This window comes from Acidovorax sp. BL-A-41-H1, from assembly GCF_051942715.1.
Genome location: NZ_JBPVJQ010000006.1, coordinates 1,517,366 through 1,571,548, shown reverse-complemented (window position 1 = coordinate 1,571,548; position 54,183 = coordinate 1,517,366). Strand labels below are relative to the sequence as shown.

The 54,183-nt window shown below is 65.6% G+C and carries 57 protein-coding genes (2 of these 57 only partly in view); 21 read left to right on the top strand and 36 right to left on the bottom strand.

Translation table 11 applies throughout. The annotated features are described in order from the left end of the window. Nucleotides 1-489: the end of a biotin synthase BioB gene (gene bioB, locus ACTPOI_RS20535; RefSeq protein ID WP_440112193.1), read on the top strand. The gene continues 588 nt to the left of window position 1, outside the view; the window shows 489 of its 1,077 coding nt (coding positions 589-1,077); its start codon lies beyond the left edge, outside the window; it ends in the stop codon at nt 487-489. Nucleotides 490-536: 47 nt separating this feature from the next. Here bioB and ACTPOI_RS20530 read toward each other — a convergent pair whose 3' ends face one another. From ACTPOI_RS20530 to ACTPOI_RS20515, 4 genes are all read right to left on the bottom strand, one after another. Beyond that, the gene (locus tag ACTPOI_RS20530) at nt 537-890 is read right to left on the bottom strand and encodes a carboxymuconolactone decarboxylase family protein (protein WP_440112191.1); all 354 of its coding nucleotides are present in this window, start codon (nt 888-890) and stop codon (nt 537-539) included. Between the two features lie 73 nt (nt 891-963). Further along, nucleotides 964-1,167 carry a YgaP family membrane protein gene (locus tag ACTPOI_RS20525; protein ID WP_069105807.1) on the bottom strand — a complete coding sequence of 68 codons (204 nt, stop codon included), beginning with the start codon at nt 1,165-1,167 and terminating at the stop codon, nt 964-966. A 78-nt stretch (nt 1,168-1,245) separates the two neighbouring features. Then, nucleotides 1,246-1,626, bottom strand: coding sequence for a rhodanese-like domain-containing protein (locus ACTPOI_RS20520; protein WP_440112188.1), 381 nt, complete (start codon nt 1,624-1,626; stop codon nt 1,246-1,248). A gap of 17 nt (nt 1,627-1,643) precedes the next feature. Further along, a complete protein-coding gene (locus tag ACTPOI_RS20515) occupies nt 1,644-2,504 on the bottom strand; it encodes an MBL fold metallo-hydrolase (RefSeq protein ID WP_440112186.1) in 861 nt (286 codons plus the stop codon). 101 nt (nt 2,505-2,605) lie between these two features. Between ACTPOI_RS20515 and ACTPOI_RS20510 the strand changes: the two genes are divergently transcribed. The 9 genes from ACTPOI_RS20510 to ACTPOI_RS20470 all read left to right on the top strand — a co-directional run bounded on the left by ACTPOI_RS20510 (nt 2,606) and on the right by ACTPOI_RS20470 (nt 9,500). Next, complete coding sequence (locus ACTPOI_RS20510; protein WP_440112184.1) at nt 2,606-2,965, top strand: ArsR/SmtB family transcription factor; 360 nt, start codon at nt 2,606-2,608, stop codon at nt 2,963-2,965. Then, nucleotides 2,959-3,390 (top strand): YeeE/YedE family protein, encoded by a 432-nt coding sequence (locus ACTPOI_RS20505; protein WP_440112182.1) that lies wholly within the window; start codon nt 2,959-2,961, stop codon nt 3,388-3,390. The genes ACTPOI_RS20510 and ACTPOI_RS20505 overlap by 7 nt, the downstream gene beginning before the upstream one ends. Nucleotides 3,391-3,417: 27 nt before the next feature. Then, nucleotides 3,418-3,867: a YeeE/YedE family protein gene (locus ACTPOI_RS20500; protein WP_300457152.1), complete on the top strand. Its 450-nt coding sequence runs from the start codon at nt 3,418-3,420 to the stop codon at nt 3,865-3,867. A 1-nt stretch (nt 3,868) separates the two neighbouring features. Further along, nucleotides 3,869-4,213, top strand: coding sequence for a TIGR01244 family sulfur transferase (locus ACTPOI_RS20495; RefSeq protein WP_440112180.1), 345 nt, complete (start codon nt 3,869-3,871; stop codon nt 4,211-4,213). Between the two features lie 30 nt (nt 4,214-4,243). Further along, the gene (locus ACTPOI_RS20490; protein ID WP_440112177.1) at nt 4,244-6,010 is read left to right on the top strand and encodes a SulP family inorganic anion transporter; all 1,767 of its coding nucleotides are present in this window, start codon (nt 4,244-4,246) and stop codon (nt 6,008-6,010) included. 274 nt (nt 6,011-6,284) lie between these two features. After that, complete coding sequence (locus ACTPOI_RS20485) at nt 6,285-6,833, top strand: VC1465 family Xer recombination activation factor (protein ID WP_440112175.1); 549 nt, start codon at nt 6,285-6,287, stop codon at nt 6,831-6,833. Between the two features lie 397 nt (nt 6,834-7,230). Then, nucleotides 7,231-7,755 (top strand): VC1465 family Xer recombination activation factor, encoded by a 525-nt coding sequence (locus ACTPOI_RS20480; RefSeq protein ID WP_440112173.1) that lies wholly within the window; start codon nt 7,231-7,233, stop codon nt 7,753-7,755. A gap of 309 nt (nt 7,756-8,064) precedes the next feature. Continuing rightward, nucleotides 8,065-8,289: a hypothetical protein gene (locus ACTPOI_RS20475; RefSeq protein ID WP_440112171.1), complete on the top strand. Its 225-nt coding sequence runs from the start codon at nt 8,065-8,067 to the stop codon at nt 8,287-8,289. A gap of 407 nt (nt 8,290-8,696) precedes the next feature. Then, entirely contained in the window at nt 8,697-9,500 is an 804-nt protein-coding gene (locus ACTPOI_RS20470; protein WP_440112168.1) for an SDR family NAD(P)-dependent oxidoreductase, read from the top strand. Nucleotides 9,501-9,589: 89 nt separating this feature from the next. Here ACTPOI_RS20470 and ACTPOI_RS20465 read toward each other — a convergent pair whose 3' ends face one another. Genes ACTPOI_RS20465 through ACTPOI_RS20455 form a run of 3 tightly spaced genes read right to left on the bottom strand, consistent with a single transcriptional unit; the run spans nt 9,590 to nt 12,117 of the window. Continuing rightward, nucleotides 9,590-11,005 (bottom strand): MATE family efflux transporter, encoded by a 1,416-nt coding sequence (locus ACTPOI_RS20465; RefSeq protein WP_440112166.1) that lies wholly within the window; start codon nt 11,003-11,005, stop codon nt 9,590-9,592. Continuing rightward, nucleotides 11,002-11,529: a MaoC family dehydratase gene (locus ACTPOI_RS20460; RefSeq protein WP_440112163.1), complete on the bottom strand. Its 528-nt coding sequence runs from the start codon at nt 11,527-11,529 to the stop codon at nt 11,002-11,004. The genes ACTPOI_RS20465 and ACTPOI_RS20460 overlap by 4 nt, the downstream gene beginning before the upstream one ends. A gap of 57 nt (nt 11,530-11,586) precedes the next feature. Continuing rightward, the gene (locus tag ACTPOI_RS20455; protein WP_440112160.1) at nt 11,587-12,117 is read right to left on the bottom strand and encodes a MarR family winged helix-turn-helix transcriptional regulator; all 531 of its coding nucleotides are present in this window, start codon (nt 12,115-12,117) and stop codon (nt 11,587-11,589) included. Between the two features lie 104 nt (nt 12,118-12,221). Between ACTPOI_RS20455 and ACTPOI_RS20450 the strand changes: the two genes are divergently transcribed. Together ACTPOI_RS20450 and gloA are read left to right on the top strand one after the other, a co-directional pair. Further along, the gene (locus tag ACTPOI_RS20450) at nt 12,222-12,773 is read left to right on the top strand and encodes a PaaI family thioesterase (protein ID WP_440112158.1); all 552 of its coding nucleotides are present in this window, start codon (nt 12,222-12,224) and stop codon (nt 12,771-12,773) included. Continuing rightward, the gene (gloA, locus tag ACTPOI_RS20445; protein ID WP_440112156.1) at nt 12,770-13,183 is read left to right on the top strand and encodes a lactoylglutathione lyase; all 414 of its coding nucleotides are present in this window, start codon (nt 12,770-12,772) and stop codon (nt 13,181-13,183) included. Before ACTPOI_RS20450 ends, gloA begins: the two co-directional genes overlap by 4 nt. Nucleotides 13,184-13,316: 133 nt before the next feature. Here gloA and ACTPOI_RS20440 read toward each other — a convergent pair whose 3' ends face one another. Beyond that, complete coding sequence (locus ACTPOI_RS20440) at nt 13,317-13,829, bottom strand: OmpA family protein (RefSeq protein WP_440112154.1); 513 nt, start codon at nt 13,827-13,829, stop codon at nt 13,317-13,319. Nucleotides 13,830-13,991: 162 nt separating this feature from the next. Here ACTPOI_RS20440 and ACTPOI_RS20435 point away from each other — a divergent pair, with 162 nt between their 5' ends. After that, entirely contained in the window at nt 13,992-14,585 is a 594-nt protein-coding gene (locus ACTPOI_RS20435) for a gamma-glutamylcyclotransferase (RefSeq protein ID WP_440112152.1), read from the top strand. A gap of 176 nt (nt 14,586-14,761) precedes the next feature. Continuing rightward, on the top strand, nt 14,762-15,292 hold the full coding sequence (locus ACTPOI_RS20430; RefSeq protein WP_440112150.1) for a superoxide dismutase family protein: 531 nt from the start codon (nt 14,762-14,764) through the stop codon (nt 15,290-15,292). Between the two features lie 147 nt (nt 15,293-15,439). Here ACTPOI_RS20430 and ACTPOI_RS20425 read toward each other — a convergent pair whose 3' ends face one another. The 4 genes from ACTPOI_RS20425 to ACTPOI_RS20410 form a co-directional block, all read right to left on the bottom strand. After that, the gene (locus ACTPOI_RS20425) at nt 15,440-16,003 is read right to left on the bottom strand and encodes a nucleotidyltransferase family protein (protein WP_440112147.1); all 564 of its coding nucleotides are present in this window, start codon (nt 16,001-16,003) and stop codon (nt 15,440-15,442) included. A 78-nt stretch (nt 16,004-16,081) separates the two neighbouring features. Continuing rightward, the gene (locus ACTPOI_RS20420; protein ID WP_440112145.1) at nt 16,082-17,203 is read right to left on the bottom strand and encodes a serine hydrolase; all 1,122 of its coding nucleotides are present in this window, start codon (nt 17,201-17,203) and stop codon (nt 16,082-16,084) included. 181 nt (nt 17,204-17,384) lie between these two features. Next, a complete protein-coding gene (locus ACTPOI_RS20415; RefSeq protein ID WP_440112142.1) occupies nt 17,385-19,673 on the bottom strand; it encodes a molybdopterin cofactor-binding domain-containing protein in 2,289 nt (762 codons plus the stop codon). A gap of 22 nt (nt 19,674-19,695) precedes the next feature. Beyond that, the gene (locus ACTPOI_RS20410) at nt 19,696-20,157 is read right to left on the bottom strand and encodes a (2Fe-2S)-binding protein (RefSeq protein ID WP_440112140.1); all 462 of its coding nucleotides are present in this window, start codon (nt 20,155-20,157) and stop codon (nt 19,696-19,698) included. A gap of 164 nt (nt 20,158-20,321) precedes the next feature. Here ACTPOI_RS20410 and pdxH point away from each other — a divergent pair, with 164 nt between their 5' ends. Both pdxH and ACTPOI_RS20400 read left to right on the top strand, forming a co-directional pair. Continuing rightward, nucleotides 20,322-20,960: a pyridoxamine 5'-phosphate oxidase gene (gene pdxH / locus ACTPOI_RS20405; protein WP_440112137.1), complete on the top strand. Its 639-nt coding sequence runs from the start codon at nt 20,322-20,324 to the stop codon at nt 20,958-20,960. Beyond that, a complete protein-coding gene (locus ACTPOI_RS20400; protein ID WP_440112135.1) occupies nt 20,899-21,687 on the top strand; it encodes a hypothetical protein in 789 nt (262 codons plus the stop codon). Before pdxH ends, ACTPOI_RS20400 begins: the two co-directional genes overlap by 62 nt. A gap of 34 nt (nt 21,688-21,721) precedes the next feature. On the opposite strand, the gene ACTPOI_RS20395 is transcribed toward ACTPOI_RS20400, so the two are convergent. The 9 genes from ACTPOI_RS20395 to ACTPOI_RS20355 all read right to left on the bottom strand — a co-directional run bounded on the left by ACTPOI_RS20395 (nt 21,722) and on the right by ACTPOI_RS20355 (nt 30,544). Further along, on the bottom strand, nt 21,722-22,678 hold the full coding sequence (locus tag ACTPOI_RS20395) for an AEC family transporter (protein WP_440112134.1): 957 nt from the start codon (nt 22,676-22,678) through the stop codon (nt 21,722-21,724). A gap of 246 nt (nt 22,679-22,924) precedes the next feature. Beyond that, complete coding sequence (locus ACTPOI_RS20390) at nt 22,925-23,605, bottom strand: HAD family hydrolase (RefSeq protein WP_440112131.1); 681 nt, start codon at nt 23,603-23,605, stop codon at nt 22,925-22,927. A gap of 306 nt (nt 23,606-23,911) precedes the next feature. After that, entirely contained in the window at nt 23,912-26,053 is a 2,142-nt protein-coding gene (locus ACTPOI_RS20385; protein WP_440112129.1) for a TonB-dependent receptor domain-containing protein, read from the bottom strand. Between the two features lie 455 nt (nt 26,054-26,508). Further along, complete coding sequence (locus tag ACTPOI_RS20380) at nt 26,509-26,937, bottom strand: hypothetical protein (protein WP_440112127.1); 429 nt, start codon at nt 26,935-26,937, stop codon at nt 26,509-26,511. A 197-nt stretch (nt 26,938-27,134) separates the two neighbouring features. Then, on the bottom strand, nt 27,135-27,806 hold the full coding sequence (locus ACTPOI_RS20375; protein ID WP_440112125.1) for a DUF3299 domain-containing protein: 672 nt from the start codon (nt 27,804-27,806) through the stop codon (nt 27,135-27,137). Between the two features lie 68 nt (nt 27,807-27,874). Next, nucleotides 27,875-28,132, bottom strand: a complete 258-nt coding sequence (locus tag ACTPOI_RS20370; RefSeq protein WP_440112123.1) for a hypothetical protein — start codon at nt 28,130-28,132, stop codon at nt 27,875-27,877. 77 nt (nt 28,133-28,209) lie between these two features. After that, nucleotides 28,210-29,445 (bottom strand): FtsX-like permease family protein, encoded by a 1,236-nt coding sequence (locus ACTPOI_RS20365; RefSeq protein ID WP_440112120.1) that lies wholly within the window; start codon nt 29,443-29,445, stop codon nt 28,210-28,212. Continuing rightward, a complete protein-coding gene (locus ACTPOI_RS20360) occupies nt 29,442-30,122 on the bottom strand; it encodes an ATP-binding cassette domain-containing protein (protein ID WP_440112118.1) in 681 nt (226 codons plus the stop codon). Before ACTPOI_RS20360 ends, ACTPOI_RS20365 begins: the two co-directional genes overlap by 4 nt. Beyond that, nucleotides 30,119-30,544, bottom strand: a complete 426-nt coding sequence (locus tag ACTPOI_RS20355) for a Fur family transcriptional regulator (protein WP_440112116.1) — start codon at nt 30,542-30,544, stop codon at nt 30,119-30,121. Before ACTPOI_RS20355 ends, ACTPOI_RS20360 begins: the two co-directional genes overlap by 4 nt. Nucleotides 30,545-30,833: 289 nt before the next feature. Here ACTPOI_RS20355 and ACTPOI_RS20350 point away from each other — a divergent pair, with 289 nt between their 5' ends. After that, entirely contained in the window at nt 30,834-32,444 is a 1,611-nt protein-coding gene (locus ACTPOI_RS20350) for a methyl-accepting chemotaxis protein (RefSeq protein ID WP_440112114.1), read from the top strand. 139 nt (nt 32,445-32,583) lie between these two features. Here the strand turns inward: ACTPOI_RS20350 and msrA are convergent, their stop codons facing one another. The 15 genes from msrA to ACTPOI_RS20275 all read right to left on the bottom strand — a co-directional run bounded on the left by msrA (nt 32,584) and on the right by ACTPOI_RS20275 (nt 48,218). Then, a complete protein-coding gene (gene msrA / locus ACTPOI_RS20345) occupies nt 32,584-33,126 on the bottom strand; it encodes a peptide-methionine (S)-S-oxide reductase MsrA (protein ID WP_440112112.1) in 543 nt (180 codons plus the stop codon). A gap of 92 nt (nt 33,127-33,218) precedes the next feature. Continuing rightward, complete coding sequence (locus tag ACTPOI_RS20340) at nt 33,219-34,094, bottom strand: isocitrate lyase/PEP mutase family protein (RefSeq protein WP_440112110.1); 876 nt, start codon at nt 34,092-34,094, stop codon at nt 33,219-33,221. Between the two features lie 3 nt (nt 34,095-34,097). Further along, entirely contained in the window at nt 34,098-35,522 is a 1,425-nt protein-coding gene (locus ACTPOI_RS20335; RefSeq protein ID WP_440112108.1) for an FAD-dependent oxidoreductase, read from the bottom strand. Between the two features lie 8 nt (nt 35,523-35,530). Further along, nucleotides 35,531-36,154: a cysteine hydrolase family protein gene (locus tag ACTPOI_RS20330; RefSeq protein WP_440112106.1), complete on the bottom strand. Its 624-nt coding sequence runs from the start codon at nt 36,152-36,154 to the stop codon at nt 35,531-35,533. Beyond that, nucleotides 36,151-38,238 carry a hydantoinase/oxoprolinase family protein gene (locus ACTPOI_RS20325; protein ID WP_440112104.1) on the bottom strand — a complete coding sequence of 696 codons (2,088 nt, stop codon included), beginning with the start codon at nt 38,236-38,238 and terminating at the stop codon, nt 36,151-36,153. The genes ACTPOI_RS20330 and ACTPOI_RS20325 overlap by 4 nt, the downstream gene beginning before the upstream one ends. Next, on the bottom strand, nt 38,235-39,941 hold the full coding sequence (locus ACTPOI_RS20320) for a hydantoinase B/oxoprolinase family protein (RefSeq protein ID WP_440112102.1): 1,707 nt from the start codon (nt 39,939-39,941) through the stop codon (nt 38,235-38,237). Before ACTPOI_RS20320 ends, ACTPOI_RS20325 begins: the two co-directional genes overlap by 4 nt. After that, nucleotides 39,934-40,434 (bottom strand): LeuD/DmdB family oxidoreductase small subunit, encoded by a 501-nt coding sequence (locus tag ACTPOI_RS20315; protein ID WP_440112100.1) that lies wholly within the window; start codon nt 40,432-40,434, stop codon nt 39,934-39,936. Before ACTPOI_RS20315 ends, ACTPOI_RS20320 begins: the two co-directional genes overlap by 8 nt. After that, nucleotides 40,431-41,720: a 3-isopropylmalate dehydratase large subunit gene (locus tag ACTPOI_RS20310; protein WP_440112098.1), complete on the bottom strand. Its 1,290-nt coding sequence runs from the start codon at nt 41,718-41,720 to the stop codon at nt 40,431-40,433. The genes ACTPOI_RS20315 and ACTPOI_RS20310 overlap by 4 nt, the downstream gene beginning before the upstream one ends. After that, complete coding sequence (locus tag ACTPOI_RS20305) at nt 41,717-42,679, bottom strand: tripartite tricarboxylate transporter substrate binding protein (protein ID WP_440112096.1); 963 nt, start codon at nt 42,677-42,679, stop codon at nt 41,717-41,719. The genes ACTPOI_RS20310 and ACTPOI_RS20305 overlap by 4 nt, the downstream gene beginning before the upstream one ends. 62 nt (nt 42,680-42,741) lie before the next feature. Then, nucleotides 42,742-43,458: an ABC transporter ATP-binding protein gene (locus ACTPOI_RS20300; protein ID WP_440112094.1), complete on the bottom strand. Its 717-nt coding sequence runs from the start codon at nt 43,456-43,458 to the stop codon at nt 42,742-42,744. Further along, the gene (locus ACTPOI_RS20295; protein WP_440112092.1) at nt 43,455-44,216 is read right to left on the bottom strand and encodes an ABC transporter ATP-binding protein; all 762 of its coding nucleotides are present in this window, start codon (nt 44,214-44,216) and stop codon (nt 43,455-43,457) included. Before ACTPOI_RS20295 ends, ACTPOI_RS20300 begins: the two co-directional genes overlap by 4 nt. Next, complete coding sequence (locus tag ACTPOI_RS20290; protein ID WP_440112089.1) at nt 44,206-45,177, bottom strand: branched-chain amino acid ABC transporter permease; 972 nt, start codon at nt 45,175-45,177, stop codon at nt 44,206-44,208. The genes ACTPOI_RS20295 and ACTPOI_RS20290 overlap by 11 nt, the downstream gene beginning before the upstream one ends. Further along, on the bottom strand, nt 45,174-46,046 hold the full coding sequence (locus ACTPOI_RS20285; RefSeq protein ID WP_440112087.1) for a branched-chain amino acid ABC transporter permease: 873 nt from the start codon (nt 46,044-46,046) through the stop codon (nt 45,174-45,176). Before ACTPOI_RS20285 ends, ACTPOI_RS20290 begins: the two co-directional genes overlap by 4 nt. Nucleotides 46,047-46,142: 96 nt before the next feature. Beyond that, entirely contained in the window at nt 46,143-47,345 is a 1,203-nt protein-coding gene (locus ACTPOI_RS20280) for an ABC transporter substrate-binding protein (protein ID WP_440112085.1), read from the bottom strand. Nucleotides 47,346-47,414: 69 nt separating this feature from the next. Then, entirely contained in the window at nt 47,415-48,218 is an 804-nt protein-coding gene (locus tag ACTPOI_RS20275) for a GntR family transcriptional regulator (protein WP_440112083.1), read from the bottom strand. Nucleotides 48,219-48,430: 212 nt separating this feature from the next. Between ACTPOI_RS20275 and ACTPOI_RS20270 the strand changes: the two genes are divergently transcribed. The 4 genes in view from ACTPOI_RS20270 to ACTPOI_RS20255 are tightly spaced (at most 41 nt apart) and all read left to right on the top strand, a layout consistent with a single transcriptional unit that may run on beyond the window. Beyond that, nucleotides 48,431-49,153, top strand: a complete 723-nt coding sequence (locus ACTPOI_RS20270; RefSeq protein WP_440112081.1) for a TetR/AcrR family transcriptional regulator — start codon at nt 48,431-48,433, stop codon at nt 49,151-49,153. 4 nt (nt 49,154-49,157) lie between these two features. Next, nucleotides 49,158-50,318 (top strand): efflux RND transporter periplasmic adaptor subunit, encoded by a 1,161-nt coding sequence (locus tag ACTPOI_RS20265; protein ID WP_440112079.1) that lies wholly within the window; start codon nt 49,158-49,160, stop codon nt 50,316-50,318. An 8-nt stretch (nt 50,319-50,326) separates the two neighbouring features. Further along, entirely contained in the window at nt 50,327-53,524 is a 3,198-nt protein-coding gene (locus tag ACTPOI_RS20260; protein WP_440112077.1) for an efflux RND transporter permease subunit, read from the top strand. Nucleotides 53,525-53,565: 41 nt separating this feature from the next. Then, nucleotides 53,566-54,183 carry the 5' portion of a protein-L-isoaspartate O-methyltransferase family protein gene (locus ACTPOI_RS20255; RefSeq protein WP_440112075.1) on the top strand. The gene runs 96 nt beyond the window's last position, so only the first 618 of its 714 coding nucleotides appear in the window; it begins with the start codon at nt 53,566-53,568; its stop codon lies beyond the right edge, outside the window.

Here is a 54,183-nt window from a genome sequence, read left to right as displayed (position 1 = left end):
CGGCAGTACCAGGACCGGCTGGACACGCTGCAGCATGTGCGCGCCGCCGGCATCAGCGTGTGCTGCGGCGGCATCGTGGGCATGGGCGAGGCGCCAGTGCACCGGGCAGGCCTGATGGCGCAGCTGGCCAACCTGCAGCCCTACCCGGAATCCGTGCCCATCAACAGCCTGGTGCGGGTGCCTGGCACACCCCTGGCCGACAGCGAACCCATTGACCCGTTCGACTTTGTGCGTGTGATTGCCGTGGCCCGTATCACCATGCCCAGGGCGCGCGTGCGGCTGTCGGCCGGGCGCCAGCAGTTGGGCGACGCGGTGCAGGCGCTGTGCTTCATGGCCGGGGCCAATTCGATCTTCTACGGCGACAAGCTACTGGTGACGGGCAACCCCGACGTGGAGGCCGACGTGCAGCTGCTGGCCAAGCTGGGTCTGCGCGGCCACCGCACGGCGGTCGAATCCGCCGATGCGGGTGCCGCTGCAGCCTGCGCGTAAGGGCCGGGCACGAACGGCACGGGGGCCCAGTGGTGGGGGTTCAGTCGTCAGGCAGCAGCGGCGGCCATGGTGTCCCAGGCCTTGAGCGCCTCGGCCGTGTACATGAGCGCAGGCCCCCCGCCCATGTACACGCACACGGCCAGCATCTCTTCCACCTCTGCACGGGTGGCGCCCAGCTTTTGCAGCGCCTTCACATGAAAGCCGATGCAGCCCGAGCAGCGCTGCGTAACGCCGATGGCCAGCGCAATCAGTTCCTTGGTCTTGGCGCTGAGCGAGCCTTCGGCCATGGACGCCTGCGCCAGCTGTGCGAAGCCGCGCATGGCGTCGGGCTGCGCCTTGCGGAAGGTGGACAAACTCTCGTTGATGCCTTGAATCAGGCTGGCGTGATCGAACGTGCTCATGGGGGTTCCTTGGCTGACAGAGGCCGGCCCGCCGCCGCGCGGCTGTATTCCGACCTGTTGGAGATGGGCGTGGCTATTTGCTGGCAGGCTTTTCCAGCGGGCAGGTATTGATGCCCAGCAGCGTGTACGCCGGGCAGAAGCGGAACAGGCCCGTGGCCAGCGGCACCACGCCCAGCCAGCCCCACCAGCCTACGGTGCCAGTGGCAGCCAGCGCAATCAGCACAAGGCCCGCAACAATGCGCAGCAGGCGGTCAGGGGTTCCGATATTGGTTTTCATATTCATTCCTTGGGGTTGTGGTGGACGGAGGTCCGGGGGCGTTCGGTACGGTGGGGGTTCAGCCCGGCATCAGCGGAGTCACTCGAAAGAAGGCATGGCAGGTAACGCCACAGGCTGGCCTGCCGCGACCCACGCGTCGAAGCCGCCAGCGATCGACTGCACGTCCAGGTAGCCCATGTCCTGCAGGGCTGCGGCAGCCAGCGCGGCACGTCCGCTGGTCTTGCAGTACAGCACCAGTTTCAGGTCTCGCGGCGACAGCGCCGGCGTGCTGCTTACCCGAAACTCCAGCATTCCGCGCGATGCATGGATGGCGCCAGGAATGTGGCCGGCCAGGTACTCGTCGGCTTCACGCACGTCGATGACTACATCGGCCGCGCGAACAGCGGCCGGGGCGTTGTCGATGGCAACTTCGGTAATGCGGGCCTTGGCGGCGGCTACGAGGTCGTGGGCGGTTTTCATGGTTCGTTTCCGGGTTGTTACAGCGCGTTGAGCGGGATCTTCAGATAGCTCACGCCGTTGGCTTCCGCGGGGGGCAGTTCGCCGGCACGGATGTTGACCTGCACCGAAGGGAGAATCAGCACGGGCATGTCCAGCGTGGCATCGCGGCGCTGGCGAAGCTCCACAAACGCGGTCTCGGTCACGCCGTCGTGCACATGGATGTTGTGCGCGCGCTGGTCCTGCACCGTGCATTCCCACGCGGCCGCGCGGCCAGCGGGCGGGTAGTCGTGGCACATGAAAAGGCGGGTTTCAGGCGGCAGGCTCAGCAGCTTGCGAACCGACTGGTACAGCGTGTGGGCGTTGCCCCCGGGGAAGTCGCAGCGCGCCGTGCCCACGTCAGGCATGAAAAGCGTGTCGCCTACAAACACGGCGTCTTCGACCTGATAGGCCATGCAGGCGGGCGTGTGGCCAGGCACGGCCACTGCCTGTGCCTGCAGCTGGCCGATACGGAAGGCTTCACCGTCCTGGAAGAGGTGGTCGAACTGGCTGCCGTCGGGGCGGAACTCGGGTTCCAGATGAAAGATGCCCTTGAAGACATCCTGCACCTGGGTGATGCCGGCACCAATGGCGATGCGGCCGCCCAGCTTCTTGCGCAGGTAGTGCGCGGCCGAAAGGTGGTCCGCGTGGGCATGGGTTTCCAGAATCCAGCCGACCGTGAGGCTGTGGCCTTGCACAAACTCGATCAGGCGGCTGGCCGAACGCGTGCTGGTGCGGCCCGACTTGGCGTCGTAGTCGAGCACGGAATCCACGATGGCGCAGTGGCCGCCCGGCTGGTCGTAGACCACATAGCTGACGGTCCAGGTGGCGTCGTCGAAGAAGGCTTCAATCTGAGGTTTCATCACGCGGTCTCTCCTGATTCGATTTCACTGAAGATAGTTTATTGACAAATAGATTGTTAGTCAATAGAATATGAACAACGAAATTAAAAAGGAGGCACCCCGTGCTCCCGGACACCACCATTGACCTTGAAAGCCTGCGTCGGTCCGCAGACAGCGCCTGTCGGCTGATGAAAGTGCTCTCCAATCCAGATCGCCTGCTGCTGTTGTGCCAGCTCAGCCAGGGCGAGAAGAGGGTGGGAGAGCTGGAAGAACTGGTGGGCGTCGGCCAGCCCACGCTGTCGCAACAACTGGGCGTGTTGCGCGAAGAAGGCCTCGTCAATACCCGCCGCGAAGGCAAGAACATCTACTACCAGATCGCCAGCCCGCAGGCACTGGCCGTGATGAACACCCTCTTTGAACAGTTCTGCACACCAGAGCAGACACCGATGTCCAACCTACCGAAAGAGGAAACCGCATGTTGATCGACTGGACAAATTTCACGCCGTGGGCGGCCCTGGCTGGCGGGGTGCTGCTCGGTCTGGCGTCCGCGCTTTTCGTGCTGCTCAACGGCCGCATCCTGGGTATCAGCGGCATCGTGGGCGGACTGCTGCGCCCGCGCACGGGTGATGTCGGCTGGCGCATCTCCTTTGTGCTGGGCATGCTCGCCGCGCCCGCGCTCTACTGGCTGCTGGCAGGCCCCGTCCCGGCGCGCATCGATGCGGGCTGGGGCATGGTGGTGCTGGCCGGGCTGCTGGTGGGTGCGGGCACCCGCTATGGGTCGGGTTGCACCAGCGGCCACGGTGTGTGCGGGCTGTCGCGCATGTCACCACGCTCCCTGGTCGCCACGCTCGCGTTCATGGGCGCTGGCTTTGCCACCGTTTTTCTCGTCCGGCTTGTATTGGTCTGACCACGCACCGTACTCTGGAGCATTGACATGAAGCACCGCATTTCTGAATTCATCGTGGGCCTGGTGTTCGGCCTGGGCCTCATCGTCTCGGGCATGACCGATCCGGGCAAGGTGCTCGGGTTTCTGGATCTGGCCGGGCTTTGGGACCCATCCCTGGCGTTCGTGATGGGCGGCGCCATCGCGGTGGGCGTTTTCGCCTTTGCCGTGGCCCGCAAGCGCACGCAGAGCTTTTTGGGTGGCGCCATGCACCTGCCCACTTCACGCGACATCGACCGCCGGCTGGTGCTGGGCAGCCTGGTCTTCGGCATTGGCTGGGGTATTGCCGGCTTCTGTCCGGGGCCAGCCATCGTGTCGGCAGGCGCGGGCCAGCCCAAGGCGATCGTTTTCGTCGTCGCAATGCTTGCGGGCATGTGGATTTTTGAATGGGCTGAGCGGCTCCGCAACGGGCAGCGCAACAAAGCGGCCGGAGCACACTGACATGCCGCTGCAAATTCTCAGTCTCACGCCACGCTTCGCGGCTTCGCCGCAACTTGGCGAAGCCGACTTTGCCGAGGTGGCGGCGCGCGGTTTCACCACGGTGATCAACAACCGGCCGGACGGGGAGGGCGGGCCTGCGCAGCCTGTCAGTGCCGATCTGGAGCGCGCCGCGGTGGCCGCGGGCCTGCGCTACGTGTACTTGCCTGTGGTCAGCGGCTCCATCACGGCCGCACAGGTAGGCGCCATGCATGAAGCCTTGCATGGCTCGGCAGGCATGACGCTGGCGTTCTGCCGGTCCGGGGCGCGTTCTGCACAGCTTTTCGGGCTGACGCAGACACCGGACTGAGCCGCTGATTCGGCCAACCCATTGATGCGCATGAAGATCCTGCCCGAATGGTTGCGCGGCTACCGCAAGCCATGGCTGGCGGGCGACATGGTGGCAGGGGCCATCGTGACGGTGATGCTGATCCCGCAAAGCCTGGCCTATGCCTTGCTCGCCGGTCTGCCACCGCAGATGGGCCTGTACGCCAGCATTCTGCCCATCGTGGCCTATGCGTGGCTGGGTTCCAGCATGACGCTGGCCGTGGGGCCGGTGGCGGTGGCTTCGCTCATGACCGCCAGCGCGCTGCAGCCGCTGGCAGCGGCGGGCTCGCCCGAATACGTGGCGCTGGCCATGCTGCTGGCGCTGCTCTCAGGCGGCATGCTCCTGGCATTCGGGGCATTGCGCCTCGGCTTCCTGGCCCACTTTCTCAGCCATCCCGTCATCAGCGGCTTCATCTCGGGCTCGGCCATCCTGATTGCCGTGGGTCAACTCAGGCACCTGCTGGGCGTGAAGGCTGGCGGGACGCATGCGCTGGATTCGCTGGTGAACCTTGCGCAGGCCTTGCCATCTACCAACCTCACCACGCTCGCGCTCGGCGGAGGAAGCTTGTTGTTTCTGTGGGCGGCACGCAAGTTTCTGGCGCAATGGCTGGTAAGGGCAGGGCTGGCCGACAAAACGGCCGAGCTGATCGCCAAACTGGCACCTATGGTGGCCGTGGTGGTATCGACAGCCCTGGTGGCATGGCTGCAGCTGGATGGTTCTGCCGGAGTGAGCGTGGTGGGGGCAGTCCCCCAAGGGCTGCCAGCCATCGGGGTGCCTGCCATTGATGCGGGCGTGGTGTCACAGCTTTGGCTGCCGGCTCTGCTGATCTCACTGGTGGGCTTTGTGGAAAGTGTGTCGGTCGCGCAGTCGCTGGCACTCAGGCGCCAGCAGCGCATCCAACCCAACAACGAGCTGCTCGGGCTGGGCGCCGCCAACGTGGCGAGCGCCCTGTCTGGTGGGTTCCCTGTGACAGGCGGCTTTGCGCGGTCGGTCGTCAACTTTGCGGCAGGCGCGAACACCCCGTTGGCCGGGGTCATCGCAGCAGCGCTAATGGCGGTTGTGCTGGCGGGTTTTACAGGTCTGTTCCATTACCTGTCGCATGCCGTGCTGGCCGCCACCATCATTGCAGCAGTGGTCTCGCTGATTGACCTGCAGACCCTGCGTGAGGCCTGGCGATATGACAAAGCCGATGCGCTGGCGCTGATCGCCACCGCAGGCGGCGTGATCGGATTGGGCGTGGAGGCCGGCATCCTGCTGGGCGTGGCGCTGTCGCTGGGTACGCTGGTGTGGCGTAGCAGCCATCCACACATCGCCGTCATCGGCCGTGTGCCTGGCACACAGCATTTCCGCAACGTGGCACGGCACGCGGTGCAGACGCAGCCAGGACTGGTAGCCCTGCGGGTGGACGAGAACCTGTTTTTTGCCAACGCGGGCGTACTGCAGGACACCGTGGAGGGGCAGCTGGCGCAACAGCCGGAGGCAAGGCAGGTGCTGCTGGTGTTTTCCGCCGTCAACCAGGTGGATGTGACGGCGCTCGGCGTGCTCTCGGAAATGGAGCGTAGCCTTTGGCAACGGGGTATCGGGCTGCTGCTGGCTGAAGTGAAGGGACCCGTGTGGGACCGCCTGCGCTCTACACAGTTCGGGCAAAGGATGGCCGGCCGGGTGTTTCTGAGCACGCACGAGGCATTTGACTGGGCCCGAGAGGTGCACGACCTGCGCGAGGACTCCGCAGTGGCATCGCCAGAAGGCCACCCGGCCAGAGCCCACGGCACGTTGTAGGCTGTTCGCAGCGACATGGGTACGCCTTGGGGGCCACCAATCCGGGCTCCCTGGATTGAGAAACGCAGGCGAGACGCGCGCGTCTGGTTTGGCGTGGGGAGTGCGGTGCGGCCTGGTCGGGCCGCTGATCGCTATGGATGCGCGATCTGGATGCGAAGCCCGGTTAAGCCTCTTTGACTTAACATAATATACATCGTATCTAGTACGTCAACGGGGCAAGCACACACGCTTTGACCCCGACACCCGCGCCCAGCTTGCGCAGAGCTTCCGGGCGATGTACCGCAACCTCGGCTGGGATCAGGCCGCCTGTGCGAAAAATCTTCACATCACCCGTCGCACTTTACATAACTGGGAATCCGGGCGGCACGACATCCCCTACACGGCTTACCGCCTGCTGCGCCTGCTCAACCGGATGGAGCTACCGGGCGAGTCCTGGTCTGGCTGGTGCTTTCACGGCGGCGTCCTGTATTCACCCGAGGGCCGGGGTTTTGTGGGGACGGACGGTTCATGGTGGTCATTGCTCGTTCGTCGTGCTGCCATGTTCGATCACCTCTTCCAGCTGGTACAGAAAGGGGCAGCGGCGGCTCAGGCATGGACGGACGGTGGGGTGTCCGATAGGGCGCCCCACGGGCCGGCCGGGGGTGATGCTGCCGGCCCCACGGCGCCAGCCGGGGGGCGGCGCGAAGCGCCGGCCCTAGATTTATCAATAAGACATATCTCGACCATCACCAAAAAAGGCGGCCTCGAACCTCACTCGGCTGCTATCAAATTTACGCCGATGAATTCCGCATCGTGGAAGCTGATACAGGGGGGTGGCTCATGAGCCGGTTCCCTGTGGATGCGGTCTATCGCTACTGGCTGGGTCAAAGCAAAGCCCGGCGAAGGTCGAAACCGGATGGGGGAATGGGGGGCACCCCCATGTCAGCCGTCGCACAACCGGTGCCCCCTGCTCCTGGGCAAGCTGCCAACGATGGGGCCTTCGATCAGGCGGGGGGCCTACCGCGTGGCGCACTCCCTGCCCTTCCCGGGCCGTCTACGCGCCCTGAAAAGCGGTATTCGGATTATGTGGACAAGCACAAAGAAGATTATCCTCACGGGGGTGGAAGATAATGACCTATACATCGTATCTATTGAAGCAGCGCGGCAAGCATCGGCGGTTTGATCCCGATACCCGCGCTGAGCTTGCTTATCGGTTCCGGACCATGTACCGAAGCCTTGGTATGAATGTCGAGACCTGCGCGCAGTTTCTTCACATCACCGAGCGCACTTTACGTAACTGGGAGTCCGGCAAGCACGACATCCCTTTTTCGGCCTACAAGCTCCTGCGCCTGCTCACCGGCATGGAGCTGCCCGGCCCGACGTGGGAAGGCTGGTGCTTTCACAGCGGCAAGCTCTGGTCACCTGAAGGCCATGGGTTCACCGGCAAGGACGGATCTCACTGGCACCTGCTTGTCAGTCAGGCTCGGCTATTTCCTGAGATGTGCCGCAAGGTCTCACAGCTCGAAGCCACCCTCCGGACACGCACAGGTGCCGAAGGTGCTGCGCGCGCGGAGCCGGGGCTGCAAGCGGAGCGCAGCCACGGGGCCGCGGGCGAAGCGACTCGCCACCCGGCTGCGGCCGGGGGGCGGCGCGAAGCGCCGGCCCTAGATTTATCCCTAATACACATTGGCACATCTAATTTAAATTTTGCTGCCAATGCTGGTTCTTACGCTATGAAACCAATAGCACTGAAGGTGGGCACATGACGCGACGGGTTCGGTTTGTTTCTGGTGGGCTGTCTGGCTCCGTAGGGGCCAAGGCTGGCAAGTGCCCGGGCCCTGCATTGCCTGCCACCGAGTCGGCTGCCGACGGTGAGGGTGTGTACATCCGGCCACGTCAGTCCCTGACGCTCATGGAGCGGCTTTTAGTGCGGGGTGGGGCCATGCCTGCCCCTGCTCCAGTTCCGGCGCCTAAGAAGCGCGGAAGGCCTCGCAAAGAGGCGAAGTAAAGCGGGGGGTGCGGGTGGTGCAACACCCTCCCCCCTCACCATTGAACCACCCTGTAGGAGTTGAAAAATGGCTGATGCCGATTCTAGTGACACCCAGTTGGCCGAACTGGAGACCTTCACCCGCTCGCTGTATGACCTGAGCTGCGAGATTGATGCCGTGGCCCAAGTGGCCTCCGTCGATGATGCGTCGCCCATTGCGCCGCTGGGCTTCTTGCTGTCGCGTTTCTCTGAGCGCATGGCCATGCAGGTTGCTGGCCTGCAGCAGGTCCTCACCAAGGGCCACACGTCATGAGCAAGCCACCTGACGCGGTGTACCGCTATTGGCTCGCGCAACGCAGGGGTATGGGGCAACGCCCCATGTCAGGGCCACGCTCTGAGCCTGTGCCGGTTGCAAAAGGGCTTGTCGTTGGCATGGTTGAACTGCCCTGCCCTCAATACCCGCCAGTCATGGTCGATCGTGCCAGCGAAGCGGCGGACGTTTGTCCAGGGCGATATTCGCGAGACGGGCTGGCAGCAAATGAGGGGACTTATTCGCGCCCTGATGAAAAAAAAGGGCCTGAGATAACCGAACCCCTTTTTTTAGCTACGAATGAAGATTATTATCCTGAGGAGGGAAGATAATGACATATACATCGTATTTACTCAAAGGTACCTATCCAGGAACGCCCAAGGCACCACGAGCCGCTACGATCCAACCCCATGAATACTGCCAACACCCCACAGCTCTCCCCATCCCGCTCGATCCACTTCGGCCATGAAGGCCGCGTCTGCATTGTCACCGGTGGCGCCCAGGGCATCGGCGCTGCCTGCGCGCGCCGGTTTGCTTCCGAAAACGCCAAGGTTGTCATTGCCGACCTGGACGATGAGCGCGGACAGGCGCTGGCGGCCGAACTGAATGCAACCTACGCGCGCTGTGACGTGGGTGACAAGGCCCAGGTGGATGCACTGGTGGCGCGAACGCTGGACATCCACGGCTGCATCGATGTGCTGGTGAACAACGCGGGCATCTTCCGTGCAGCGGATTTTCTGGACGTGACCGAGGCCGACTTTGATGCCGTGCTACGCGTGAACCTCAAGGGCTCGTTTCTGGTGGGCCAGGCGGTGGCGCGGGCCATGGTTGTGTCGGGCGGCGGCTCTATCGTCAACATGAGCTCGGTCAACGGCGTGCTGGCCATCCCCAACATCTCCAGCTACAACGTGAGCAAAGGCGGCATCAACCAACTCACCCGCGTGATGGCGCTGGCACTGGCCGACCGGAACATCCGCGTGAACGCCGTGGCCCCTGGCACCATCGCCACCGAACTGGCTGCCAAGGCGGTACTGACCAGCGACGAGGCCCGCAGCAAGATCATGAGCCGTACGCCCATGAAGCGACTGGGCGAACCATCGGAGATTGCCGATGTGGTGGCCTGGCTGGCCAGCGACGCGGCCAGCTACGTCACGGGCGAAATCGTGACGGTGGATGGCGGGCGCATGACGCTGAACTACACCGTGCCGGTTTGAAGCACGCCATGCTCCGGGCGCATAAATGCTATTGGTTTAGTAGCAATCAAGGCAATTTCTGATTGGACTTGCGGCCGATTTGATCCAGATTACCCCTGCGGTAGGCGGCGCAGCAGCCCTGACGTGCTGCGCGGCCAGCCCACCCGGCCGAACCAGGCGCCACCTGCAATGGCCCAGGCATTGAGCAGGCCATACACCACCATGGCTGCAGCCTGTGCGGCAAACACGCCAGCAAGCCCGCTGCCCCAGTGCAAAGCCATCCAGCCGCCGGCAAGCGCCACCACGAGGCGCGCCACGTTGCCCAGCACCGGCCACAGCAGCCGCCCTGCCCCCTGGGATGCAAAATACAGCACCAGCCCGAGGCCGAAAAAGCCGTACCACGGCCCGACAATGCGCAGGTACTGCGACCCCGCCTCGATCATGGCGGGCTCGGCATTGAACAGCGATAGCCACGCCGCCGGGTAGGCTGCAGCCCACAGGCCGATCGCCTCGGTCATGACAAACGCGATGGCGGCGCCGATCCACGTGGCGCGCAGCGCCCGCTCCCGCTGCCCGGCTCCGATGCAGGTGCCCACCATGGCCACCAGCGGCGCGCCCAGGCCGAACGCCAGCGGCACCAGCAGATACTCAAGCCGTGACGCAGTGCCGTAGCCAGCGATGGCCGCCGTGCCAAAGGCGCCCACCAGCGCCGTCGTGACGCCAATGGCCAGATTGGTTGCGACGGTGGACACCGTGCCCACCAGCCCGACACGCAGGATGTCTGCAAACAGCGCCCACCGGTAGCGGATGCCCGACAGCGAAGGGCGCAGCAGGCTGCGCGGCGACCAGAGGTAGGCCGCCAGCACCGCGCTGCCCGCCAGGTAGTACAGCAGCAGCGCCAGAGCGCCACCGGCAATGCCCATGCCGGGCAGCGGGCCCCAGCCAAAAATCAGCAGCGGCGACAGCGGCAGCAGCAGTGCCGCGCCCACCACCGTCACATACGCGGGAAGCGCCATGTTGCCCGTGCCGCGTATCACGGCCGACAGCGTGTTGAACAGCCACACCAGCAGCGCGCCGCCAAACACCCAGTTCGAATACACCAGCGCTGCATCGAGCGCCGCTCCTGTGCCGCCCATGTGCGCGTACAGCCAGCGCCCTCCTCCCACCACCCCGACCATGAACACCAGCGCAAACACTGCCGCAATCACCAGCGCGTGCAGCACCAGCGCATCGGCATCGGCCCGGCGCCCCCCACCCAGCGCGCGGGCGATGGCCGAGGCAATGCCACCACCCATCGCTCCGGCCGATGTCATCTGCATCAGCATGACCAGCGGAAACACCAGCGCCATGCCTGCCAGCGCATCGGTGCCCAGCTTGCCCACAAAATAGGTCTCGATCAGGCCCACGCCGGCCTGCGCGAGCATCACCAGCACATTGGGCGCGCCCAGGCGGAGCAGCGTGGGTGCGATGGGTGCGTCCAGCAGCAGGCGGGTGCGCGGGTCGAGTGCGGCGGTAGCGGCGGTCATGTGGCTGCGGGTTGGCTGGTGACCGGCCTGCGCGGCACCACGATGCGCACCGTGGCCACCTGCAGCACGTCGCCATGCTGGTTGCGGGTTTCGCTGCGCACGGTCACCATGCCGCGGTCGGGCTTTGACTTCGACGGGGCAATGGCCGTCACCTCGCTCACCACATGCAGCACGTCTGAAGCGCGCGTGGGCCGTGGCCAGGTCAGTTCGCCCCCCGCGCCCACGATGCCGCCAGCAATTGGCAGGCCGCTGATGACCTGCAGGCGCATGGTGACGGCCGCCGTGTGCCAGCCGCTGGCCGCCAGCCCGCCAAACAGGGTGCCGCGCGCGGCATCGTCGTCCAGGTGAAATGGTTGAGGGTCGAATTGCGCGGCAAAGGCCTTGATCTGCGCCTCGTCCATGGCGTGCTCGCCGCTCTGGAAGCGGTCGCCCACGGCCAGGTCATCGAGAAAGATAGTCTGCGCGGCCGGAGCGTGGCGGGAAGCCGCGCTGCGGGCGGCGGTACCGGGGTCGTTGATGGACATGGAGGGTGCCTCTGTTGAGCTTGAAATCACCGTTCGGACGGAGCCTGGCAGCCCGGATCAGTCTGCCTCGCCAGACTCGGCTGCAGGCAGCGCAGCCAGTAGCTCCAGCGAATCGTCTACCAGCGCATGCAACGCCAGCACCCTTTCCACGCCAAGCGCCTCATTCAGCGCCAGTTGCGCGGCCTTCCAGTGGCGTTGCGCTTCGGCGCGTTTTTCGCGTCCCGTGTCGGTGATGTGCACCAGGCGGCTTCGCGCATCTGCGCCCGCCTCGAGCGTCACCCAGCCGGCATCCACCAGCGGGCGCAGGTTGCGGGTGAGCGTGGACGCATCCATCTTCATCGCCGTGGCCAGGTCACCCGGGCGGATGGGCCCGAGTTTGAGCACATGCGACAGCAGCGAATACTGCGTGGTCTTCAGGCCGCACCGCGCCATCTCGGCGTCGTAATGGCTGCCCACGCGGCGCAGCAGCTGGCGCAGCTTGAAATTGGTACAGCCCTGGGGTTGGGGCGCCGCGCCGGACACGGTAGCGGCATTTGCACCTTCGGGCGCGGTCGGGGACGCAGCGTTGCGGGTGTGTTCGGCTTGCATGACTTTAATTGTATCTGCAATAATTGCATATGCAAGCCATCATTCCAGGTTGGACTGGCTGCCCTCTCCTAACGTTCTCCTTTCTACCCTCTGCCTCGTCCGACATGACCCAGCAAAACACCCTTGAGCACTGGCTCGCGCAAGAGCGCGACATCCTTACCACCCTGAACGCAGGCCCCGGCCCGGGCGTGGCCACACGCGAGCAGATTGCGCACCTCAATGGCCTGCAGCAAATGCAGGCCATGCTGCGCGGCGAGCTGCCCTACGCTGCCATCGCCAAGACGCTGGACTTCCTGATCGTGGAGGTAGGCGAAGGCATTGCCGTGTTCCAGGGCACGCCGCGGGCCGAGCACCTGAACCCCATGGGCACCGTGCACGGCGGCTGGTTTGCCACGCTGCTCGATTCGGCCCTGGGCTGCGCGGTGCACACCCGCATGGAGCCAGGCCGTGGCTACACCACGGCCGAGCTGGGCATCAACCTCGTGAAAGCCATCACACCCAAGGTGCAGCGCGTGCGCGCCGAGGGCCGCGTGATCCACTCGGGCCGCCAGCTGGCCACGGCCGAGGCTCGCCTGGTGGGCCCTGACGGCACGCTGTACGCCCACGCCACCACCACCTGCCTGGTTTTCGACTTGCCGGCACAATCGAAAGGATGAGATTCCTTCACACCATGCTGCGCGTTGGCAACCTTCAACGCTCCATTGACTTCTATACCAACGTGCTGGGCATGCAGCTGCTGCGCCAGTCCGAGAACCCCGAGTACAAGTATTCGCTGGCCTTCCTGGGCTTTGACGGCGGCAACCCCGGCCAGGCCGAGATCGAGCTGACCTACAACTGGGGTACCGAGAGCTACGACATGGGCACGGCCTACGGCCACATTGCCCTGGGCGTGCCCGATGTGTACGCCGCTTGCGAAAAGATCAAGGCGGCTGGCGGCAACGTCACGCGCGCAGCCGGCCCGGTCAAGGGCGGCAGCACGGTGATTGCTTTTGTGACCGATCCGGATGGCTACAAGATCGAGCTGATCCAGCGGGCTGCAGGCACCGGCGGCGCCGGCCTGCGGTAATGTTGGCGCTGAGATTGCTATGTAATTCATAGCGTCCAGTGATTGATTTATTTGGGCTTGAGCCCATTTTGGCAATAAAAAACCCGGCAGTGCCGGGTTTTTTACTGGGGCGCACCAGACGAGGTGCGGCTGCTTACTGGGCCAGGGCCACTTCCACGCGGCGGGCTTCGGCGTTGGTGCCGGCAGCGGTGGTTTCTTCGGGCTTCTTCAGCTCGATCTTGTCTTCGGCCACGCCCAGCGCCTTCAGCGCATCGCGCACGGCAAATGCGCGCTGCTTGGCCAGTTCGGCGTTCAGAGCAGCGTCGCCCGTGGCGTCATGGAAACCCGACACCACGGCCTTCTTGCCTTCGGCCACACCCTTGACCACATCGGCCAGGGCTTCGTTGGCGCCTGCAGCCAGATCGGCCTTGGCAGTGGCAAAGTAGAACTTCACCACACCGTTTTCCACGCGCACGCTGGCAGCATCGTCTGCAGCCACTGCAGGCACGGGCGCAGCCGGTGCGGGGGCCGCCACCACGGGCTTGGCAGGGCCGCGCACCTGCTTGACCACCACGGTACCCACCACAGCCGAGACGATCAGTGCGATCAGCGCAAACAGGAAACCGAGGGCAAAACGTTGTTGGCTATCGTCGTCAGAAGCGGACATGAAAACTCCCTGTATGGATGGATGTGTTGATAGAGAAGGAACGCGAAACCGGGTGGGCAAAAGACAGGCAAATCGGCAGACCGGGCGCGCCCACTGTGGCGCAATCACTGCATGCAAGCCCGCTGGCGCCACAAGCGAAGCCTTCGATTGTAAAGTGGCTGCATGACGAATTTGCCCGCGCCCCTGCGAGACCCGGCTCCGATGCTGGAGCGCGCCTTGACCGAATGGGGCGGCCACCAGGACCTGTGGATCTTTGGCTACGGCTCCCTCATCTGGAAGCCCGAGTTTGACTATGCCGAGCGCCGCCCCGCCAAGGTGCATGGCTGGCACCGCGCACTCAAGATGTGGAGCCGCATCAACCGCGGATCGCCAGAGTGCCCAGGGCTGGTGTTTGGCATGCTCTCGGGCGGAAGCTGCCGGGGCATGGTGTTCCGGGTCGACAAGGCGCATGCGCGCCATGTCATGGTCAACCTGTGGCAGCGCGAAATGATCACTGCCGTGTACGACCCGCGCTGGCTCACTTGTCACACCCCGCAGGGCCCCGTGAGCGCACTGGCGTTCACCTTGTCGCGCAAAAGCCCCAACCACACCGGCGAGTTGCCCGACCACGAATACAGCCGCATCTTTTCCCAGGCCTGCGGCCGCTACGGCACCACGCACGATTACGCCCGCGCCACATTCGACGAACTGCGCCGCCACGGCATCCACGACCGGGCCCTGGCCCGGTTGCTCGCGCTGGCCCAAAAAGAGGCATAGTGCGGTGTCGCGCGCCGATACCCTGCAAGGCGCAGGCCGGGAGGTCAAGCTTGTGAACCAGAAGCGCCGTGCGTACACCTGCCCGGCCCGCGGCACCTCATCAAGCAGACCATCCGATTCATCGACTGGCCATACCGCCACCACAGCACACTCATCACAACGAAGGAGAGCGCGTCATGAAGCAAAAGTACCTCGGAATTGCACTTTCAGCCCTTGCAGCCATTGCCCTGGCAGGCTGCGCCGGCTATTCATCGTCGGGCCCTAGCGCCATTGCCAAGCTGGAACCTACCCGCGGCAACACCACCGCCGGCACCGTCAGCTTTGTCCAGGCGGGCGATATGGTCAAGGTGTCGGGCACCATCACGGGCCTCAAGCCCGGTGCCGAGCACGGTTTTCATGTGCATGAAAAAGGCGACTGCAGCAGTGGCGATGGCATGAGCACCGGCGGCCACTTCAACCCCGGCGGCAAGCCGCACGGCAACCACGGCATGGGTGAACACCACGCTGGCGACCTGCCCAGCCTGAAGGCCGACGCCAGCGGCACCGCCAAGTTCAGCTTCGATTCGCGCACCATCCGCGTGGGCAGCGCTGACAACAACATCGTGGGCAAGGGCCTCATCGTGCACCGCGACCCCGACGACTACAAAACCCAGCCCACCGGCAACGCGGGGCCACGGCTGGCCTGCGCGGTGATTGCGGCCAAGTAACGAGCAGCAAGCACTGCACAACCCGGCGGGTGACGGCCTCTTTTGCCGCCGCCGCCCGCCGAAGCAAAAAGCCGCTGCAACCACAGCGGCTTTTTCATGGCAACAACGCTTTGGATGCTGCGGCGCAAACAGGCTCCTGCGATCAGATCACCCCGCCTGCCGCAGATGCCAAAGCGCCTCGGCCCGCGCCAGCGCATCCAGGGTGTCAATATCCGTTAACACGCCCTCGTCCTGCACCGGCACGGCCAGCCCGCGCCCCTGCCCTGCCCACCTGTGCACCACGGGCGCGGCGCCTTTCTCCCCCTGCAGGGCCAGCAGGTCGTCCAGGCAATCCCGCCCAAACGCCACCGGGTGCCCCCGCTCTCCCGCTAACTCGGGCCATGCCACCACGGCCCGCTGGTCCACCAGCACCTGCGCCATGGCCTGCAACGTGGCGGGCTGCACCAGCGGCAAATCGGCCGGCAGCACCAGCCAGCCAGCGGCATCGAGCGTGTGCCGCACCGCCGCCGCTATCGAATCGCCCATGCCGGGGTGGCCCGCGTGTTCCACATGCCACCGCAGGCCGCTGGCGCGCACGGCATCCAGCGTGTGCTGCAGCACCGGCTTGCCCGCAAGCAAGGCTTGCAGCTTGTGCACCGCGCCGCCGGAAGCCTTGAAGCGGTCGCCCCGGCCCGATGCCAGGATGAGGACGGTGGGCAGATTGTGGGACATCAGGCGAAGCAATGGCTCAGAGATATCTTTTCTTATTCTTGGTTTAAGGAGGCAGCCTGGATCCCTGAGATCATATTTTTATCTTGTCCACTCATCAAAAAGCTTGTAAGTCGGCATTACCGCCCCTGATTTCGCCGAGAGTAATACGATCACCTTGCCCGACCTCAGGTCGATCCCGATTCGCTGTCCGCCGTAGCCATTTAACCATGCGGACTCAGTCGAGATGAACCGGTTCGCCACCCAAAATTGATATCCGTACCCTGCAAACGCAGGCCCAACTTTTGAACGATTTTCAATCTGTTTTCCCGTAGCGCTCCGGATATATTTTCCCAAACAATCGTCGGTTACACGACTATCTCTGACGTAAATCGCAAACCGCCCCCAATCCCTGGCAGTCGCCCCGAACCCGCTTTCTGCGAGTACATCACCGTTCCTGTCGATAACGGCCTCGGCAACATCCTCTGCTCCGATTTTGGTCCAGACATTCCGGGACAAAATTTCGCTGAATTTGGACTGTGCGCCATCGGCGAGCGCTATTGAGATGGCCGCCGTATCGAGCCCTTTATAAGTAAAGGAGCCTTTGGTCGATGGATCCGGATGGTTGACGCCAAATTCGCTGAATGAATGTCTCAGAGTCCTCGTGCGTGATGCACCCAGATGGTAGTTCATGTTCTTTAACGGCATTCCTTCACTAGTGGGCCGCGTCCCAGAACTCGCCATTGTCAACAGTTCTCTGAAGGTGGCGTCACCGTAGGCCGTACCCTGGAGTGATTTTGAGTACCGTGAAGCCGGCTCATCAAGCGATTTGACCGTTCCATCGCAAATTGACTGGCCGAGAGCGACAGATACCAAGCTCTTCGTCATAGACCAGCCTTTGATCCGGGAAGATCCGTCAGCTCCGCCAGCGTAGGCCTCAAAAATTACGTTATTACTGCCATCTATCAAAATGAGTGCCAAGATTGGCTGATTCTCAGAGATATGCTTCGCTTTTGCAACTATCGATTCATCGGCCGAGGAGAGATTACGCTTGACGGGTAAATTCTTGATCGGGCCGGGGCCCTTTTCTACTACTTCGGTTTTGTAAGGGCTTGCTTTCCAATCTCTATAGAAATACTCCGGTCCGAATTCGGCATGACTTACAGAGGCGTTAAGAAGCAATCCAATAAAGCTTACGCCGGTAATCTGCCGCGAACTGCCCACGATATTCTCCCTTATGCGCTCCGTACAAGCATGATGTGTTCAGCGAAACATCGTCAGTATGGCAGGCGACATGTTGACAGAAGACGTTGCCGAAAGATACACCGCAGAACATGGAGACAGACGGGTTAAGAGCCGTAGGCGCAAGGCGACGCACGCCGAGCTACGCCACCCGTCTGTCAGATCAGGCCAGCTTAAACGGCAACTCCCTCGGCGTTTTGCCCGTCAGCTTCCCTACCGCATTCGCAAACGCAGGTGCCAGCGGCGGCAAGCCTGGCTCACCCATCCCCGTAGGCGCCTCCGCACTCGGCACGATGTGCACGGCCACCTGGGGCATGTCGGTGATGCGGGGCACGGCGAAGTCGCCGAAGTTGCTTTGTTCCACCACACCGTCCTTCAGGGTGATGGCTGCGCCGGGCAGACACATCGACAGGCCCATCAGCGCCCCGCCCTGCACCTGGGCTTCCACGCTTTTGGGGTTGACGGCCAGGTTGCAGTGCACGCCTGCGGTCACGGTGTGCAGCTTGGGGGTGCCGTCTTTGCTGACCGATGCTTCGACCACGTACGCGACCACGGAGCTGAACGATTCGTGCACCGCCACGCCCCAGGCGCGGCCAGCAGCCAGCTTCTTCTTGCCGTAGCCGGACTGGGCCACGGCCAGTTGCAGGGCTGCCACATGGCGGGGGTGCTTGTCGCCCATCAGGCGCAGGCGGTAGGCCACGGGGTCCTGCTTGGTGGCGCGGGCCACGTCGTCGATCAGCGTTTCCATGGCGTAGGCGGTGTGGGTGCTGCCCACGCTGCGCCACCACAGCACTGGCACATTCACGTCAGGGTGGTGTACCGACAGCTTCATGGGCACGTTGTAGGGCTCTTTCATGCCCTCTACCGCGGTGGCATCCACGCCGTTTTTGACCATGAACGCCTCGAATGGCGAACCCTTGACGATGGACTGGCCGACGATGGTGTGGTCCCACGCCAGGATGTTGCCCTGGGCGTCAAAGCAGATTTCTGCCCGGTGTACGTGCATGGGGCGGTAGTAGCCGCCCTTGATGTCGTCCTCGCGGCTCCACAGGGTGCGTACCGGCGCGGTGATGCCTGCGGTGCGGGCGGCTTTGGCAACGCCGCAGGCTTCCACCACGTAGTCGCTGGTGGGGATGGCGCGGCGGCCAAAGCCGCCACCGGCCATCTGGGTGTGCACCTTGATGTTTTGCGGAGGAACGCCCAGCACCTTGGCGGCGGCCATGGCGTCCAGGCCGGGCATCTGGGTGCCCATCCACAGTTCTGCTCTCTCGATTCCAGCTGTGCCATCGATCTTGACCGTGCAGTTCAGCGGCTCCATGGGCGCGTGCGCCAGGTAGGGGAAGACGAACTCGGCGCTGATCTTGTGGGGCGCGGTGGCCATGGGGCCCATGTCGGCCTGCATGGCCACGGCGCCGGGCTGGGTGGCCAGGGCGCGGTACTGGGCTAGCAGCTGGGTGGTGTCGGCCTTACCCACGGCCGAGGAGTCCCATTCCACCTTGAGCGCATCGCGCGCCTGCTTCGCGGGCCAGTAGCCGTCGGCAATGATGGCAATGCCTTCGCCGCCGCGGTCGGTGGGCACGCGCAGCACGGCTTTCACACCCTTGATCGCTTTGGCGGCGGTGTCGTCCAACGTCTTGACGCGTGCGCCAAACACGGGTGGGCGGGCCACCACGGCGGTCAGCATGCCGGGCAGGCGTACGTCAATGCCGTAGTCCTGCTGGCCGCTGGATTTGGCCTGGGCATCGAGCCGCGTGGTGGGTTTGCCGATGATGCGGAACTGCTTGGGGTCCTTGAGCGTGACTTTCTCGGGCACGGGCTGCTGCATGGCGGCCTCGGCCAGCGCGCCGTAGCCCAGCTTTTTGCCGCCCGGGCCCACCACAAAGCCTGCGTTGGTGCGCAGTGCCGACCCATCCACGCCCCACTGCGCGGCGGCGGCAGACACCAGCATGGCCCGGGTGCGGGCGCCCAGCTCGCGGTACTGGGTGTACGAGTTTTTCAGCGCGTTGGACCCACCGGTCAGGTGCATGCCAAACGCCGGGTCCACATACGCGGGGTTGGCGTCGCCGTGCACGCTGCGCACCTTGCTCCAGTCGGCGTCCAGCTCTTCGGCCAGGATCATGGGCAGGCCGGTTTGCACGCCCTGGCCAAAGTCCAGGCGGTTGATGGTGACGGTGACGGTGCCATCGGTGTCGATGCGCACAAAGGCCGAGGGCTGCTCGAAGGGCTTGAGGCCAGCCGGTGCTGCAGCGCCTGCGCCCTGGGCGGTGGCAACCAGCGGATAGGCCCCCAGCGCAAAGCCCGATGCGGCTGCAGCCTTCAAAAACGTGCGGCGGGCCACGCCGTCGGCCGATGCAGCGGTTGCTTCGGTATTGATAGCACCTTGGGCTTGATCCATAAGCGCTACCAGGCCTTTTGGCATGTGGGTGCGCGCGGTGTGAGCGTCGAAATGCATGGTGTTCTCCTGCTCGGTGTTCTTAAGCCAGCGTCTTTGCGGCGTCGTGGATGGCGGCGCGGATACGCACATACGTGCCGCAGCGGCACACGTTGCCGGCCATGGCGGCGTCAATGTCGGCGTCAGTGGGCCTTTTTTTACCCTGCAGCAGCGCGGTGGCGCTCATGATCTGGCCGCTCTGGCAGTAGCCGCACTGGGCCACGTCGTGCTTGACCCAGGCGGCGTGCACGGCCTTGCCGACCTTGTCGGTCGTGGTCACGGCTTCGATGGTGGTGATCTTTTGCCCCACCGCCGCCGAGATGGGCGTGATGCAAGAGCGCACAGGCGCGCCGTTCAGGTGCACGGTGCAGGCACCGCACAGCGCCTGGCCGCAGCCAAACTTGGTTCCGGTCATGCCCAGCGTGTCGCGCAGGGCCCAGAGGATGGGGGTGGAGTCGTCGGCGTCTACCGCCGTGTTCTTGCCGTTGATGTTCAGGGTGGGCATGGGTCAATCTCCAGATGGCGCCAGCGCACGCGGGCCGGCGGGGTGCAAAACATTGGCGCGATTAAAGCCCAATCACCGCAGTTGTGCTGGCAGTCGGTCTTGTGCTGACGCGGGCTTGTCCGAGCGCAGAACGCGGCATGCGAGCGCATTGCACAATGGCACACATGACTTCCTCCATTGCCGACCTTCGCAAAAGCTACGAGCGTGCCGAACTCAACGAAGACGCCTCGCACGCCGCCCCCCTGCAGCAGTTTGACCAGTGGCTGAAAGAAGCCATCAGCGCCGAGGTGCCCGAGCCCAACGCCATGACGCTGGCCACCGTGGGCGGCGACCTGCGCCCCAGCACGCGCATTGTGCTCATCAAGGGCTATGACGAGCGCGGCATTGTCTGGTTTACCAACTACGACAGCCGCAAGGGCCGCCAGATTGCCGGCAACCCGTATGCGGCCATCCAGTTCCACTGGGTAGAGCTGGAACGCGTGGTGCGCATCGAGGGCGTGGTGGAAAAGGTGAGCGACGAGGAAAGCGACGAATACTTTGCCAGCCGCCCGCTGGATTCGCGCATTGGCGCCTGGGCCAGCCCGCAAAGCCAGGTCATCAGCGGCCGGGGCGTGCTGGTGGCCAACGCTGCCAAATACGGCGCGCAGTTCATGCTCAAGCCGCCGCGCCCGCCACACTGGGGCGGGTATCGCCTGAAGCCCGACCAGTGGGAGTTCTGGCAAGGCCGCAAGAGCCGCCTGCATGACCGCCTACAGTACCGGCTGGACGGTAGCGACTGGGTTCGCGAGCGGTTGGCGCCGTGAACTAATTGGAGTTGCTGTTATGGATGACGGCGATAAAATTCGCAGGAATTTGGTAACTTTTTGCTTCTATATAATAATATCTTATTGGCTTTCTTTTTCTTTGTTGGATGTTTTTTCCTTCAAAACGCCACTTGCTATTGACGGAAGAAAATATATTATATCCGTTTGGATTGTCTACATTTATTTTCTAGCACGCTATCGTTGGTCGGAAGAATACGACTCCCAAATGCGCCTAAAAGAGTGTAGGTACAAAGAATCCGTCTCGAAACTGATTAGGCCGCGCCTAATATCGGAAGCGAAGCGATTTTCACACCTTGGCATTAACGGTAATTGGCGGGGTATATTTGATAGTTTCGACGATATTATCCCCTCTGCCGCGAGCATCCCGGAATCGATTCAGTTGCTAAAAGATAGAGGTGGCCAAGGCGAGCTCGTGGTAAAAATGCTTCCAGATAGCATAATCGATGACGTGAGTTGGACTGGATTTGTCCCCGGATACTACTCGTTCTCAATGCACCGAGGAGTGAATTCAATAGGGGAAGACTATCAAGTTGGTGCAATGATCGGTTACTCATTCCCCTTGTGGTGGACTTTTTTTCAGTGGCTAAGGCTTCGTTTTGCCTTAATCGCTTATTCCAAGCATGGAATGGAAGTGCAAATTCCGGTTTACATCGCAGTTTTGGCAAACGGTGTGCTCGCACTGCAAACTGCCGCATTATTCAAATAAGCTCTGTACGACTGAATTACATCCGCGCGACGCACTACCCAGCCACCCAGCGCGTGACCGCCAGGATCACCACCGGCACGGTGACCAGCGCCAGCGCGGTAGACACCGCCACGCTCGCGGTCACCTCGTCTTCGGCCACGCCGTAGCGCTGCGCAAACAAGAACACGTTGGCCCCCACCGGCAGCGATGCCGCCACGATCATCACCGCCAGCGGCAGGCCCGACAGGCCCAGTGCCAAGCCCAGCGCTGCGAGCACGATGGGGTGCGCCACGCACTTGACCAGCGCAATGCGCAGCGCGGCCCTGAAATGGTGGCCCACCTTGGTGAAGGCCAGCGTCACGCCCACCAGCAGCAGCGCAATGGGCCCCAGCGCCTGGCCCAGCAGCAGCAGGGGCTTGTCGACCACCTGCGGCACCACCAGCCCCGTCTGCGCAAACAGCAGGCCCGCAATGATGGGCAGCGGCACCGGGTGCAGGATGCCGTTGCGAACCGCCTGCAGCACCGTGCGCCACATGGCCTGCTGCGCCCCGCCCGAACGGCCGGCGTGCTCGCGCGCTGCGGCCAGCTCGAACACCACGGTGGCAGCGGTCAGCAGGATGAGCGAATGCACCGAGATCAGGGTGAACAGCGTGACCAGCCCGGCATCGCCAAACACCAGGCCCACCAGCGGCACGCCGATCATCAGCGTGTTGCTGAAGGTGTTGGCCAGCGCCCGCGCCGCTGCCAAACTGGAAAAACCCTGCACCGCCAGCGTGGCGGCATACACCAGGCCAAACGCCACAAAGTAGATGCCCACAGGGCCGAAGTCGAGGTTCTCGATGTGCACCGTGCTCATGGTGCGAAACAGCAGCGCGGGCGTGAGCACCATGAACACGAGGTTGGCTAGGTCCTTGACTGCCTCGGCACGGATCCAGCCGCGCCGGCCCACGTAAAACCCGAGGGCAATGAACAGGATGACGGGGAGCAGCGAGGTGACGACGGGGGAGTTCAAGGCAGGGCAGACGGGTGCAGCGCAGCGGGCGCCCCGCACACAGCAAGAGGTGGGGGCCAGCCGGCAAGGCGGCTGCACGCGCTTCAGGAGAAAGCGGATGCGGGCGATTCTCCCTCAACTCACCGCCGCCAGCGTGCAAGCGCGCTGCCGCAACGCCGTGCGGGGCCCGCGCGGCCCGCAGCGCTGCGGGCCGGTCGCCCCAGGACGCGCGTCGCGGGCTCGACCGGGCAGCAGCCCGGCGCAGGCTCAGTTCCCGCGCGCCCCCGCATCCACCGGACTGGCGCCCAGCATGCGCAGCAGTTCGCCCAGGCCCGAAACGCGGTGGTCTGCCAGGTCCCAGGCGCTGACGCCGGGGCGCACCGTCTGCACGGTTGTGGCGCCCAGGGCGCGCCCGGCGCCGAGTTCAGACAAGGGGTTGTCGCCGATCACCAGCACCTCGCAGGGCTGGCACTGCTCCAGCTCCAGGATGCGCTCGAACACGGCCAGCTTGCCGTGCGTGCCGGGCTGCGCGCCCATGGCCTCATCCACGTCGTCGATGAGCACATGGGCAAACCAGGGGCGGATGCCCAGTGCGGTGATCTTGCTCTCCTGCAGGCTGCGAAATCCGCTCGTGACCAAATAGCGCCGCAGCAGGATCTGGGGCAGCAGGCCGATGTCGTCGTAGCCGCGCAGCGGCCCGGTGACCCGCATGCGCCGAAACTCGTGCAGCCCGGCCTGGCGCATGGCGTCCGTGAACCCGAAACGCTCAGCCACCAGGTTGAAGGCCGTGAACCAGCACTGCTCGATGGCCTGCTCAAGCACGTCGGGCGGCAGCGCGCCCTGATTGGCCTGGCGGATGGCTTCAAACGCCGGCTCGAACAGAGGCCCCACGGAGCGGGCATCAAGCAGACAGTTGTCCAGGTCGAAGATGGCGACCTTGTATGGCATGGGAATCCTCTGCACTTCAAAAAATAACACTGCCAGTGGGCGGCCGATGCGCTGGGCGCCTGCACCCGCCCCCACCCGACTGGGTGGCCCGTTGCGTCAGGCGACTGGCCGCCACCGTGCGTGCCAAGAATGCACCGCTAGCACACACGAGGCCACTGCGCTTTCACCGACGGTCATTGAAAGCTGGTCGAAAGCCGCCCCGATACTTAGCGCTGGCCACCGTGCGCAGTGCGCCACACGCAAAGCCGTGCGGACGGGGACGCATGGCATTGCCCGGTGCAGGGCACCGCGCTGGCAAGTGGCCTGTCAGAACGCCGCCTTCACCCCCAGCGTGATGTTGCGCCCCATCAGCGGCGCGGCAGTCTTGATGAAGCTGGTGTGGGAGTACGCCAGGCGGTCCGTCAGGTTGTTGCCCTTCAGGTACACCTGCCAGGGCATGCCGTTGATGCCGCGCTCGCCGTTGTAGGCCACGCCCACGTTCAGCATGCCGTAGCCGGGCGTTTCGGTCTCAAATGCGGTGATGCGGTTCTGGCGCGCCACCTGCACCCACTCCACCTGGCCTTCCCACGCGTTCCAGCTGGCATCCAGCCGCAGACCGGCCCGCGCGGACGGAATGCGCGGCAGCTGGCCGCCGCCGGCAAGGCGTGCGCGCACCATGTCGCCAAACAGCGTGATGCCGAGATTGCGGTTCAGGCGCTGGCGCACCTGGCCTTCGATGCCGGTGAAGGTCGCGTCGGCCTGGGTGTACTGCAGCAGCTGCAGGCCATCGAGCTCATCAAGCGTGCGGCCGTAGATGTAGTTGTGGATGCGATTGCGGAACACGCTCACGCCAAAGGTGGTGTCGCCGCTGGTCTTCTTCAGGCTGACGTCGATGTTCTGCGAGATCTCCGAGCGCAGGTCGGGGTTGCCGCGCTCGTAGGTGCTGGTGGCCAGGTGCAGACCGCGGGCGTACAGCTCTTCGGCCGTGGGAGCGCGGCTGGCGCGGGTGAACGATGTGCCCACCTGGTAGCCGGGCGTGAACTTCCACACCGCGCCCAGCGATGCCGATGTGCCGTTGTGGCTGCGCTCGATGCCGCTGGTCTCGGCCTCGGCGGTCTGGCGGTCGTGGCGCAGGGCGGCTTCAAAGCGCCAGTTACCTGCGCGGTATTCCTCCAGCGCAAAGATGCCGGTGCGGCGGGTCACGGTGGGCTGCACATAGGCCTCATCTCCCTCGGCGCGGAACTTGCGCTGCGAGGTCTGCAGGCCCACCATGCCCTTGAAGCCGGCCAGCGGCTCGTGCTGCAACTCGATGCGCGTGTCGTAGGCCTTGTTGGTGAAGGTGGTGCCAATGGCGCCGTCTTCGATCTCGTCGTGGCGGTAGTCGGTAACGCCCGCGCGCAGGCGCAGGGCCGAGAAGCCGGCAAACGGATTGCGCAGCTCGCCACGCACGTCAAACCGCTCGCTGCGCAGGTCGACCACGGGCACGTCGCCGTGGTCTTCTTCCTCAGCGCGGATGCCGATCGCCTTGGCATCGGTGTGGGGCGCGCAGTGCAGGCGGTCGCCGTCGGCGTGGCAGCCTTCGTAGCCGTGGTTGTGGCCGGGCAGGCCGTATTTGGCGGTCTGGCGGGTGTAGGCCGCGCCCAGGTAGCCGCGCTCGCCCACCCACGACAGGCCCACGCTGCCGGTGTTGGTGCGGTTGAAGCTGCCGGGCACCTTGCGGGTGGCTTCGCCTTCGGGGGCCCAGCCCTTGCCCACGCGGTAGTCGCCTGCATCGCGCGCCAGGCCTTCCACATGCACGGCCAGGTTACCGGCGCCGCCGGTGAGCGAAAAGGCCCCTGCGCCTTCGCGTGCGCCGGTGTTGGCTCGCAGCTCGGCGCTGCCCTCCAGGCCCTTTTGCGGCACGGCGGTGGGCACCTTGCCGTCCAGCACATTGACCACACCGCCCACGGCACCGTTGCCATAGACCAGGGCCGATGGCCCGCGCAGCACTTCGATCTGCGTGGCCAGCATGGGCTCTGAGACCACCGCGTGGTCGGGGCTGATGGTGGACGCGTCGTGCAGCTCGGCACCGTCAGACAGCACCTTCACGCGCGGGCCGTCCATGCCGCGGATCACCGGGCGACTGGCTCCGGCGCCAAAGTGGCTGCTGTGGATGCCAGGCTCGCTGTTGAGGGTTTCGCCCAGGGTGGCTTCGCGGCGGCGCACCAGCTCGTCGCCCTCCAGCACGGTAACTGGCGTGGTCATCTCGTTGGCGCCCAGCTGCAGGCCGCTGGCAGATACCGTCACAGGCGAGAGCGTTGCCGCTGCGACCGGCGCAGAAGCCGCGGCGTCGGCGGGTGCGGCCTGCTGCTGCGCATGCGCTGCACCCATGCCCCACAGGGCAGCCATGGCTGCCAGGGCCACGGGGCGCAATGCAGCGCGGTCTGCGCGCAATGGCGCTGGGGAAAGAAGACGGGAGACTGGTTTCATGACGATCGATCAGGTAAGTAAATTCAAAGAAGGGCGCTGCGCACCAGGTACAGCACGCTGCAGTTGCGCAGCGGCACAGCGGCGCCGCGGCACAAAAATTCATCAATAACCGCCGGGAGTGCTTGATTTGTTTGCACCTATCGCTATCAAATCAGGAGCGTTCAAGCGTTTGCAGCGGCATGGCAGCAGGGGCCTTGCGTGGCGCATCAAGGCCTGTGGCTATGTCGGCAGGCGCCCATCAACGCGCGATTCCGAGCGCCCGGGCGTTACCGGCTATCGGCAGGCCAACAGCGCTTCGCAGCGCGTGGAGCCGGCCAGCCAGCGGGTACGCGGGAGTTCAGGCAGCGGGGGCGCGGTACAGGCAGCGACGCAGCAGTGGTTTCCAACGCCAGTGGCCCGGCGGTGGTACCCAAGCGCCCGTTACAGGGCGGGTGTCGCGTGCTGCAAGCGGGGAATCAGCGTTGCGGGGGGCCGCGCGCCTCAAACAGCGCGACAGGCTGGGCCGGGTGGCTGATGGCACAGCGGGCGGATGAAGCGGCCACCGGCGTAGCGGCCGGCAGGGGTACGGCGTGCAGATGCAGGGCGTCGCCCACCGCGAGCTGGTCCAGCAGCAGGCAGTCTGCCGAGGCATGGCCTGGCACCAGCCCGTCGAGCAGCGGCGATGTCAGCGCATCGGCGGTAGCCCGGTCGGCCGAATCCGTGGCCAGTGCAGCGCCATGCCGGTGCCCTGCATGGCCTGGAGCTGTCAGGTGCGCTGCATGTGCCCCGGTCGCCTGCACCGTCGGGCCGCCATGGGCCGCATGGTGCACCTGCCCCAGCGTGGGCACCAGCACCAGGCACACCAGCAGCCACCACAGCGCCGACGCCCCGGCGCGGCTGCGCACCGGGAAAGATCGCTGGGGAAATGGCAGATGTCGGAACACAGGTGGCGGGCAGGTAAAGGAATCAGGTCTAGCCAGTTGCGGAAAAAAACACGCTGGTCCAGTGCGCGCGCAGCGGCGGCGCAACCGGCTTTCGGGAGGTCAGTGCCGGATCACACGATCGCGGGCAGCCCAGGCAGCCGGCACAAACCGCGCGCGGTTCATTTCACAGGCACGGCATCGACCATGCGGTAGAACAGGCCGTACTGGTCGTTGGTGAGCACGGTGAACGTGCCCTCCACGACCACTGGCTCGGTGGAATAGCGCACCGGCGTTTTCGCCTTGACCTCGATCATGCTTTCCGGGCCGCCCGGCATGCAAAACGAGCACGTCAGCGGCACCGAGGTCAGCAGAAAGTAGGTGTGCGAGGCCCGGGGGGTCAGCGGCATCATGAAGCCCTGGACGCGTTGCACGGTCTTGTCCATACCCTTTTGGGCTTCGTTGAACACGGGCACGATGCCGTCTTTGGTGGTCTTCTTGGTCAGGTCGGTCAGCACCGACCAGGGCACCACGTCATTGCGGTCGGGCAGCGGCGCAATCGGGCTGTTGGGGCTGTGAAAGCCCGCACCGGAGCCGGATGGCACGCCCAGCGGCGCTGTGCCCCCCGCGCCCGCAGGCAGCGGCGAGCTCAGCACAATGGGCGGGGCTGGCACCGCGCTTTTACCGCTGCCCTGCCCTGTGGTCTGCGCTTGCGCCTGCGCCACGCTGGCAACGCATGCGGCAGATGCCACCGCCAGCCCGATCGCGCGCACCGTTGATACGCGACGCGGCAACCCGTGCAGGGGCAAATGCGGAAAGCGCGATGGGCTGGGTGCAGGGCGAATTTCGGTCATGAAAGTTTCCTTCGGTCAAGGTCGGGCTGCGGGTGCCGGGAGCGGCATGAACTGGCAGCCGGGGCCGCTCAGTGCGCGTGGCGCATTCCGCAGTACTTGCCAATGGCCAGATTCTTGCAGGCGGTCTGCAGTTCCTTCTGGCAGGTGTCGTGGCCTTTGCCCGACTCCAGGCATTTGGCGGCGGCCTCGTGCGCAGCGGCCATGGCGCGGTGGCGCTGGATGTCGGCCTTGGTTTCCTTGTCGGAATGCGTGTCCTGCGCGTGGGCCAGCGCCGCGGCCAGCAGCACGGGGGCAAGGACGAGGGAGGCGAGGAGGTTTTTCTTCATGGTGCAGCTTTCGTTTCAATCAGCAATACAAAGGGGAAACTGGTCGCAGGGCTTGCAGTGGTGTGCCGTCCGCGGGCTCATGTCTGCCCCAGCAGGTCTGCCACATCGGTGCGGTAGGCCTGCATGGCGGGCAGCAGTGCGGCCAGCGCAGCGACCAAGGCCGCCAGCAGCGGCACACCTGCCTCGGCCGGAACCCACACGAGACCGCTGACCGGCAGCAGCCCCTGCGCCTGCAACGCCCAGCCCAGGCCGTGCGCCAGGCCGTGGCCCAGCAACAGGCCCAGGGCAGATGCGATGGCGGCCAGCCACAGGGCCTCCCACAGCACCAGCCCGGCCACACGGCCCGGTGGTGCGCCCAGCATGCGCAGCATGGCCAGGTCGGCCCGGCGTTCGCGCACGGCGTTCCACAGTGCGATGAACACACTGAGCGCAGCCACGGCCAGCAGCACGCCGCCAAAGGCACGCAGCACATCGGCCCCCACGCCCAGCAGGCGCAGCAGGCGCGTGACCTCGATGGCGGGCGCGGCCGCCTGCATGGATGTGCCGCTGTTGATCTGCCGCGGCAGCGACACGGCGGCCAGTGGCGTGCGGTAGCGCACCAGCGCCACGGTCACTTCGCGCTCTTCCTGCAGCAGGGCCAGGTCTTCGGCGTCGGTGGCCATGTCGGTCTCGTGCACCATCCACACCGATTCGGTGCTGGTGAGGATGAGCCGATCAAGCACACAGCCGCAGGGCTTGAGCACGCCGCTGACGCGGTACGGGTGGTTGCCATGCGCATGTCCGCCACCGCCCAGGCCGTGGCTGCCGACAAAGGTGGCGCCCACCAGGGGCGCACCGGCGTGGTCGGCTTTGACGATACCGCGCGCCACGGTGGCGCCCAGCACCGCATCCATGGGCTGCTGCCACAGGGCTCCCTCGGCCAGCGCGGCTTCGTAGTGCTGCACGTAGTCAGGCGTGGTGCCCACGATGCGGTAGCCGCGGTAGCTGTCGCCCAGGCTCAGCGGAATGACCTGCGCCACCATGGGCTGCTTTTGCAGGGCTTGAACCTCGCGCAGCGGGATGTTGCCGGTGGGTGCATCGATGTGGAACACGCCTGCCAGGATGAGCTGCAGCGGGCTGCCCTTGGCACCCACCACCAGGTCGATGCCTGTCAGATCGCGCTCAAAGGCGTCGTCAAGTTGCGTGGCCACCAGCAGCACTAGCGTGATGGCGGCCAGACCGAGTGTGAGCACCAGCAGGTTGAGCACCGCCGCCAGTGGCCTTGACCACAGGTAGCGCCAGGACAGGCGGGCAAGTTTTACTATGTTATTCATAGCGAACCACCCAATGGATTCCTTGGCTCTGGCACGATTTGATTCAAATCCAGTGTTTGTGCGCCCGGCAGAGCCTGCACCACGCGCTGGTCGTGCGTGGCAATGACCAGGCTGGCGTTGCAGGTGGCTGCGCTCTGGCACAGCAGCGCCAGCGCATCGGCGGCGGCTTCGTCATCCAGGCTGGCGGTGGGCTCGTCGGCCAGCAGCACCTCGGGCGCCAGCAGCACGGCCCGCGCCAGCGCCACGCGTTGCGCCTGCCCCCCCGACAGCTGCTGCGGCAGGCGCGCGGCCAGCTCGCCAATGCCCACCTGCGCCAGCGCGCGGGCAATGGCGGCATCGTCGCGCGGCAGGCCCGCGGCAAAGTACACCAGGCCCAGGTTGTCGGCCACCGTGAGCGCGCTGCTCAGGTACAGCTTTTGCGGCAAAAAACCGATGCTGCGGGCGCGCCACGCGTCAATCTCGGCCCCGCGCTGCGTGGCCAGCTGCGTACCTGCAACGAACAAGTCGCCACTGCCCGCGCCGCGCAGCCCGGCCATCAGCGCCAGCCAGGTGGATTTGCCCGAGCCCGAACGCCCGCGCAGCAGCAGCGTGCCGCCCTGGCGCAGATCCACATCCGGAAACCGCAGCACAACGCCGCTGCTGGCATACGTATAGGCCAGACCCCGCGTGCGGATCATGCAGCCGCTCCTTCGGCCGGGTGTGCGCAGCCCGCGCAGCGCCCGCGCACGGCAATGTCCACGGCCAGGCTTTCATGCCCGGCCGTGGCCAGCGCCTGCAGCACCTGCTTGAGGGCCGTCTGCACCTTGGCCGAGCCCTGTGACAGGCGGAACTGGCGATGACAGTCATCGCATTCAAAGCGTGGGGTGGTGCCTTCCTCGCCTTGCGGTGCCAGCGCATAGCGCGTGACGCGCGCCGCGTCCACCTGCTTGTGCAGCAGGCCTGCGGTGGCAAAGCGGTCGAGCATGCGATACACGGTGACCTTGTTGACTGGCGCGCCCGCACTGGCCAGGGCGGCTTCGACCTCCGGCTCAGACAGCACGGCATCAGGCCGAGCGCAATACAGCTCGGCCAGCGCACGCGTGGCGCGGGTGGCGCGCATGCCAGACGGCAAAAGCCAGGGCCGGGCAGACGAATGGGTTGAGTTGTGAGGCATCGGCTAACAGGGAAGCGCCTGTTGCAAGGCGCCAGCTAAAACGCAAACGACTTGCATTATGGCCTCACGCAGACCTTTGAAAGTGCATCCCCGCCAAGGGGCGGGGAGATCTGTGCCCGGATCGGAGCCGTGCCCGAAGGTTTGAAAATGGTGAATGTGTTATCGGCTGCAGCGCCGTCGCAACCGTAATAAAATCATTTTTAATATAAATATCGATAACAACACGGAGTCAACCATGAGCAGTGCTTCGCAACACAACAGCCGCGCTTCGCGCCTGAACCTTGCCCAGAGGCTCACCCTCGGGACAGGCGTACTCATCGCTGCGATGGTGGTTTCCGCCGTCGCCTGCTGGCTGATGATGAGCCGCCTCTCGGCCGATGCGGACCAGGTCAACAGCACCAACGTGCCACAGCTGCAACTGATCGCCGCCATCGAACTGGATGTCACGCGCATATCTCTGCAGGTTCGTCACGCGATCATCTCGCGCAACCCCGATGAACTCAAAGCCACGCTGGCGGACATTGAGGCCAAGAAAACCCGGCTGATCGACAGCATGGAACGCTTTGGCCGCGGCATGACAGACGCTGACGGCCGAAATGCCTACGCTCCGCTACCCGGCCTGCTCAAAGAGTTTGCCGCCAAGGGTGCGCAGAACATTGAGCTCATCGTTGCGGGCAAAAAAGACGATGCGGTGGCCTACCTGGTCGAGCAGACCATCCCCGCCCGCAACCGCCTGCTGGATCCGCTGGCTGCCGAAAAGGCGCGACAGGGGAAAGTGCTCAATGAAGCCCTCCATGAAGTCAAAGCTTTTTCCGACATGAACCGCAAGCTGCTGCTGGGTGTGTTTGCCCTCATCACGGCGGGCCTGATCGCCATGCTGGTGTACCTGCGGCGCATTACCCACCAGCTGGGCAGCGACCCGGACGAGCTCAAGGCCGTGGCCGATGGCATTGCGTCGGGCGAGCTCACCACCTATGTGCCAGTCCATGCGGGCGATGCGCAAAGCATTACCTACTCGCTGCGCGTGATGCGCGACAGGCTGGCCGATGCCGTGATCGCCGTACGCACGGGCGCCGAGTGTGTGAACAGCGCAGCGGGCGAAATTGCCCAGGGCAACCACGACCTCTCGGGCCGCACCGAAAGCCAGGCCAGCGCGCTGCAGCAGACGGCGGCTTCCATGGAACAGCTCAGCTCCACAGTACGCCAGAACGCGGACAACGCCCGGGCGGCAAATCAGCTTGCATCCAGCGCATCGACCATTGCACGCCAGGGCGGCGAGGTGGTAGGCGAAGTCGTGTCGACCATGAAGGGCATCGAAGAAAGCAGCCGCAAGATCGCCGAGATCGTCGGGCTGATTGACGGCATTGCATTTCAGACCAACATCCTGGCCCTGAACGCGGCGGTAGAAGCAGCACGCGCCGGCGAGCAGGGCCGCGGCTTTGCCGTGGTGGCAGGCGAAGTGCGTGTGCTGGCGCAGCGCAGCGCAGAGGCCTCCAAGGAAATCCGCGGGCTGATCGATGAAAGCACCAAGCGCGTGCAGCACGGCACCGGGCTGGTGGACAAGGCCAAGCACACGATGGGCGAGGTGGTGCAATCGATCCAGCGCGTGACGGATCTCGTGAGCGAGATCAGCGCCGCAAGCAGCGAGCAGAGCGCAGGCGTGAGCCAGGTGGGCGAGGCTGTGACGCAGATTGACCACGCCACGCAGCAAAACGCTGCCCTGGTCGAAGAGATGGCCGCCGCCGCCACCAGCCTGAACCAGCAGGCTACCGGGCTGCTGGCTTCGGTCGCCGTGTTTACCGTTCCCCAGGCAGGGCACACGCTGGCGTTGACGGACGCGCGCTGAGGGCCACGCGATGGCGGGGCGTACTACGCCCCTGAGACCAGTACGACGGGTGGGGGGCGACGGCGGGTTTGCAGCATACCCGCCGTCCGATTCAGATTCGTGGCCCCAACCCCCTGCCCGCGGCGTCACCCACAAGGCATCAGCCCTTGAGATAGCGCGCGAAGGTTTTCCTGAACTTCTCCACCTTGGGCGCCACCACAAAGGCGCAGTAGCCGGCGCCAGGGTGATTGGCAAAGTAGTCCTGGTGGTAGGCCTCGGCCGTGCTGTAGTTCTGCAGCGGCTTCACTTCCGTGGTGATGGGTGCGCCAAACACCTTGTCGGTCGCCATCTGGCGAACCATGGCGTTGGCCAGTTCGCCGTGCTCGGCGCTCTCGTAATAGATGCCGCTGCGGTACTGCGTACCCACGTCGTTGCCCTGCCGGTTGAGCGTGGTCGGGTCATGGGTGTGAAAGAAGATCTCAAGCACCTCCTGCAGACTGATCTCGTCGGCGTCAAACGTGAGCCTGACCACCTCGGCATGGCCCGTGTCCCCCTGGCAGATCTGCTCGTACGTGGGGTTGACGGTGTGGCCGTTGGTGTAGCCGCTTTCCACGTCGGTGATGCCGCGCACGCGGTCGAACACGGCTTCGGTACACCAGAAGCAGCCGCCGCCGAGGGTGATGGTTTGCAGGTTTTGGGCCATAGGGGTCTCCATGCGGTCAGATCAGGAAAAGATTGCTTGGCATGGTACGCGGCCTCGCCGGGCGTGGCGCGGGCGGGGGCATTGGGCCAGTGCTACTCGTACCGGCGCCCCTGCTCCATCAGCTCGGGCGTGCCGATGAGGGCGTTCAGGCCGTCAAAGTCGAGCATGCGGTCCTGGAAAGGCGCGGTGGTCTGGTGCGCATGCAGGCTGGCGTAGTAGCCCTGCAGCGTGTGCGCCACGGCGCGGGCCGTGCCGCCCGGGAAGATCACGATGCGAAAACCGCGCTGCTGCAGTTCGGCCGCGCTCTGGATGGGGGTCTTGCCGCCTTCCACCATGTTGGCCAGCAGCGGGATGCGGTGCGCAAAGCGCTTGCAGGCGGCGTCCATCTGCTCGGGCGTGCGCAGCGCTTCGATGAACAGCGCGTCCACCCCGCACGCCAGGTACGCCTCGGCCCGGTCGAAAGCGGCGTCGATGCCCTCTACGGCCAGCGCGTCGGTGCGGGCCAGGATCAGGGTGTGCGCGCTGCGGCGGGCGTCCAGCGCGGCGTCGAGTTTGCCGCACATCTCGGTCACCGGCACCACCGTCTTGCCATCGAGGTGGCCGCAGCGCTTGGGGAAGCCCTGGTCCTCGATCTGGATCATGGCCGCACCTGCCCTCTCGAAGCCGCGCACGGTGCGCTGGGTGTTGAGTGCGTTGCCAAAGCCGGTGTCAGCATCGACGATGACCGGCGTGCGCACGCGTTCAGTGATGCGCGCCAGGGTGTCTTCCACCTCGGTGTAGGTGGTCAGGCCCACGTCGGAGCGGCCCAGGCGCGTGTAGGCAATGGATGCGCCCGAAAGGTACAGCGCCTCAAAACCCGCCTGCTCGGCCACCAGGGCGCTCAGAGCGTCGTACACGCCGGGGGCCAGGATGGCGCGGGGTTCCTGTAGGCGCTGGTCCAGCGATGGGCGATGGGATGGTGTGGTCATGGTTCAGTCTTCCGGGTGCGTCACCAGTTCGGCCGCCTTGTGCGCCGCAATGAAGCCGCCGGCCACGGCACTGAGCAGCCCGTTGCCGGACAGGTACCCCCACACCGCATCGCCCGACACGCCCCGCGCAGCGCCCCCGGCGGCCAGCAGGTTGGGGAACGGCTGGCCGTTTGCGTCCAGCACGCGGCAGTGCGCATCGATGTCGAGCCCGCCCTGGGTATGGAACAGCGCGCCGGTGACCTTGACGGCGCAGTACGGCGCCTGCAAGGGGCGTTGAAACAGGCGGGTTTCTGCAGATTTCGGATCTTTTTGGCCGCTAGCGCTCGTCATGCTTGCCAGTGTTGCTATCAATTTTGATTCTTCGCAGCCGATGGTGGCCGCCAGCGCCTGCACACTGTCGCAGTGCTTGACGGCACCCGCCGCCTCGGCATCGACAAAGTCCGGGAAGGTTCGTGCCAGCGCCAAGATGGGCGCATCAAACACGTTCCACGCCACGCCGCCCGGCTGCGCCAGCACATGCACCGAGGCCTCGGAGTAGCCCTGCGTCTCATCGTGAAAACGCTCACCCAGCGCATTGACCTGGACGCCGCCTTCCATCATCAGGGCCCACGAGATCAGGGCGCCCTGCGGAATGGCCCAGGAGCCATGGCCCTGGTAGCCGCCCGGGTCTGCCAGCCGTGCGCCCAGCGCCTGGCCCCAGGCGATGGCGCTGCCGTCGTTGCCAGTGTGGCCGGCGAACAGCGCATCGCGCATCTCGGGCAATAGCTCGCGCACCATGGCCGGGTTGCCGCCAAAGCCGTTGCAGGCCAGGATGAGCGCGTCGCAGGCCAGGTGCTCCAGCGTGCCATCAGGGCGCTCGTAGCCCACGCCGATCACGCGCTGCCGGGCGTTGACCCACAGCTCGCGCACCGTGGCTTCGGTGATGAGGGGAATGTCGGCCGCCGTCACCGCGTTGACCAGGCGGCCCATCAGGCCCACGCCGGTTTTTTCGGGCGTGGCGTGCATGCGGCGCACGCTGTGGCCGGGGTACAGAAAGCCGTCCAGTACCTGCCACTGCAGGCCGTGGCGCGCCTCTAGTGCATCCATCGCCGGGCCGATGGCCTTGGCGTAGGCCTGCGCCAGATGTGGTGCCGCCCTGCCCTTGGCCTTGGCGCTGATGTCGGCGGCAAAACGCTCCGGACTGTCGTCAATGCCCGCTGCGCGCTGCGCCTGGGTGCCCGGCGCGGGGATGAAGCCGGATGACAGGGCCGAGGAGCCCAGCGGCGTCGCATCGCGCTCCAGCACGGCGCAGTCCACGCCAGCGTCGTGCAGCATCAGCGCCGCCGTGAGCCCGCACGCACCGCCGCCCACGATGAGCACCGGCACATGGGCGTCTTGCGCCACGGTGCCGGGCATGTGCTCGGCGTGGCAGATGCGGGGCGTGCTCATGTGCGAGTTCATTCAGAAGGCCTCGCCACGGCGGCAGCGAAGTCGGCGCAGGTCAGCAGCTGGGCCACGTTGGTCATGTCGGCCACCGAGGTGTCGTGCACTTCCTGCCGGAAGGCCGCGCAGCCGTCGGACAGCACCAGCGTCTGGTAGTCGCGCATGTGTGCATCGCGCACCGTGCTGGCCACGCCGCCGTTGGTGACGATGCCGCACACCGCCACCGTGGTGATGCCCGCGCGGCGCAGCACCCAGTCGAGCTGGGTGTTGAAAAATGCCGAGTACGCCACCTTGCACACCGACACGTCCACCCAGGGTGCAATCTCGGGCACATGCGCCTGGCCCGTGCTGCCCGGGGCAAAGTCGCCACGCCGCAAAAATGGGCGCAAGGCCTTGAGGTGCGGCGACACCATGGGCTCGCCCTGCGCATCGGGCCACAGGGTGAACTGGCTGCCCACCACCATGCCGCCCGCCGCCTTGAGGGCCTTGGCCACCGCTGCCACCCGGGGGGGCAAGGCCTGGGCGGCAGCGCTCACCGCGCCGCCGCGTGCATAGGCACCGTCAGGCGCCAGAAAGTCGTTTTGCAGGTCGATGATGACCAGCGCGGTATGGCGCGGGTCGATGGTGCCGTGGCTCATGCCGCGCCCTCCCCCGCGACACGCTCGACGCTTTCACGCACCAGCAGGTTGCCCAGTGCATCGACCGTGGCGCTGAAGCCGGGCTCCAGCCACACGGTGGTGTCGGGCTGCTCCAGGATCGCGGGGCCATCGAGACAGGTGCCCACCGGCAAGTCCAGACGTGCGTGGCGTGCGGCGTCCCACCAGCGGCCGGCGTGGAACACACGCTGCACACCGAGGGATGGATTCACGGTGGTGCTCTGCGGGGCCAGCACCGTCAGATCGAACTTGGGGCGCACGCCCACGCGGGCGTAGCGCAGGTTCATCACCCGCACGGCAATGCCGTCAAGCACACGGCCGAAGGCGGCGCGGTAGGCGGCCTCGAACGCGGCGCGGATGCCCTCGTGGCTCAGCGCATCAGCCGCCACAGGCACCTGCACGGTGTGCGTCTGCCCGGCGTAGAGCATGTCGAGCGCAATGATTTCCTGCACTTCTACAAACTTCACGCCCGCCGAATCCAGCCGCTGCTGGCAGGTGGCGGCCAGTGTGGCCACGCGCTGGCGCAGGTCGGCCACGTCCAGCTCGGCCAAGGGCTTGTTCAGCGTCTGCACCGCGTCGTGGCGCATGTCGGCCATCGCGCAGCCCAGGGCCGAGGTGACGCCCGGGTAGCGCGGAACGATGCCCGTGCCCACACCCACTTCGCGCATCATGGCGCACACATGTAGCGCGCCGCCACCGCCAAACGGCATGTAGGCAAACTGGCGCGGGTCGTGACCGCGCTCGATGGACACCACGCGCACGGCACCCGCCATCTTGGCGTTGGCCACCGTGAGGATGGCTTCGGCGGCTGACATCACGTCCAGGCCCAAGGGCTTGGCGACATGGGTCTCGATGGCGTCGCGCGATTTTTGTGCGTCCATGGCGGCAAGCAGACCACCGCCGAGGGGACGGTCGGCGGCAATGCGGCCCAGCAGCACGTTGGCGTCCGTCACCGTGGGACGCGTGTTGCCCCTGCCATAGCAGGCCGGGCCGGGGATGCTGCCGGCCGACTCGGGGCCCACCTGCAGCATGCCGCTGGCGTCCACCGAGGCAATCGACCCACCACCCGCGCCAATGGTCTCGATCTGGATCATGGGCGAACGCACCACCATGCCAAATTCAATGGCGGTCTGTGCGGCCAACGCCGCCTCGCCCTTGGCAACCAGGGACACGTCGAACGAGGTGCCGCCCATGTCGCCGGTGATCACGTCGGGGAACCCTGCCGCACGCGCAATCGCCGCGCAGGCAATCACGCCCGCCGCCGGGCCGGAGAGCGCGGTGCGCACGGGCACATCGCAGGCTGTCTGGCGCGACATCACGCCGCCGTTGCTTTGCACGATGAGCAGCTCGCCACCAAAGCCCTGCGTGCGCAGGTCGCCCTCCAGCCGCTCCAGGTAGCTGCCCACCACGGGCTGCAGGGCAGCGTTGAGTGTGGCCGTGGAGCAGCGCTCGAACTCGCGGATCTCGGGCAGCACTTCGCTCGCGGCTGTCACGTGCGGGTTGGGCCACACGCTGCGCACAGCGGCCACGGCGGCCTGCTCGTTGGCGGGGTTGGCGTAGGTGTTGATGAAGAACACGCAAACGGCCTCGCAGCCCGCCTCCAGCAGCGCACGCGCCTGGGCCTTGACCTGTTCGATGTCCACGGGGGTGTGCACCGTGCCATCTGCCAGCACGCGCTCGTCCACCTCCAGCCGCAGGTCGCGTGGCACGATGGGCTCGAAGCTACCGCGCAAGCCCCAGGTCTGCGGCCGGTCGCGGCGGCGCATCTCCAGCACGTCGCGAAAGCCGCGCGTGGTGATGATGCCGGTGCGCGCCACCTTGCGCTCCAGCAGCGCGTTGGTGCCCACAGTGGTGCCGTGCACGATGGTGGCAATCTGCGCGGCCGAATCGGCCACGCGCGCCACGCCGTTCATGAAGCCGCGTGCCTCCTCGCCGCGGGTGCTGGGCACCTTGACGATGCGGGCGCTGCCGTCGCGCTCGTCCAGCACGAACAGGTCGGTGAAGGTGCCGCCCACATCCACGCCCACCACGTACGAAGCCTGACCCGAAACCTTGCCGCTGCTCATGCCTTGCCTTTCGCTGTGGCGGGGGCAACCACATAGCCCATCGCCAGATCCTTTTCCCGCGCTGCCGCATCCCGTGCGGACGGGGCGCCGTAGCCACCACCGCCGGGGGTTTCCAGCCGCACGCGCTCGCCCTGCTTGAGGCGAATGCCGATCATCTTGGAGCGCATGGGTGGCTGCTTCCATTCGCTATTATTTTCATAGCTGAAAACGTTCATGGAACCTGCGCTACCGCCCGAAATACCTTGCGGCGAGGCCTTGCCCCGCTCGCCAAAGATGAACACCTCGGCGTCCTGCTCCAGAAGTTCGATTTCGTAGACGGCACCCAGGCCGCCGCGGTGCTGGCCGTCGCCGCCCGAATCCGGCCGCAGCGCCCATTGCGTAAAGCGCACGGGGTAGGCAGCCTCCAGGATTTCGAGTGGTGGGATGGTGGCGGTGGAGATGGGCGCGTTGCCATGGCTCAGGCCATCGCCATCGCTGTGCCCGCCGTGGCCACCGCCAAAGAAGCTGAACATCACCCAGCGCTGGCCCTTGCGCGCGGCGTCGGTGCGGTGCCCCGCGATGGACAGCGCATTGATGGTGCCGTAGGCCTGCGCCATGGCGCGCCTGGGGTCGGCCTGCGCGGTGGCGCTGAAGATCACATCGATCATGCGCAGGATGGTCTCGGTGTAGCCACCCACCGGGCGCGGCCGCGCGGCGCTGATCACGAGGCCGTCGGGCAATACAAAGTCCACTGCGTCCAGGACGCCCGCATTGGCAGGCACATCGGGGAACAGATGCTTGAGCGCCACGTAGCACGCCGCAATGGCCGTGGCGCGCGAGATGTTCACCGGCCCCGCGCACTGCGGTGAGGTGCGCGAGAAGTCCAGCGTCAGGCGCTCGCCCGCCACCGTCATGTCGAGCGCAATCGTCAACGGCTCGTCCTTGACGCCATCGTTGTCCAGGATGTCGCTGAAGCTGTAGCGCCCGTCGGGTAGCGCTGCAATGTGCGACTGCATGAGCTTGACGGCACGCGTGCGCAGTTCGCCCATGGCCTGGTGCACCACGGCGTCGCCATACTGGTCCAGCAGGTCGTGCAGGCGGCGCTCGCCCAGGTCCAGCGCGGCCAGCTGGCCGTTCAGGTCGCCCCACAGGCTGTCGGGCAGGCGGGTGTTGGCCTTGAGGATGGCCAGCACGTCATCGTCAAACACGCCGCTGCGCACGATGCGCACCGGCGGGATCTGCACCGCCTCCTGCCAGCATTCGGTGGCGGCCGGGTTGTAGTTGCCAGGCACATTGCCACCCACGTCATGCCAGTGCGCGGCCGATGCCAGAAAGCAGTACAGCTTGCCGCCCCGAAAGAACGGCCGCACCAGCTTGAAGTCATTGGCGTGGGTGCCGCCCTCATACGGATCGTTGAATAGCCAGGTGTCGCCCGCCGTGATGCCGCCGCGCCCGGCCGCCACGCGCATGGCAGCACGCACGGCAAAGGCCATCGCACCCACAAACACGGGCAGGCCCGACTTGCCTTGTACCAGCGTGTCGCCGCTGGTGGCGTCGTACAGGCCGTGGCATGCGTCGTGCGCCTCTGCAATGATGGGGTTGAACGCGCTGCGGTACAGCGTCGCGTCCATCTCGTCGGCAATCTGCTCCAGCCGGCCGCGCAGCACGGCCAGAGTGACGGGGTCCATGGGGGGCGGTGCGGTTTTTGTGTTGTGTTCAGCCATTGACGGCCTCCTTGCCAAAGCGGGTGCGCAGCTGGTTCAGCAGGCCGCCAGCGCGCACCATGTCCATGAGAAACGGGGGAATGGGCTCACACGCCAGCGCCCCGCCCTGCGGTGTGATGACGGCAGGCGCCTGCCAGTCCAGAGTGATCGCCTCACCTTCGCCGATCGCATCGGCCTCGGCACAGGTCAGCAGCAGCAGGCCCAGGTTGAAGGCATTGCGAAAGTACAGGCCGCTGAATGACGGCGCGATGACTGCGACGATGCCCAGCCGCACCAGCACGGCGGCGGCCTGCTCGCGCGAGGAGCCAATGCCGAAGTTGGGGCCCGCCACGATCACGTCACCCTTGCGGACGCCGGCCACAAAGTCGGGCCGCACGGATTCAAGGCAGTGGCGCGCGAGCACATCGAGCCCGTGCTTCATGGCATGACCGGGGGCCAGCACATCGGTATCGATGTCGGCGCCCAGTTTCCAGACCCTGTGGGAGTTTGTCATTCGAGCACCTCGCGGGGGTCGGTAATACACCCTCGTACGGCCGATGCCGCCACGGTGTAGGGCGACGCCAGGTACACCCGCGCGGAGGCCGAGCCCATGCGGCCCTTGAAGTTGCGGGCGGTGCTGGAGATCACGGTGGTGTTGTCACCCACCGTGTCGCCATAGCCTGCACAGGCCCCGCAGGTGGTGGGGAACAGTTCGGCACCGGCGTCCTGCAGCACCTGCAGCACGCCCTCTTCGCGTGCAGCGGTCTGGTCCTGCTGACTGGCGGGGGCCACCATCAGGCGCACCCCGGTGGCCACGCGCTTGCCGCGCAGCACGGTGGCGGCGGCACGCAGGTCATCGAGCTTGGCGCCCGTGCAGGCGCCGATATAGGCCACGTCGATGGCCTGCCCCGCGTGCTGCGCCACGGGTGCGGCGTTGGCAGGGCTGTGCGGCGCGGCCACCTGGGGGGTGAGCGTGGTCGCGTCAAAACTGTGGCGCGTGAGCACCGCGCCATCGTCGGTCTTCCAGACGTGCAGGTCGTGCAGCGCATCGGCAGGCACGCCATGGGCGGCGAGCCAGTCGCGCGTGGTCGCGTCGGGCGCAATCAGCCCGGCCTGGGCGCCCAGCTCGGCGCTCATGTTGGAGAGCGTCATGCGCTCCTGCATGCCCAGCGCCTGCACGGCCGGACCGGCAAATTCCACGGCCTGGTACTGGCCACCGTTCATTCCGAAGCGGCCCACCATGTGCAGCATCATGTCCTTGGCTGTGACGCCGGTGCCGAGCGCGCCGCTCCAGTGCATCTGCAGGGTGTGCGGCACGCGCAGCCAGATCTCGCCGGTCACGACCACGCCCAGCATTTCGGTGCTGCCGATGCCGAACATGTACGCGCCAAACGCGCCGCCGGTGGGCGAATGCGAATCGCCCCCCACGCAGAACATGCCGGGACGGATATGGCCGTGCTGGGGTACCACCACATGGCAGATACCCTGGCCGTCGTACACATGGGGCAAGGCCTGCTCACGCGCCCAGTCGCGCGCAATGCGCACGATGCGGCGCGATTCGTCGTCGCGCTCGGGCAGATAGTGGTCCATGACCAGGACCACGCGGGATTTGTCCCAGATCTGCGCGCCCAGCTCGTCAAGCATGGGTTTCAGGCGCCGCGGCCCGGACGAATCGTGGAACATGGCCAGGTCGACCCTGCAGTTGACGATCTCGCCGGGTATCACGCTGCTGCGGCCGCTGGCACGGGCCACGAGCTTTTGTGCCAGCGTGCTGGCGGCAACATCACGGGTGGCGGTCATTCGGGTTTGGCCCCTGCAAACTTCACCACCTTGGCCCAGCGCGGGATCTCGGACTGCACAAAGCGCGCAAACTCTTCCGGGCTGTTGCCCACCGGGACCGCGCCTTCGTGCTCCAGGCGTCGCTTCACATCGGGCGAGGCAATGGCCTGACGGGCTGCGTCACTGATGCGCCTGGCAAGTTCCGCGTTCATCTGGCCCGGGCCGAACAGGCCGAACCAAGCGCTGGATTCATATCCCGGCAGCACCTCGGCAATGGCCGGCACATCGGGGAAAGCCGGCAGCCGCTTTGCGCTGGTCACACCCAGTGCCTTGAGCTTGCCCGCGCGGATCTGCGCCTGGGCATTGCCCACCGCGGCAAACATCAGCTCCACCTGCCCTGCCAGCACGTCCTGCAATGCAGGGGCCGTGCCACGGTATGGAATGTTCACGATATAGGCGCCCGACTGCATCTTGAAGGCATCGCCCGCCAGGTGCAGCGATGAGCCCACCGCGCCAATCGCAAAGTTGAGCTTGCCGGGCTGCGCCTTGGCCAGCGCGATCAGCTCGCGCACATCCTTGGCGGGCAGCGAGGGGTGGGCCACCAGCACCGAAGGCGACGTGGCCATGCAGGTGAGCGGCGTGAAGTCCTTGATGGGGTCGAACGGCAGCGAGGGGTACAGGCTGGCGTTGATGGCGTGGCTGGTGAAGCTCATCAGCAGGGTGTTGCCATCGGGTGCGGCCTTGGCCACGGCATCGGCGGCAATGTTGCCGCCCGCGCCGGGACGGTTTTCGACCACCACGGTACGGCCCAGCAGGCGGCCCAGCTCGGTAGCCAGCGTGCGGGCCAGGGTGTCGGTGGAGCCACCGGCCGGCGCGCCCACCAGGATGCGCACGGGTGCGGACTGGGCCCAGGCGTTGGCGCCCAGCAGGGCTGCGGCTGCGGGGCCTGCGGTTTTGAGGAGCTGGCGTCTTTGGATCATGGCGGGCTCTTTGCTCTGTTGTCTTGTGGTTTGTTTTTCAGGCGGCAGGCAGCGCTGTGGCGTCAGAGGCCCAGGTACGCACGGCGCAGGTCGTCACTGCGCAGCAGCTCGTCGGGGGCGCCTGAAAAGCGGATGCTCCCGTTTTCCATCACATACGCCCGGTCGGCAATCTCCAGCGACTGGCCCACGTTCTGCTCGACCAGCAGCACCGCCAGGCCCGTGGAGCGCAGCTGGCGGATCAGGCCGAACATCTCTTCGACCAGCAGCGGCGACAGGCCCAGCGAGGGCTCGTCCAGGATCAGCAGGCGCGGCTCGGCCATCAGGCCGCGGCCGATGGCGAGCATCTGCTGCTCGCCACCGCTCATGGTGCCGGCGAGCTGGGTGGTGCGTTCCTTCAGGCGCGGGAAGGTGGCAAACACCTTGTCGATGTTCTCGGCCCTGCGCTCCCGGGCCCGGCTGAAGCTGCCCAGCGAGAGGTTTTCCAGCACGCTCAGGTTGGGGAAAATCTTGCGCCCCTCGGGCACCTGGATCAACCCGGCCTTGACCACCCGGGTGTAGTGCGCGCCGCTCAGGTCTGCGCCATCAAAGGCCACCTTGCCGGCCCAGGCCGGGTAGATGCCGCAGACCACGTTGTTCAGCGTGGACTTGCCCGCTCCGTTGCTGCCCAGCAGCGCCACGGTTTCGCCGGGGCTGACGTGCAGGTCCACGCCGCGCAGCACCTCGACCCGGCCGTAGCCTCCGCGCAGGCCGGTGATGTCCAGCAGTGGGGCGGTGCTCATGCGACCTCCTTGGCGGCTGCGGCGCGCAGCCGGGCGGCGGTGCCGTGACCCAGGTAGGCCTCAATCACGCGCTCGTCGGCCGTCACCTGCGCCGGGCTGCCCTCGGCAATCAGCTGGCCCTGCGCCAGCACCCATACATGCCCGGCCAGGTTCATCACGGCCTGCATGACGTGTTCGATCATCAGTACCGTCACGCCACCGTCGGCAATGCCGCGCACCACGGGAATCATCTCGGCAATCTCCTGGGGGTTGAGGCCGGCCAGCACTTCATCGAGCAGCAGCAGGCGGGGCTGTGTGGCCAGCGCGCGCGCCAGCTCCAGCCGCTTGCGGCCGGCCACAGTGAGGTCGGCCGCCGGCTTGTCGAGCTGCGGTGCCAGGCCCACGCGCGCCGCCACGTCGGTGGCCAGCGCCAGCGCGGCGCGGCGGTTGGGCTCCTTCAGGTGCGCGCCCACGGCAATGTTTTCGCGCACCGTCTGCGCCGCAAAGGGCTGCACGATCTGGAAGGTGCGGGTCATGCCCAGCCGGGCATTGACATGCGGCGCCTGGCCCGTGATGTCCTGGCCCGCAAGTCGCACGGTGCCTGCGTCGGGCCGCACAAAGCCCGACATCAGCGCAAACAGCGTGGTCTTGCCGGCGCCGTTGGGGCCAATGAGTGCGGTCAGCGAGCCCTCAGGCACGGCCAAGCTCACGTCCTGGACGGCCTTGAGCCCGCCAAACGATTTGCTCAGGCCACTGAGCTGCAACAGGTCATTTGCCATCGCGGCCTCCAGAGCGCTTCCACACCGCCACTACCGACTGCCCGATGCCTGCAATGCCCCGCGGCACAAACATGACGATGAGCACCAGCACCACGCCGTAGATCACCATGTTGATACCGGGCAGCTGGCCAAACATGTTGCGCGTGACATCGGCCAGCACATGCAGCACCAGCGCCCCCAGCACCGGTCCCCAGATGGTGCCGATGCCGCCAACGATGGCGGCCACCAGCGCCTCGACCGAGGTGGCAGACCCGTAGGCGATGGCGGGGTCGATGTACTGGAACACCTGCACATAGAACGCACCGGCTGCGCCCATGAAACCACCCGAGATCGCGATGGCCCCCATCTTGACGTTGAACGGGTTCACACCAATCGCGCGGGCGGCATCTTCGTTGTCACGCACGGCCTGCAGCCAGGCGCCAAAGCGCGAGTTCTTGAGCCACCAGCTCACCAGCAGCGCCAGCGTGACGAGAGAAAGGATCAGGTAGACATAGCCCTTGCGCGAGCCGAACTGCATGTTGCCCAGCGACTCCCTGAGCGGCAGCATCAGGCCCACGCCTGCCCCGGTGAACGGCACCGACAGCGCCAGGATGCGGAACACCTCGGCAAACGCCAGGGTGACCAACGCAAAGTACGAGCCCTTGAGCCCGTAGCGGAACGACAGCCCGCCCACGAACAGGCCCACCAGCGCACTGCCGGCCACGGCCATGGGCAGCGCCACCCAGGGGTTGATGCCGCCTTGCATCTGCGCAATGGCCTGGATGTAGGCACCCGTGCCAAAGAACAGCGCGTGGCCGAATGAAAACTGCCCGCCAAAGCCGCCCAGGATGTTCCAGGCCTGCGCCAGCAGTGCCGCGTACAGCGTCATCATCACGAAGTTGAGCAGCACGCCGGAATCCGACACTGCGGTAAGCCCCGCCACACAGAGGGCAAATGCCCCAATGGCCCAAAGTTGTTTCATGCCTTGGCTCCAAAAAGGCCCTGCGGGCGAAACAGCAGCACCGCGATGAAGATCGCAAAGATGCCGATCTGCCCCAGCGATTCACCCAGATACAGGCCCCCCAGCGACTCGACCACGCCGATCAGCAGGCCACCCACCAGCGCACCGGTAAAGCTGCCCATGCCGCCCAGCACCACGATGGTGAATGCCACCAGCACAAAGCCGCTGCCCACCTGCGGGTTCACGTAGTAGGCTGGCAGCAAAAAGCACGCAGCGGCGCCGAGGCACGCCAGGCCGATGCCGAAGCTCATGGCATAAACATGGTCCACGTTGATGCCCATGAGCTTGGCGCCATGCTTTTCCTTGGCCACGGCGCGGATGGCCCGGCCCAGGTCTGTCTTGCCCACGATCCACAGCAACACGCCCGACACCACCAGCGCGCCGGCAAACGCCACCAGCTTGGGCAGGGCGATCATGGCGGGGCCCACCGCCACGGTGGTCAGGGTGTAGGCGGTGTCGATGGTGCGTGTGTCGGACTTGAAGAACAGCAGCGCCAGGTTTTCCATGACGATGGAAATGCCAAGCGTGACCAGCAGGATGTTTTCGTCCTTGCCGTGGCTAGCCCGGTTGATGACCAGCCGCTGCAGGCCGTAGCCCAAGGCGAACATGCCGGGCACCAGGATCGGCAGCGCGAAATACGGGTCCAGCCCGAAGTGCTGCTTGAGCAGGTACACGGCATACAGCGCCAGCATCAGCGATGCGCCATGCGCAAAGTTGATGATGTGCAGCACGCCGTAGATCAGCGTGAGGCCCAGCGCGATCAGCGCGTAGACCGCGCCCGTGGTCAGGCCGTTCAGTATGGAGGGGAAGAGGATGCTGAGCTCGAACATGGGCGTTGCGTCCGGCTTTGCGGCAAAGGCGCGGCCTGGCACCCCATGCTGGAGTGCTCCGCTACCCCTGCCATCAGGGCCGAAAAGTGGTGGGGTTCAGGCCTTCAGGGGAAAGAGCGGGTCGGCCTCGCGGTAGTCGCGGGGGATGATGACCTTGATGTCGTTCTTGAGCACCTGCGTCATCAGCGGCTGGCCGCCCTGGTTCTGGCCGTTGACGAATTTGGTGGGCCCGTACGGCATGATGTGGTTGGCAAAAGTGCTCTTCTCCAGCGCGTCGATGATGGCAGCGCGGTCGGTGGACTTGGCACGCTCCAGCGCATCGGCCAGCAGCCACATCGAGGTGTAGGTCATGAACAGCTCGTAGCTGAAGAACAGGCCCTTGGCCTCCACACGCTTCTTGAGGTCCTGCGCCCGCGGGTCCTTGGGGTTGAACCAGTGGTTGCAGTCGATGATGCCGTTGGCCGCGTCCGGAAATTCCTTCACGAACTTGTAGCTCGATGCCGCGCCACCCAGCACCGAGTAGATGGCCTTGGGCGTGACCTTTTGCTGCTGCATGGTGCGTACCAGCAGCGCGTATTCGTTGTAGTAGTTGGCGGGGATGACGATGTCGGGGTTGATCGCCTTCATGCGCAGCACGATGTTGTTGAAGTCGCGCGTGGGGTTGGCGTGCTTGACGACCTCCTTGACCTCGTAGCCGTAACCCGGCAGCTCGCGCGCCAGCAACGCGGCCGTGCCAGATCCGAACAGCGACTCTTCATGGATGATCATCACCGTCCTGGCGGGCTTGCCGGCCGCGGTGTTCAGCACGTGCAGATTGGCCACGGCGGTTTCAGCGCACTTCTTGTAGCCGGGCCCGAAGCGGAAGGTATTCTTGAGGCCACGTTCCACGATCTGGTCGGCGACGCCCACATCGACGATGTGCGGCAGGTTGTACTTGGCGGCGGCCTGCGTGGTGGCCAGGCAGATGGCCGAGGCAAACGCGCCCACCACAGCGGACACGCCCGCCTCGTTCATCTTCTCCACCTCGGCAGCGCCGGCCTGCGGCTGCGACTGCGCGTCTCCGAGCATTGCCTCGATCCTTGCGCCCCCCAGCGACTTGATGCCGCCGGCCTTGTTGATGTCCTCGATGGCCATCATGGCGCCTTCGCGGCACTGCTGGCCCGAGTAGGCGAGCGCACCCGTCACGGGGTGGAGCACACCCACCTTGACGGCCTTGGCCTGCGCCCCGCCCACCAGGGGGAAGGCCAGGGCCGATGCGGCCACAGCGGACTGGGACATGAAATGGCGGCGGGTACTCATGGGCGATCTCCTGGCGACGTGGTGGATGGTTTGAGGGATGGAAATGGGTGGATGTGCTGCTGAATGGTCTCAGTGGAACTGGGCAGACAGTTCCTTGCTGACCCAGACCTTGGCATCGATGCTGCCCACACGGGACAGCTGCATCTCGTATTCATAGCGGTCGGGCCGGTACAGGCCATGCAGCCACTGCACCGGGCGCTCGCTGTCGTCGTAAATCAGGCGCCGCACCGCCAGCAGGGCCGAGCCCACGGCTACGTCCAGGTGGCGCGCCACCACGGCGTCAGCCAGCCGGGCCGAGATCGTCTGGTGTGCACGGCCGACGCGGACACCCGATTCCTCCAGCAGGACCAGAATGGGCTTGCGTGCCAGCTCTCGCCGCCCGAACTGTCGCGCGATGGAAGCGGGCACATAGGTCGTGATGTGCGAGAGGGGCCCTTCGGAGGTGCTGCGCACCCGCACCGCCTTTTGCACCGATTCGCCCACCGGAATCTGGAGCGCTGCAGCTACGGCGCTCGACGCCGTGACCGTATCCACATCCAAAACCTTTACGGACGTCCGCAGGCCCATGCTGACCAGGTTTTCCAGCAGCCCCGTGAGATGTGCACGGCTGTGTTGCGCATCTGTGCCCGCTCCGCCGGCAGCAACAGACGCCGGTGCCACGGGGCGTGTGCCCCGGCCAGGTTCGCGCGAGATAAGTCCTTCGCCCTGCAGCAGTTCCAGCGCCCGGCGTACCGTGACCCGCGCCACCGAAAACTGATCCATCAGGGCAAGCTCGCCCGGCAGGCCGTCGGCAAAGCGGCCCTCCTGCAATTGCTCGCGCAGCACCAGATAGATCTGGTGGTACTTGGGCAGAGGCAGACTCGCTGAAGGCATAGGCCATGTTATGAACAGTTCTAATGTCCTGTCAATAAGACATTTCAAGGGAATCTGCGCTTTTCGGGCGGACATTTGAAACTGCCCGCGCACACGGTGCGTCACTGGCGGGTCCATTGCATTGCAGGCCAGCGAGTGCCGCCCTGCCCCGCTAAGCCTGCGTTGACGGACCGCCGCATGCTTGCTACATTACTAACCAGTCAGTCATTAACATGCCCACGCAGTCCCCACCCGATCCACACAGTCCCGACGCCGGTGCCAAGCGCAGCCGCCGCAAGGAGGCGCGCCCCGGGGAATTGCTGGAGGCGGCCCTCGACCTGTTCGTGGAAAAAGGCTATGCCGCGACCCGCGTGGACGAAGTTGCGGCGCGAGCCGGAGTGTCCAAGGGCACGCTGTTCCTGTACTTCCCCAGCAAGGAAGAACTGTTCAAGGCCGTGGTGCGCGAGAACATTGCCGGGCGTTTTACCGAGTGGAATTCCGAGCTGGAAAACATGACCGGCAGCACCAGCGATGTGCTGCGCTACTGCTACAAGGTCTGGTGGGAGCGCATTGGCTGCACCAAGGCAGCGGGCATCACCAAGCTGATGTTCAGCGAAGCGCAAAACTTCCCCGAGATCGTCGAGTTCTACCAGCAGGAAGTGATCTTCCCGGGCCAGGCGCTCATCCGCCGCATCCTGCAGCGCGGCATCGACCGGGGCGAGTTCCGTCCCGTGCCGATGGATGGCGCGACCTATGTGGTGCTGGTGCCCATGATCTTCCTGATGCTGTGGCAAAACTCGATGGGTGCCTGCGGGCCACAGGTCATGGGGCTTACGCCGCAAAATTACATGGATTGCCAGCTCGACAGCATCCTGCACGGCCTGTGCGTGCGGCCCGACGAGGCGCCGACGCCAACCACTTCCTCTTCCACCGCTTCTCCAACCCCACCTCGCTGACACCATGAAACGCTGGACTTTCTGGGCGGCCGCTGCCGTCGTTGTGCTGCTCGTGGGCGCGGGTTTGTGGAAAGCGCAGGCCGCGCGGCAAGCCCAGCAAAAGGCGGTGACAGCAGCCGCCCTGGAACGCGCCCAGGCCCCGCTGGAACTGGTGGCAGCCGATGTGGTCACGGTGCGCCTGCAGCGCATTGAACTGGGTGTTCCCGTCTCGGGCGCACTGCGAGCAGTGGACTCGGCCATGCTCAAGGCCCGCGCGGCCGGGGAACTGCAAGGCCTGGTGCTGCGCGAGGGCGACCGGGTGCGGGCCGGCGACATCGTGGCACGCATCGACCCGACCGAAGCCCAGGCCCGACTGCGCCAGGCCCAGCAGCAGGCTGATGCAGCCCGCGGCCAGGTGGACATCAACCAGCGCCAGTTGAGCAACAACAAGGCCCTGGTAGACCAGGGCTTCATCTCCGCCACCGCACTGGTCACCTCGCAGGCCAGCCTCGAATCGGCCCAGGCCAGCTACCAGGCGGCGTTGGCCGCGGCCGACGTGGCGCGCAAGGCGCTCGAAGACACCGTCATCCGCAGCCCGATCAGCGGGCTGGTGGCCCAGCGACTGGCCCAGCCGGGCGAGCGGGTGGCCATAGATGCGCGGGTGATCGAAGTGGTGGACCTGTCCAAGATGGAACTCGAAGCCCTGCTCTCCCCCGCTGACTCAGTGCGGGTGCAGGTGGGCCAAACGGCCCTGCTGACTGTCGAAGGCGCCAGCGAGCCGGTGAAGGCCACCGTGGCACGCATCAGCCCGTCGGCCCAGGCCGCCAATCGCACGGTGCCCACTTACCTGCGCGTCGATGCCATGGCATCAGGCCCGGCCCTGCGGCAAGGGCTGTTTGTGCAGGGGGTACTGAGCACCGGCGTAGCTGAAGCACTGGTCGTGCCGCTGAGCGCAGTGCGCACCGACAAGCCTGCACCGTATGTGCAGGTGATCCGCCAGGGCCAGATCACGCATGTGCCGGTGCGCACGGGCACACGGTCCAAGGTTGGCGAAGAAACCGTGGTCGCTGTGGAGGGCCTCGAGCGCGAACAGCAGGTGCTGGCCGGCCACATTGGCTTGCTGCGTGAGGGCACAGCCGTCACCGTGATGGCCGCGGCCCCTGCCGCCGCCCAGCCTGCAAAGTAAGCCGCACCATGTGGTTTACCCAAGTCAGCCTCAAGAATCCCGTGTTTGCCACGATGGTGATGCTCGCCATCGTCGTGCTGGGCCTGTTCTCTTACCAGCGCCTCAAGGTCGACCAGTTTCCCAATATCGATTTTCCGGTGGTGGTGGTCACGGTGGACTACCCGGGCGCCTCGCCCGAGATCGTTGAAAGCGAAGTCACCAAGAAGATCGAGGAAGGCGTCAATTCGATTGCCGGCATCAACGCCCTGACCTCGCGCAGCTACGAAGGCGCCGCCGTCGTCATCATCGAGTTCCAGCTGCACATCGACGGCCGCAAGGCCGCCGAGGACGTGCGCGAGAAGGTGGCCACCGTGCGCCCCCTGCTGCGCACCGAGGTGAAAGAGCCGCGCGTGCTGCGCTTTGACCCGGCCAGCCGCGCCGTGTGGTCCCTGGCCGTTTTGCCCGACGACAAGGCTGCAGGCAACGCCCGCAGTGCGGTGGAGCTGACGACCTGGGCCGAGCAGGTGTTGAAGAAACGCCTGGAGAACGTGCGCGGCGTGGGTGCCGTGAACCTGGTGGGCGCCACCAAGCGCGAAATCAACATCTACCTGAACCCGCAGGCCCTCGAAGCCTACGGTGTGACCCCCGACCAGGTGGCCGCCGCCGTCCGCAATGAAAACCAGGACCTGCCGGTGGGCGCGATCCGCTCGCTGGCGCAGGAACGGGTGGTGCAGATCGACGCCCGCATGGAGCGCCCCGAGGACTTCGGCCGCATCATCGTCACCCGCAAGGGCGGCGCGCCCGTACGGCTGGAGCAGCTTGCTCGCGTGAACGACGGCGCCCAGGAAACCGAGAGCCTCGCCCTGTACAACGGCCAGCGCACGCTGCTGCTGTCGGTACAGAAGTCGCAGGGCGAGAACACCATCGAGGTGGTGGACGGTCTGAACGCCGCAGTGCTGGAGCTGCGCAACCAGCTGCCCCCGGGCGTCAAGCTGGAGACCATTGGCGACAGCTCGCGCCCCATCCGCGTGGCCGTGAACAACGTGCGCCAGACACTCATCGAGGGCGCCATCCTCACGGTGCTCATCGTGTTCCTGTTCCTGAACTCGTGGCGCTCCACGGTCATCACCGGGCTCACGCTGCCCATCTCGCTGATCGGCACCTTCCTGTTCATGAACATGTTCGGCTTCACGATCAACATGATCACCCTCATGGCGCTGAGCCTGTGCGTGGGCCTGCTGATCGACGATGCCATCGTGGTGCGCGAGAACATCGTGCGCCATGTGCAGATGGGCAAGTCGGCCTACAACGCGGCCATGGAGGGTACGCAGGAGATCGGTCTGGCGGTGCTGGCCACCACGCTGTCCATCGTGGCGGTGTTCATGCCCATCGGGTTCATGGGCGGCATCATCGGCAAGTTCTTTCACGAGTTCGGCATCACCATCGTGGCGGCCGTGATGATCTCGATGTTTGTCAGCTTCACGCTCGACCCCATGCTGTCGAGCATCTGGCATGACCCGAGCATCCACGGCCATGGGCAGGGCCAGCGCGGCGCGCCCGTGAGCTTCTACGACAAGACCATTGGCCGCGTGACCGGCTGGTTCGACCGCGCCACCGACCGGCTGGCCGAGGGCTACCAGTCCATCCTGCGCTGGTCGCTGGTGCACAAGCTGGCCACCATGCTGATTGCGCTGGGCATCTTCGTGCTTAGCGTGTTCATGGTGCCGCTGCTGGGCACCGAGTTCGTGCCCAAGGCCGATTTTTCGGAAACCTCTGTCAACTTCTACACCCCGGTAGGCTCTTCGCTGGAAGCCACCGAGGCCAAGGCCCGCCAGGTGGAAGGCATCCTGCGCGAGCTGCCCGAGGTGCGCTACACGCTGGCCACCATCAATACCGGCACGGCGCAGGGCAAGATGTACGCCAACATCTACGTGCGCCTGGTCGACCGCAAGGAACGCAGCCGCAGCGTGGACCAGATGTCCGACGTATTGCGCGAGCGCCTGCAGCGCGTGCCCGGCATCACGGTGACGCACGTGGGCCTGCTGGACGCCGTGGGCGGCAACAAGCAGGTGGAGTTTTCGCTGCAGGGGCCGGATCTGCAGGAACTGGAGCGACTGACCAAAGTCGTCACCGAGAAGATCCGCACGATCCCGGGCCTGGTAGACCTGGACACCAGCCTCAAGCCCAACAAACCGGTAATTGCGCTGGAGTTGCAGCGCGATGTGGCGTCGGACCTGGGCTTGTCGGTGGCGCCCATGGCTGCATCGCTGCGCACGCTGGTGGCGGGCACTACAGTGGGCAACTGGCGCGCGCCGGATGACCAGACCTACGACGTGAACGTGCGCCTGGCACCCGAGGCCCGCACCACGCCGCAGGACCTGGAGCGCCTGCCCTTTGCACTCACCGGTGCCGACGGCAGCACGCGCATTGTCAAGCTCAACCAGGTGGCCCGCGTGACGGAGACCACGGGCGCCAACCAGATCAACCGCCGCGACCTGACCCGCGAAGTGGCCGTGAACGCCAACGTGGCGCAGCGCTCGGCCGGCGAGGTATCGGCGGACATCCGCAAGGTGCTGGACACCGTGGCCTTCCCGCCCGGCTACCGCTACCAGTTTGGCGGCTCCACCAAGAACATGGCCGAGTCGTTTGGGTACGCCATCTCGGCCCTGGCCATGGCCATCATCTTCATCTACATGATCCTGGCGAGCCAGTTCAAGAGCTTCTTGCAACCGCTGGCGCTGATGACATCGCTGCCGCTCACGCTGATCGGCGTGGTGCTGGCGCTGCTGATGTTCCGCTCCACGCTGTCAATGTTCTCCATCATCGGCGTGGTGATGCTGATGGGCCTGGTGACCAAGAACGCCATCTTGCTGGTGGACTTTGCCATCCGCGCCCGGGACGAGCATGTGAATGATGAGGGCAAGACCGTGCCCGGCCTGCCCCGCGCCGATGCACTGCTGCTGGCTGCGCGCGTGCGCCTGCGTCCCATCCTCATGACCACGCTGGCCATGATCTTTGGCATGGTGCCCCTGGCGTTTGCGCTGTCTGAAGGCTCGGAACAGCGCGCACCCATGGGCCAGGCCGTCATCGGCGGCGTGATCACCTCGTCGCTGCTGACGCTGGTGGTGGTGCCAGTGGTGTACTGCTACATGGACGACCTGGCCCAGTGGGCTCTTCGCAAGCTCGGACGTACCCCGACAACGCCTAAAATCGAAGGTTTGTCCTGATCGTCCCGATCGGCCTTGCACCTGCCCCACGGAGAAATCCCATGAACATGCCCCTGAACACGTCTGCCAACACCAGCGACCCCATCGCCCAGGCCCGCTACAACATGATCGAGCAGCAGATCCGGCCGTGGAACGTGCTGGACCTGGACATCCTGGAGCTGCTGGCCGTGGTGCGCCGCGAGGATTTCGTGCCGGCGGCCTACCGCAGCATGGCATTCATGGACATCGAAGTGCCGCTCGTGGCCGGTGACGCCGAAGAAGCCGTGCGCCTGGGCCAGAGCATGCTGCAGCCGCGCGTGGAAGCCCGCATGCTGCAGGACCTGAAAGTGCAGCCCACCGACCGCGTGCTCGAAATTGGCGCGGGCTCGGGCTACATGGCCGCCCTGCTGGCGCACCGCGCCGAGCGCGTGGTGTCGCTGGAAATCAACCCCGAGCTGGCCAGCATGGCCCGCGAAAACCTGCGCAATGCCGGCATCCAGAACGCCGACGTGCGCCAGGGCGACGGTGCCCGCGACGCGATTCCGGATGGCCCGTTCGATGTGATCGTGCTCAGCGGCTCGGTGGCCGAGGTACCCGCATCTCTGCTGGCCCTGCTGCGCGAAGGCGGCCGCCTGGGCGCCATCGTGGGCAGCGAGCCCGTGATGCGCTTTACGCTGACG

What these genes read in the sequence shown, in the direction of transcription:
- ACTPOI_RS20265 (WP_440112079.1), top strand. Translation starts at nt 49,158, where the DNA reads ATGAAACGCTGGACTTTCTGGGCGGCCGCTGCCGTCGTTGTGCTGCTC.
- msrA (WP_440112112.1), bottom strand. Translation starts at nt 33,126, where the DNA reads ATGGCCCAAAACCTGCAAACCATCACCCTCGGCGGCGGCTGCTTCTGG.
- ACTPOI_RS20440 (WP_440112154.1), bottom strand. Translation starts at nt 13,829, where the DNA reads ATGTCCGCTTCTGACGACGATAGCCAACAACGTTTTGCCCTCGGTTTC.
- ACTPOI_RS20260 (WP_440112077.1), top strand. Translation starts at nt 50,327, where the DNA reads ATGTGGTTTACCCAAGTCAGCCTCAAGAATCCCGTGTTTGCCACGATG.
- ACTPOI_RS20415 (WP_440112142.1), bottom strand. Translation starts at nt 19,673, where the DNA reads ATGCATTTCGACGCTCACACCGCGCGCACCCACATGCCAAAAGGCCTG.
- ACTPOI_RS20485 (WP_440112175.1), top strand. Translation starts at nt 6,285, where the DNA reads ATGTACCGCAACCTCGGCTGGGATCAGGCCGCCTGTGCGAAAAATCTT.
- ACTPOI_RS20530 (WP_440112191.1), bottom strand. Translation starts at nt 890, where the DNA reads ATGAGCACGTTCGATCACGCCAGCCTGATTCAAGGCATCAACGAGAGT.
- ACTPOI_RS20270 (WP_440112081.1), top strand. Translation starts at nt 48,431, where the DNA reads ATGCCCACGCAGTCCCCACCCGATCCACACAGTCCCGACGCCGGTGCC.
- ACTPOI_RS20335 (WP_440112108.1), bottom strand. Translation starts at nt 35,522, where the DNA reads ATGAGCACGCCCCGCATCTGCCACGCCGAGCACATGCCCGGCACCGTG.
- ACTPOI_RS20375 (WP_440112125.1), bottom strand. Translation starts at nt 27,806, where the DNA reads ATGACCGAAATTCGCCCTGCACCCAGCCCATCGCGCTTTCCGCATTTG.
- ACTPOI_RS20360 (WP_440112118.1), bottom strand. Translation starts at nt 30,122, where the DNA reads ATGATCCGCACGCGGGGTCTGGCCTATACGTATGCCAGCAGCGGCGTT.
- ACTPOI_RS20295 (WP_440112092.1), bottom strand. Translation starts at nt 44,216, where the DNA reads ATGGCAAATGACCTGTTGCAGCTCAGTGGCCTGAGCAAATCGTTTGGC.
- ACTPOI_RS20430 (WP_440112150.1), top strand. Translation starts at nt 14,762, where the DNA reads ATGAAGCAAAAGTACCTCGGAATTGCACTTTCAGCCCTTGCAGCCATT.
- ACTPOI_RS20305 (WP_440112096.1), bottom strand. Translation starts at nt 42,679, where the DNA reads ATGATCCAAAGACGCCAGCTCCTCAAAACCGCAGGCCCCGCAGCCGCA.
- ACTPOI_RS20315 (WP_440112100.1), bottom strand. Translation starts at nt 40,434, where the DNA reads ATGACAAACTCCCACAGGGTCTGGAAACTGGGCGCCGACATCGATACC.
- ACTPOI_RS20455 (WP_440112160.1), bottom strand. Translation starts at nt 12,117, where the DNA reads ATGCAAGCCGAACACACCCGCAACGCTGCGTCCCCGACCGCGCCCGAA.
- ACTPOI_RS20435 (WP_440112152.1), top strand. Translation starts at nt 13,992, where the DNA reads ATGACGAATTTGCCCGCGCCCCTGCGAGACCCGGCTCCGATGCTGGAG.
- ACTPOI_RS20310 (WP_440112098.1), bottom strand. Translation starts at nt 41,720, where the DNA reads ATGACCGCCACCCGTGATGTTGCCGCCAGCACGCTGGCACAAAAGCTC.
- ACTPOI_RS20350 (WP_440112114.1), top strand. Translation starts at nt 30,834, where the DNA reads ATGAGCAGTGCTTCGCAACACAACAGCCGCGCTTCGCGCCTGAACCTT.
- ACTPOI_RS20505 (WP_440112182.1), top strand. Translation starts at nt 2,959, where the DNA reads ATGTTGATCGACTGGACAAATTTCACGCCGTGGGCGGCCCTGGCTGGC.
- ACTPOI_RS20495 (WP_440112180.1), top strand. Translation starts at nt 3,869, where the DNA reads ATGCCGCTGCAAATTCTCAGTCTCACGCCACGCTTCGCGGCTTCGCCG.
- ACTPOI_RS20475 (WP_440112171.1), top strand. Translation starts at nt 8,065, where the DNA reads ATGGCTGATGCCGATTCTAGTGACACCCAGTTGGCCGAACTGGAGACC.
- ACTPOI_RS20490 (WP_440112177.1), top strand. Translation starts at nt 4,244, where the DNA reads ATGAAGATCCTGCCCGAATGGTTGCGCGGCTACCGCAAGCCATGGCTG.
- pdxH (WP_440112137.1), top strand. Translation starts at nt 20,322, where the DNA reads ATGACTTCCTCCATTGCCGACCTTCGCAAAAGCTACGAGCGTGCCGAA.
- ACTPOI_RS20280 (WP_440112085.1), bottom strand. Translation starts at nt 47,345, where the DNA reads ATGAGTACCCGCCGCCATTTCATGTCCCAGTCCGCTGTGGCCGCATCG.
- ACTPOI_RS20320 (WP_440112102.1), bottom strand. Translation starts at nt 39,941, where the DNA reads ATGGCTGAACACAACACAAAAACCGCACCGCCCCCCATGGACCCCGTC.
- ACTPOI_RS20470 (WP_440112168.1), top strand. Translation starts at nt 8,697, where the DNA reads ATGAATACTGCCAACACCCCACAGCTCTCCCCATCCCGCTCGATCCAC.
- ACTPOI_RS20300 (WP_440112094.1), bottom strand. Translation starts at nt 43,458, where the DNA reads ATGAGCACCGCCCCACTGCTGGACATCACCGGCCTGCGCGGAGGCTAC.
- ACTPOI_RS20285 (WP_440112087.1), bottom strand. Translation starts at nt 46,046, where the DNA reads ATGTTCGAGCTCAGCATCCTCTTCCCCTCCATACTGAACGGCCTGACC.
- ACTPOI_RS20365 (WP_440112120.1), bottom strand. Translation starts at nt 29,445, where the DNA reads ATGAATAACATAGTAAAACTTGCCCGCCTGTCCTGGCGCTACCTGTGG.
- ACTPOI_RS20500 (WP_300457152.1), top strand. Translation starts at nt 3,418, where the DNA reads ATGAAGCACCGCATTTCTGAATTCATCGTGGGCCTGGTGTTCGGCCTG.
- ACTPOI_RS20390 (WP_440112131.1), bottom strand. Translation starts at nt 23,605, where the DNA reads ATGCCATACAAGGTCGCCATCTTCGACCTGGACAACTGTCTGCTTGAT.
- ACTPOI_RS20515 (WP_440112186.1), bottom strand. Translation starts at nt 2,504, where the DNA reads ATGAAACCTCAGATTGAAGCCTTCTTCGACGACGCCACCTGGACCGTC.
- ACTPOI_RS20275 (WP_440112083.1), bottom strand. Translation starts at nt 48,218, where the DNA reads ATGCCTTCAGCGAGTCTGCCTCTGCCCAAGTACCACCAGATCTATCTG.
- ACTPOI_RS20290 (WP_440112089.1), bottom strand. Translation starts at nt 45,177, where the DNA reads ATGAAACAACTTTGGGCCATTGGGGCATTTGCCCTCTGTGTGGCGGGG.
- ACTPOI_RS20480 (WP_440112173.1), top strand. Translation starts at nt 7,231, where the DNA reads ATGAATGTCGAGACCTGCGCGCAGTTTCTTCACATCACCGAGCGCACT.
- gloA (WP_440112156.1), top strand. Translation starts at nt 12,770, where the DNA reads ATGAGATTCCTTCACACCATGCTGCGCGTTGGCAACCTTCAACGCTCC.
- ACTPOI_RS20355 (WP_440112116.1), bottom strand. Translation starts at nt 30,544, where the DNA reads ATGCGCGCCACCCGCGCCACGCGTGCGCTGGCCGAGCTGTATTGCGCT.
- ACTPOI_RS20465 (WP_440112166.1), bottom strand. Translation starts at nt 11,005, where the DNA reads ATGACCGCCGCTACCGCCGCACTCGACCCGCGCACCCGCCTGCTGCTG.
- ACTPOI_RS20525 (WP_069105807.1), bottom strand. Translation starts at nt 1,167, where the DNA reads ATGAAAACCAATATCGGAACCCCTGACCGCCTGCTGCGCATTGTTGCG.
- ACTPOI_RS20340 (WP_440112110.1), bottom strand. Translation starts at nt 34,094, where the DNA reads ATGACCACACCATCCCATCGCCCATCGCTGGACCAGCGCCTACAGGAA.
- ACTPOI_RS20370 (WP_440112123.1), bottom strand. Translation starts at nt 28,132, where the DNA reads ATGAAGAAAAACCTCCTCGCCTCCCTCGTCCTTGCCCCCGTGCTGCTG.
- ACTPOI_RS20520 (WP_440112188.1), bottom strand. Translation starts at nt 1,626, where the DNA reads ATGAAAACCGCCCACGACCTCGTAGCCGCCGCCAAGGCCCGCATTACC.
- ACTPOI_RS20385 (WP_440112129.1), bottom strand. Translation starts at nt 26,053, where the DNA reads ATGAAACCAGTCTCCCGTCTTCTTTCCCCAGCGCCATTGCGCGCAGAC.
- ACTPOI_RS20330 (WP_440112106.1), bottom strand. Translation starts at nt 36,154, where the DNA reads ATGAGCCACGGCACCATCGACCCGCGCCATACCGCGCTGGTCATCATC.
- ACTPOI_RS20410 (WP_440112140.1), bottom strand. Translation starts at nt 20,157, where the DNA reads ATGCCCACCCTGAACATCAACGGCAAGAACACGGCGGTAGACGCCGAC.
- ACTPOI_RS20460 (WP_440112163.1), bottom strand. Translation starts at nt 11,529, where the DNA reads ATGTCCATCAACGACCCCGGTACCGCCGCCCGCAGCGCGGCTTCCCGC.
- ACTPOI_RS20325 (WP_440112104.1), bottom strand. Translation starts at nt 38,238, where the DNA reads ATGAGCAGCGGCAAGGTTTCGGGTCAGGCTTCGTACGTGGTGGGCGTG.
- ACTPOI_RS20425 (WP_440112147.1), bottom strand. Translation starts at nt 16,003, where the DNA reads ATGTCCCACAATCTGCCCACCGTCCTCATCCTGGCATCGGGCCGGGGC.
- ACTPOI_RS20400 (WP_440112135.1), top strand. Translation starts at nt 20,899, where the DNA reads ATGACCGCCTACAGTACCGGCTGGACGGTAGCGACTGGGTTCGCGAGC.
- ACTPOI_RS20450 (WP_440112158.1), top strand. Translation starts at nt 12,222, where the DNA reads ATGACCCAGCAAAACACCCTTGAGCACTGGCTCGCGCAAGAGCGCGAC.